The 55801-nt window shown below is 34.1% G+C and carries 33 protein-coding genes (1 of these 33 only partly in view); 25 read left to right on the top strand and 8 right to left on the bottom strand.

Features of this window, described 5'->3' with window-relative positions; genetic code table 11:
• Together NH26_RS23150 and NH26_RS23140 are read left to right on the top strand one after the other, a co-directional pair.
• Window positions 1–636, top strand: a 636-nt coding sequence (locus NH26_RS23150) for a transposase (RefSeq protein ID WP_158022021.1), incomplete at its 5' end; no start/stop codon positions are given.
• 665 nt (window positions 637–1301) lie between these two features.
• The gene (locus NH26_RS23140; RefSeq protein WP_139263261.1) at window positions 1302–1982 is read left to right on the top strand and encodes a hypothetical protein; all 681 of its coding nucleotides are present in this window, start codon (window positions 1302–1304) and stop codon (window positions 1980–1982) included.
• Between the two features lie 388 nt (window positions 1983–2370).
• On the opposite strand, the gene NH26_RS23135 is transcribed toward NH26_RS23140, so the two are convergent.
• A complete protein-coding gene (locus NH26_RS23135; RefSeq protein ID WP_044227683.1) occupies window positions 2371–3843 on the bottom strand; it encodes a sulfatase family protein in 1473 nt (490 codons plus the stop codon).
• A 390-nt stretch (window positions 3844–4233) separates the two neighbouring features.
• Here NH26_RS23135 and NH26_RS23130 point away from each other — a divergent pair, with 390 nt between their 5' ends.
• The 18 genes from NH26_RS23130 to rocD all read left to right on the top strand — a co-directional run bounded on the left by NH26_RS23130 (window position 4234) and on the right by rocD (window position 36286).
• Window positions 4234–4908, top strand: coding sequence for a hypothetical protein (locus NH26_RS23130; protein WP_139263259.1), 675 nt, complete (start codon window positions 4234–4236; stop codon window positions 4906–4908).
• 138 nt (window positions 4909–5046) lie between these two features.
• Window positions 5047–5889: a hypothetical protein gene (locus NH26_RS23125; protein ID WP_052432246.1), complete on the top strand. Its 843-nt coding sequence runs from the start codon at window positions 5047–5049 to the stop codon at window positions 5887–5889.
• Between the two features lie 240 nt (window positions 5890–6129).
• On the top strand, window positions 6130–8283 hold the full coding sequence (locus tag NH26_RS23120) for a beta-xylosidase (RefSeq protein WP_052432245.1): 2154 nt from the start codon (window positions 6130–6132) through the stop codon (window positions 8281–8283).
• Between the two features lie 40 nt (window positions 8284–8323).
• Window positions 8324–10792 carry a glycoside hydrolase family 88/105 protein gene (locus tag NH26_RS23115; RefSeq protein WP_084812351.1) on the top strand — a complete coding sequence of 823 codons (2469 nt, stop codon included), beginning with the start codon at window positions 8324–8326 and terminating at the stop codon, window positions 10790–10792.
• A gap of 82 nt (window positions 10793–10874) precedes the next feature.
• A complete protein-coding gene (locus NH26_RS23110; protein ID WP_044227708.1) occupies window positions 10875–13598 on the top strand; it encodes a glycoside hydrolase family 78 protein in 2724 nt (907 codons plus the stop codon).
• 41 nt (window positions 13599–13639) lie between these two features.
• Complete coding sequence (gene rhaM, locus NH26_RS23105; protein ID WP_044227677.1) at window positions 13640–13951, top strand: L-rhamnose mutarotase; 312 nt, start codon at window positions 13640–13642, stop codon at window positions 13949–13951.
• A gap of 40 nt (window positions 13952–13991) precedes the next feature.
• A complete protein-coding gene (locus NH26_RS23100; RefSeq protein WP_052432242.1) occupies window positions 13992–15128 on the top strand; it encodes a lactonase family protein in 1137 nt (378 codons plus the stop codon).
• 175 nt (window positions 15129–15303) lie between these two features.
• Entirely contained in the window at window positions 15304–16740 is a 1437-nt protein-coding gene (locus NH26_RS23095) for a purine-cytosine permease family protein (protein WP_044227670.1), read from the top strand.
• 295 nt (window positions 16741–17035) lie between these two features.
• A complete protein-coding gene (locus NH26_RS23090) occupies window positions 17036–21121 on the top strand; it encodes a hybrid sensor histidine kinase/response regulator transcription factor (protein ID WP_044227667.1) in 4086 nt (1361 codons plus the stop codon).
• A 397-nt stretch (window positions 21122–21518) separates the two neighbouring features.
• The gene (locus NH26_RS23085) at window positions 21519–23438 is read left to right on the top strand and encodes a cyanophycinase (RefSeq protein ID WP_044227665.1); all 1920 of its coding nucleotides are present in this window, start codon (window positions 21519–21521) and stop codon (window positions 23436–23438) included.
• Window positions 23439–23459: 21 nt separating this feature from the next.
• The gene (locus NH26_RS23080; protein WP_044227662.1) at window positions 23460–26432 is read left to right on the top strand and encodes a SusC/RagA family TonB-linked outer membrane protein; all 2973 of its coding nucleotides are present in this window, start codon (window positions 23460–23462) and stop codon (window positions 26430–26432) included.
• A gap of 13 nt (window positions 26433–26445) precedes the next feature.
• A complete protein-coding gene (locus tag NH26_RS23075) occupies window positions 26446–27825 on the top strand; it encodes a RagB/SusD family nutrient uptake outer membrane protein (protein WP_158022019.1) in 1380 nt (459 codons plus the stop codon).
• Between the two features lie 164 nt (window positions 27826–27989).
• Complete coding sequence (locus NH26_RS23070; protein WP_044227657.1) at window positions 27990–29219, top strand: PKD domain-containing protein; 1230 nt, start codon at window positions 27990–27992, stop codon at window positions 29217–29219.
• 246 nt (window positions 29220–29465) lie between these two features.
• Window positions 29466–30287 carry a cyanophycinase gene (locus NH26_RS23065; protein WP_044227656.1) on the top strand — a complete coding sequence of 274 codons (822 nt, stop codon included), beginning with the start codon at window positions 29466–29468 and terminating at the stop codon, window positions 30285–30287.
• Window positions 30288–30298: 11 nt separating this feature from the next.
• Entirely contained in the window at window positions 30299–31228 is a 930-nt protein-coding gene (locus NH26_RS23060) for an isoaspartyl peptidase/L-asparaginase family protein (protein WP_044227653.1), read from the top strand.
• Between the two features lie 7 nt (window positions 31229–31235).
• Window positions 31236–32606, top strand: coding sequence for a YfcC family protein (locus NH26_RS23055; RefSeq protein ID WP_044227650.1), 1371 nt, complete (start codon window positions 31236–31238; stop codon window positions 32604–32606).
• A gap of 228 nt (window positions 32607–32834) precedes the next feature.
• The gene (locus tag NH26_RS23050; protein ID WP_139263255.1) at window positions 32835–34925 is read left to right on the top strand and encodes a GEVED domain-containing protein; all 2091 of its coding nucleotides are present in this window, start codon (window positions 32835–32837) and stop codon (window positions 34923–34925) included.
• A gap of 122 nt (window positions 34926–35047) precedes the next feature.
• Window positions 35048–36286 (top strand): ornithine--oxo-acid transaminase, encoded by a 1239-nt coding sequence (gene rocD, locus NH26_RS23045; protein ID WP_242427367.1) that lies wholly within the window; start codon window positions 35048–35050, stop codon window positions 36284–36286.
• A gap of 160 nt (window positions 36287–36446) precedes the next feature.
• On the opposite strand, the gene aldA is transcribed toward rocD, so the two are convergent.
• Window positions 36447–37913: an aldehyde dehydrogenase gene (aldA, locus tag NH26_RS23040; RefSeq protein ID WP_044227644.1), complete on the bottom strand. Its 1467-nt coding sequence runs from the start codon at window positions 37911–37913 to the stop codon at window positions 36447–36449.
• A 205-nt stretch (window positions 37914–38118) separates the two neighbouring features.
• Here aldA and NH26_RS23035 point away from each other — a divergent pair, with 205 nt between their 5' ends.
• The 4 genes from NH26_RS23035 to NH26_RS23020 all read left to right on the top strand — a co-directional run bounded on the left by NH26_RS23035 (window position 38119) and on the right by NH26_RS23020 (window position 41804).
• A complete protein-coding gene (locus NH26_RS23035) occupies window positions 38119–39000 on the top strand; it encodes a class II aldolase/adducin family protein (RefSeq protein ID WP_084812349.1) in 882 nt (293 codons plus the stop codon).
• A gap of 108 nt (window positions 39001–39108) precedes the next feature.
• Window positions 39109–39879 carry a (Fe-S)-binding protein gene (locus NH26_RS23030; RefSeq protein WP_044227641.1) on the top strand — a complete coding sequence of 257 codons (771 nt, stop codon included), beginning with the start codon at window positions 39109–39111 and terminating at the stop codon, window positions 39877–39879.
• Complete coding sequence (locus NH26_RS23025; RefSeq protein ID WP_044227638.1) at window positions 39863–41245, top strand: lactate utilization protein B; 1383 nt, start codon at window positions 39863–39865, stop codon at window positions 41243–41245. The genes NH26_RS23030 and NH26_RS23025 overlap by 17 nt, the downstream gene beginning before the upstream one ends.
• Entirely contained in the window at window positions 41223–41804 is a 582-nt protein-coding gene (locus NH26_RS23020) for a LutC/YkgG family protein (RefSeq protein WP_158022018.1), read from the top strand. The genes NH26_RS23025 and NH26_RS23020 overlap by 23 nt, the downstream gene beginning before the upstream one ends.
• A 93-nt stretch (window positions 41805–41897) precedes the next feature.
• On the opposite strand, the gene NH26_RS23015 is transcribed toward NH26_RS23020, so the two are convergent.
• From NH26_RS23015 to NH26_RS22990, 6 genes are all read right to left on the bottom strand, one after another.
• Window positions 41898–43133, bottom strand: coding sequence for a DUF3999 family protein (locus tag NH26_RS23015; RefSeq protein WP_044227635.1), 1236 nt, complete (start codon window positions 43131–43133; stop codon window positions 41898–41900).
• Window positions 43117–45465, bottom strand: coding sequence for a DUF2339 domain-containing protein (locus tag NH26_RS23010; RefSeq protein ID WP_044227632.1), 2349 nt, complete (start codon window positions 45463–45465; stop codon window positions 43117–43119). The genes NH26_RS23015 and NH26_RS23010 overlap by 17 nt, the downstream gene beginning before the upstream one ends.
• 181 nt (window positions 45466–45646) lie before the next feature.
• Window positions 45647–47968, bottom strand: a complete 2322-nt coding sequence (locus NH26_RS23005; RefSeq protein WP_052432239.1) for an arylsulfatase — start codon at window positions 47966–47968, stop codon at window positions 45647–45649.
• A gap of 153 nt (window positions 47969–48121) precedes the next feature.
• Window positions 48122–49105 carry a helix-turn-helix domain-containing protein gene (locus tag NH26_RS23000; RefSeq protein ID WP_044227629.1) on the bottom strand — a complete coding sequence of 328 codons (984 nt, stop codon included), beginning with the start codon at window positions 49103–49105 and terminating at the stop codon, window positions 48122–48124.
• A 67-nt stretch (window positions 49106–49172) separates the two neighbouring features.
• Window positions 49173–53171, bottom strand: coding sequence for a hybrid sensor histidine kinase/response regulator transcription factor (locus NH26_RS22995; protein ID WP_044227627.1), 3999 nt, complete (start codon window positions 53169–53171; stop codon window positions 49173–49175).
• A 129-nt stretch (window positions 53172–53300) separates the two neighbouring features.
• Window positions 53301–54860: a sulfatase gene (locus NH26_RS22990; protein ID WP_044227624.1), complete on the bottom strand. Its 1560-nt coding sequence runs from the start codon at window positions 54858–54860 to the stop codon at window positions 53301–53303.
• Window positions 54861–55246: 386 nt separating this feature from the next.
• On the opposite strand from NH26_RS22990, the gene NH26_RS22985 reads away from it, so the two are divergent.
• Window positions 55247–55801, top strand: partial view of a SusC/RagA family TonB-linked outer membrane protein gene (locus NH26_RS22985; protein ID WP_044227621.1) — the 5' end (the start) only. The gene runs 2496 nt beyond the window's last position; the window shows 555 of its 3051 coding nt (coding positions 1–555); it begins with the start codon at window positions 55247–55249; its stop codon lies beyond the right edge, outside the window.

Raw genomic sequence — 55801 nt, 5'->3', positions numbered from 1 at the left:
AACAGAGCAAAAGCTTATTTTCAAAGTATCGGAAATAAATCCAAAAATGATAAAATCGACGCCAAAGGACTGGCTGTAATGGGAGCAACTCAACCTTTAACTATATGGGCTCCTATTTCAAAACAATTATATGAATTACGATCAATAACAAGACACCTCGAAGATCTACAGTCAATTAAAAATGCTTTACGAGGACAACTTGAGCAAGCAAATACTTCTATTTACTCTTCTAAAGAAGTAACAAGGAGTATTAAAAAAACAATGAAAGAAATTGACAAACAGATTCTAAATGCAGAAAAGATGATATCTAAATGTATTGATATAGATCCTGTTTTAAGACAAAAAATAGAATATTTAACCTCTATAAAAGGAGTTGGAGAGAAAACAGCTGCAGTTGTAGCTGCTGAAACAGATGGTTTTGCACAAGTAAGAAATGCTAAGCAGCTTATTAGTTATGCAGGTTATGATATCAAAGAAAATCAGTCAGGTCAGAGAGTAGGAAAAACAAAAATCACAAAAAAAGGGAATGCTCATATTCGAAGAGCATTACACTTTCCTGCCTTAAATGTGATACGATATCAAGTGGGAAGTTTTCCAAATTTGTATGGAAGAAAATTAGATAAGTCAACTATTTAGCCTTACAAGCCAGAATTTTAAGAATAATGTTTGCATTATGGAAGAAAGAAGAGTATTACTATTAGTAAAGAGGCAGGTGATAAAAAAGCAGTAGCCAAACATTATGTAAGAATGGCTACACGAGATAGTTTATTCCTAAACTTCCCTATACCTACGAATATTATAAAAAAATATTTTATATATCTCGAATTTTCTCATGGTGAAATGAAATGAGCCTTATCTAATTACATTTTGCAAAGAAAATTTGAGGAACCCACGGTAGCTAAACGTTTTAGGTCATCTTAGAAAAATTATATGAATTTACTTGGTTTAAGACAGTACCTTAGAGCAGAGAGGGATATTATTGATCGTAAATCTTGTTTTTTTTCATACTCGAAAAAATAATCTGATTGACTATTATAATTTAGGATACTATGCCCCATAGTATATTTTTCATATCAGTAAAAAATTGTAGAGTTTAGACATTCGGAACAGAGCGTAAGTCAGAACTGAAAACCTTTCGTGAAAAGTCATCACAATATCTTGATTAAAAGAACTATACTATTTACATTGTGGAATTCTTCAACCATCTTACTGCAAACTATTTTTTTTAAAGGTTGGGAATGTTTTTACATAATGGATATGTACTATATGGTATTTATCCAATGTTGCCAGTAATTAGAAAAATGAAAAACATAATAACCATATTAGCCTCAATAATCTTTGCCAGCCACTACTGTAACGCTCAAAGCACTTTACAGGTGAATATTATGGACTGTAGAGAAGGAAGTAATTTTCATTACTTATCTGAATTCAAGGTTTTTAGGGATGATTCTTTAATAAAAACCATAGAACCAAAGCATGAAAGGAATCAAACACTAAAAGGCTTAATGTATGGTAAGTATAGAATTGAGTATAAAACAATGTTCAGTAAAACTGAGAATGTTAATATCGAATTATCAGAAAAGAAAGAATATACTATTGATTTATGTATAAATTATTTAGACCATGAATCTGATCCATATCGACCATTTATTGACCGTCTTAAAAATGGAGAAAGCTATTCTATTCAAGTATCTTCCATGGGGTGTTTTCATAATTCAAAAGAAACAATTACTATAAAAAGGAGATCTAACAAATTTCACCTGTATTTTAAGGGAAAGAACAGACTATTGGATAAAAATGAAATTAGGACCATAAGGTATTTTGAGAAAGAAATTAATAACATGGTAGAGTCTTATAATTGTACAACTACAGATAAGTATGTATTAAAATATAAAAGCACAGAAGTGATAATATCTGACGGTAGTTGTGTATGGCATGGAGACTACTTCTTGAAGAAAGCATTGAAATTAACTGAAGAATAAAAACCACCGGTAGAAATGTATATAAAAACTAGGTGAAACTACAGTAAATTCAGGGGTTTTAAATTCTTATCAAACTTTGTGCTTAACGGAAATTTAAAAACTTCGAAAATGCCTCATTTTCATATATTCACCGTTATTCAGTAACCTAAAGACAGCATATATAGCTTTTTGTTAAAAAAGAAAGAGTCATTTCTCATTCTAAATAGAGAAATGACTCTTTTATTTATAAATATCATTTAAGCAGTTGTTCACTTAAAAATGAGATAAGCTAGATGATTAATTTTCCTCTAAAATAATAGAGAAAATACCTATACTTGAAGAGGCTAATCTAACCAAAAGAAGGCGAATGAATGAGAATCCAAACCCTCTAATTTTTAGGTATAACTGTTTACAGTACAGTTGGACTTTGTACTACACCATTGTTATTTTTAAAATCCCAAAAATTAATGGCGTGTTTTTTATCATCAAACGTGTAGTTAAATTTTTTCATGTAATAACTTCTCGGTTTAAATTCATCACCAATCTTTTGTAGTTTTGATTGTAACTTTTCTTCTAATTTCATTTGTACATCGGCTACCTCAGGTTGGTTAATTAAGTTATTAACTTGAAGAGGATCAGCAATATTATCATACAAATGTTTCGGCCCTTCTAGCGTGCGTAAATAGGTATATTGTTTTGTTCTAATGGCTCTGTATTCATGGTCTTTATAATTTGATCCAAAAGGACAAGCGTTCATAACCAAAGCGGCACGGTCTACCTCCGAATTTGGCTTTTTTATCAGATCAGAAAGGTCTTCACCCTCAATCACATGAGGAACCTCTATACCCGAAAGACCTAATAAACTTGGTAATATATCTGGTGTATTAATGGGTGCTTCTACCACCGACCCCGCATTATTTCCGATAGATGGATACTTAATCAAGAAAGGAACATTAATCGATTCATCCCATGCAGTTTGTTTTACAAATGGTTTTTTATCGTGGGCACCTAACATTTCTCCGTGATCAGAAGAAAAAACGACGATGGTATTTTCATCCAATCCTAAAGCTTTTAATTGATCTAAGACAGTTCCGATTGCTTCATCAGTAGCAGAGATATGGGCATAATAGCCTTGCATTTCTTTTAATGCCTTTTCTTTCCATTGTTCACTCACATTACTCGGTAATACCAAATCTTCTTTAGGGTACATCTCTTTAAATCTTTTTGGAGCACTTCCATGTGGGTAGTGTGGAGTGGCAATAGATAAAACCAATAAGAAAGGGTTCTTATCATTGGCATGCGATGCTAAATATTTACTAGCATCCTCTACAATGGCAAAAGGAGAGTATTTTGGCCAGTATTTGATCTCTGGATCATCATTCTCATAATAAGGCATTTTATTGTAACTATGAGAACACTCAAGACCTTTCCAATAATCAAATCCCTGTCGTCTTTCTGGGGCTACGTTATTTAGTCTACCATGCCCATCTAAGTGCCACTTGCCATAATAAGCGGTAGAATATCCCTCGCTTTTGTAAATTTCTGCCATGCAAAGCTCTTCTTCTGGAAGGTACACATCGTTTACGACCATACCTGTTGTTGTAGGAAATCGACCGGTAAATAATGCTGCTCTGTGTGGCGTACAAACAGGTGTAACAGAAACTGCATTTTTAAAATTGATAGACTCAGAAGCTAACTGATCTAACACTGGAGTTTTCACCGTTTTATTTCCTGCATAGCCTGTGGCAGAAGCTCGCCATTGATCTGTTAAGATATAGACAATGTTCGGTTTTTTATTAGTTTGAGAAGTCTGTGAAGTACCTTGTTTTTGACAAGATAAAAAGCTTAAAGCTAAAAGCTGTAGTAGTAATAATCGTTTCATTTTATAAGTTTATTTGAAATAAAATCCATCTAGAATGGTTGCTTATTTTATTTCAACAAGTTAGGCTTTAAGAAAAAAGTAAAAGAGTAATAATGTCCATTTTAAGGGTAAAATAAAATTTCACATTTCTCATTTGAATTGTTGTTGAAAAAAATATGGATAGGAATAACAAGGGAGAGCAATAAAGTGATATTTGTAGATAAAATAGTCATTATTAGATGTATATAAGCCTTTTTGTAAAGTGTAACATCTACTGTTGAAAAACATGAGTTAGACTATTCTACCCTTATTACCGACTCTTAAATTTTATAAAGTAAGTAGATTCGAATGTATTCAATTACTAATTAAATCTCACATGAAATGATGTTAAGGTCTTTAATTTTTATTTTTTTGATAAGCACTGCATGTCAAGGACAGGTAACAACTCCAGATGAAAATTTGAATAGAGAAAATGCGGTCTTTATAGAAAGAGATGGAGTGGTCGCTGTGGAAGCAGAACATTTTAATAAACAGACTAAATCAGAAGTAAGAGAGTGGTTTGTTTCGGATAAGCTTGGAGAGAACGATTTAGTTCAAAAAAGTCTTACTGAAGCAAGTAACAAAGACTTTATACAAATCATGCCCGATACAAGAGTTACCCATGACGACGAAGTAGTAAGAGGAGAAAATTTCACTAATAAACCCGGACAATTAGGTATCCTACATTATAAAGTAAGGTTTAATGAGACGGGTAGATTTTATGTGTGGGTAAGAGCATTTAGTACAGGAAGTGAGGACAACGGTTTGCACGTTGGATTGGATGAAGATTGGCCTGAAAGTGGTAAAAAAATGCAATGGTGTGAAGGGAGGAATGAATGGACTTGGGCAAGTAAACAAAGAACAAAAGAGGAACATTGTGGTATTCCTTATAAGATATATGTTGATGTGAAAACAAAGGGTCTTCATGAAGTGAAATTTAGCATGAGAGAAGACGGTTTCAGGTTCGATAAATTTTTAATGACTAAAGATTCTTTATACATCCCTCAAGGGAAAGATATAAAAGAAAGAGTAGCAAGAAGCAAATAAGTATTTCTTTATAAGTAGCCATTATAGCTTACCAAAGAGATACACCTAACAAACAACACAATTAAATTTTGCAAGGCCCATTAGGAGCATCTGATATCAAAACTATTCCTTTTGGGCCAGCAAAAAATAACTAATGATATGAAAAGAATTACACTATTATTTTTATCTCTATTTTTTGTTCAATTTTTATGTATTGCACAAAATAATAAAGCTCCCAAAGGGCGTTTAGCTATTGTGGCAGATGGTAATTCTCCAGATCCGGATGACCTAGGAGGAACGGCTGTTTCTATTGCTTTACTCAGAGCCACTGGGTTGGAAGATCGGTTAGTACACTATTCTCATAGTTGTGATTTAGTGAGAGTGAAGAAAATTTCTGAAGCTGCTGAAAGAGAAAGACATGCTCTGATGCAGAGTAGCTGTGAGGTGACTGCCAGAAGATGGGGTGGTTTTGAATCTTTAAAATTCTTGGATGCTAAGTGGAAATTGGAAGAAACTATTTTTGATCTTAAAAATGCCATCAATGCTTCTTCGAAAAATGATCCGTTATGGATTGTAGAGGCAGGGGAGCCAGATATTATAGGTTTTGCTTTAGCTGCAGCTGATCCACAAAAACGTCAATTTGTAAAAGTAATTACGCATCATCCTGCGAACGATGATGCTGGTGATTTTTATACATGGCAACAAATTCTGGATTTCGGTATAGAAGAAGTACGTATTCCAGATCAGAACACTTTTTTAAAAGTTCCTATCGAACAATTTGATTGGGCAAGAGATCATAAAGATCCTAGAGTACAATGGTTGTGGTTAATTGGTAAAGTCGCAGAATTAGATGATGTAGTGAAATTCCAAAAAGGAAGATATGACTGCTCGGATGCGGGAATGATTTTGTATTGGGTTACTGGTGCAACATCAGGAGGATTAGAATTAGGAAAAGTAGATGATGTAAAAAAAATACTACTCAATTTTATTGAAAAGATCTAACCAACTATTTCTATACTTCATCGATTCCTAAAAGTAATAATAGGGCTCAAGAATGTATTTAATGAAGGTTTTGGACGATAATACCATTTTTTGATACGATAATTTTCCCTACTTCTTATTACTTGAGGATAATTCAAAAAAATGACACTAACTATTATCTGTTTTATAAACCTGTAAAAATAAGAGGCAACTCTAATAGCAATTTTTTAAAAAATAGGTAATAATAAAACTTTATAAATAATGAAAAGGAATTATATAATCTTACTTGTTCTGATGTTTTATGGGTGTAGTATACCAAATGTAAAGCAATCAAAAGTAGACGAAATAGATGAAAAGGTTAAAGGTCTTATAGACCAAATGACCTTAGAAGAAAAGGTGGCTGAATTAACACAAGATGCACCTCCTAACGAAAGATTAGGCATTCCTATGATGCAATACAGTGAATGTCTTCACGGATTATGGTTGCCAGGTTCGACAGTTTATCCTCAAAGTATTGCATTAGGGTCTACTTGGGATCCTAAAACTGTTGAGACCATGACAACGGCAATTGCCAAAGAAGCAAGAGCTGCTAACCTTACACACTGTTATTCTCCTAACTTAGATGTGATCTCTGGAGACCCTCGTTATGGTAGAGTAGAAGAATCTTTTGGAGAAGATCCTTACTTAGTATCAAGAATGGGAGTAGCTTTTATAGAAGGTTTACAAGGTAAAGGAGACGAGCAATTTGATGAAAACCACATTTTAGCTACAGCCAAACATTTTGTAGGGTATCCTGAGAACCGTACAGGTATTAATGGCGGATTTAGTGATATTTCAGAAAGAAGATTATATGAAATATTTTTACCTCCTTTTGAAGCGGCAGTAAAAGAAGCAGGTGTAGGATGTATCATGCCTGGTCATCAAGATTTAAATGGTATTCCTTGTCATATGAATGATTGGTTACTTACTGATATTTTAAGAAATGACTGGAACTTTGAAGGGTTCTTAGTATCTGATAATAACGATGTTTCTCGATTAAATCATATGCACTTTATTGCTGAAAATAGAACTGAAGCAGCTGTTTTAGGTTTGAAAGCAGGAGTAGATATGGACTTAGTGATTGGTAAAGCACCTGAAAATTCAGCTTACATTATGGAAGTTCTTGGAGATACTCTTAAGAAGGATCCAGAACTAGTGAAATACTTGGATAAGAGTGTGGAGCGCATCTTAAAAATGAAGTATAAATTAGGGTTGTTCAATCAAAAAGATACAGATAAAGTTTTACCAGTTGTTAGTCAGCCTGAAAGTCAAGAAATAGCTTTAGATATTGCAAAGAAATCAGTTGTACTGCTAAAGAACGAAACAAATTTATTACCTCTTGATATTACCAAGATAAAATCAATTGCTGTAATAGGACCCAACGCACATGAAGAAGTTAAAGAAGGAAAGCCTTATACTTTATTAGGTGGATATGCAGGAATTCCTCCTTACTATACATCACTATTAGAAGGTATAGAACAAAAAGTGGGCAACAAGGTGAAAGTAAATTATGCTGAAGGATGTAACCTAATAAGTAATTCTAAAGCGGGATTTGCAAAAGCAATTGCAGCAGCTAAGAAATCGGATGTAGTAGTTCTTGCTGTTGGTGGTTCTACAAGAACATGTGGAGAAGGAAAAGACAGAGCAAGCATAGATTTGTTTGGAGTGCAAAACGAATTGGTAGAAGCAATTAAAAAAACAGGTAAACCTGTTGTTGCCGTTCTTATTAATGGTAGACCATTGTCTATTAATTATATCGCCGAAAATATTCCTTCAGTTATAGAAGGTTGGTACTTAGGTATGAGAAGTGGGGATGCTTTAGCGGATGTTATTTTTGGAGATTATAATCCAGGTGGTAAACTAACAGTTTCTTTCCCAAGATCTATTGGTCAGTTACCAATTACATACTTAAGAAAACCTGATTTTGTAGGAACAGGTAAAGGCCATTATAAATTTTCTGATAAAACACCATTGTATCATTTCGGTCATGGTTTAAGTTATACTACTTTTTCTTATGGTGATCCAAAACTAAAGGAAGCTGTTATTTATCCTCAAGGAGAAACTTATGTGTCTATAGATGTAACAAACACTGGAGAGGTCATAGGGGATGAAGTGGTACAGATGTATATCAAAGATGATTTTGCTTCAGTAGGACGATACAATAAAATGTTGAAAGGTTTTGAACGTGTGACTTTAAAGCCGGGTGAAACCAAAACAGTTTCTTTCAAATTGGATAAAGATAATTTGTCTCTTTACAACAAAGACATGAAGAAAGTGGTAGAAGAAGGTGCTTTTACAATTTATGTCGGTGCTTCGAGTAAGGAAAGCGATTTGAAAACTATTCAATTAAATGTATCAGATAAAATGGCTTTATAAGTCATAAACACCACATTATTAATGTCAAAAACATTCAAAAATGAAACTAATTAATAAACTCACAGTATTCACCACATCCTTCTTTCAAAGAAGAGCATATAGTGAAAAAACGTTTAATCCGTTGTTCATGTTATTGGGGACAATGTTGATCATGTCTTCTGTAACCAATGCACAGCGTTACCCTAAAGCTCAAGTAAAAGCGACAGGGCATACTTCAGAAGAATTTAAATCGATCACCTTTAATGGTGGATACAATTGGACAGAAAGTGCACAATCCAATGCGGTTTCATTTAAAGGAAAACAAGACAGAACGTATGTATCTTGGGTAGACAATTACGGTGATGTTCATGTGGGTGCCTATGATAATAAATCGGGTGAAATCAGTTCAAAACAAATCTTTGATAATAAAGAAAATACAGCAGTAACAAGTACTTCTCTTTCCGTAAATGCAGAAGGTCAAGTGTCTGTTTTTGTAGGCTTTGCACAAGATGAATTGTCTTTTATGGCAGTTGCTTCCTCAGATGAAAGTATTGAAGAATGGGATATTAAGCAATTTCAATCAACAGGAATGTATAGTATTCAACCAGTAAAAAGTACTTCTGAAAAAGGAGCAATTGATCTTTACTGGCAGAACAAAGAAGGAGATGTATTTTATGCAAAAGCAGTGAATAAAGACTCAGCCCTAGACAACAAACAATTGTTGAGTAAGGAAGTGTCAAACTTCAAAGTGATCACTGATAAGGAGAATGGTGTACATGTTGTTTTTACAAAAAATAGCAAGGAAGCCAACGGAGAAAGCCAACTTTATTATGTGAAGATTAAAGAAGGTAAGGTAAGTCAAGAAAATGGTACAGCAGTACAAGATTTAGCCAAAGGAACCTTATCAACGGATCAACTTACGTCTCTATCAGAAAATACATCAGGTAATGCAGTTTGGGCTTGGGATATAGCTTTAACTGCTGAAAACTATCCTGTGATTGTTTATTCTACAACTACAGATACCGTAAAAGCCAATTACAGCAGAGTAGTTTGGAATGGTAAAAAATGGGAAAACAAATTACTAGCTGATGCAAATGGTCAGTTTGCGTATACAAAAGAAACGATCGCTCCTTACCAAGTGGGTGGAGTAACTATAGATGAAAACTCTTCTGATATTCTTTATGTTTCTATCAAAAGAGGAGACTTTTTTGAGATCGAAAAATGGAAGACTACCAACAAAGGAAAATCATGGAAAGTAGAACAATTAACAAGTGGTTCTACTATGGATAACCTTTTACCAATGTCGGTTAAAGGAGCTGTAGCCAATCAAACTCCTCAAGTAATTTGGTTACAAAATACGAACAAGGAATTTGGCGTAAATAGATTAGAAAACACCAACGAGTGGTTCTTGAAAAGAGCCATTACAGCGGTGAAATTAGATGTATTGTCTCCAATAATCAATCAGCCTTTAGATACCACTCAAATTAAGCAAATAATGCATGAAGTGGCAGATTGGCAATTGGTTTCGCCTCGTTATAACACAGGTATGCTTACTGCAACAAACTGGCATTATGGAGCATTTTATGTAGGGCTAAGAGCTTTATATGAAATGGAAGAGGAAAGTAGATATAAAGATGAGTTAATCAACATCGGTCAAGCTTATGATTGGCAATTAATGGATGATATTTTCCATGCAGATAGGTTGGCCGTAGTAGACAACTGGGCATGGTTATACACCCTAGAAAACGATCCCTATATGGTTGATAAATCACAATGGGCATTAGATATTCATTTGGCGCAGAATTATAAGAAGTTGACTGATGTTCGATTCAAGAAAAGTCCTTACAAGCATCATTGGTGGACATGGTGTGATGCCTTATTTATGGCTCCTCCATCGTTTGTAGAAATGTGGAAAGTAACAGGAGAGGAAAAGTACCTTGATTACATGAGTGAGCAATGGTGGAAGACTTCAGATTATTTATATTCTGAACAAGATTCATTGTTCTTTAGAGACGACAGATTCTTTGAAAAGAGAAGTGAAAACGATAAAAAGATTTTCTGGTCAAGAGGAAATGGTTGGGTAGTTTCTGCATTAGCAAGAATCCTTACTTATTTACCAGAAGATTATCCTACAAGAAAGAAATTTGAAGATCAATACAAGCAAATAGCAGCTAAACTTTTAGAATTACAAGACGAAGACGGTATGTGGAGAGTAAGTCTTTATGATCCTGAATACCTAGATCAAGGAGAGTCTAGTGGTAGTTCGTTTTTTACTTTTGCGTTGGCATGGGGTATTAATAATGGTTTAGTAGAGAAGAAATATCAACCTAAAGTAGAGTTGGCTTGGACGGCATTATGTAATAATGTAAACCAAGAAGGAAGATTAGGTTATGTACAACAGGTAGCAGGAGATCCTTATCCTTTTAAAGTGAACGAATCTCATGTTTATGCTTCTGGAGCCTTCTTGTTGGCAGGAAAAGAAATTTTCAGTATGCAACAGCTAAAACAGATGAACAGAGTGGCCAATTAAATTGATAGAGGTCGTACAATGCCATATTTAAAATATAGCATGATGTACGGCCTCACTTTTATGACAAATTGATGAAATGAAAATGAAATGGATTTACTTCTTTAAATGTTTATTAGTAGTCACCTTAATATCGCTGGGTAGTTCGGCAAAGAATATTGAGGTATCTTCTCTTTTAACAGAGTACCGTTCTAACCCTGTTGGAATTGATGTACAACAACCAAGACTAACTTGGAAATTGATATCAAAAGACTATCAAGTAAAGCAAACTGCTTATGAAATTAGAGTAGGTTCTTCTATTGCTAATTTAAAAAATAACAAAGATTTGTACTGGAGCACAGGAAAAGTAGTTTCAGATCAATCAGTCAATATTATTTATGATGGAAAGGAGTTAGTTTCTTCTGAAAGAGTGTATTGGCAAGTACGTGTTTGGGATAACCAAAATAAAAGTAGCCATTGGAGTACCCCTTCTTATTTTGAAATGGGATTGATGGAAGTTTCTAAGTGGGAAGCGAATTGGATTACTAAGTCAGAAGAGAAATCAACAGCATCATTACCGAGTCAGTATTATAGAAATGATTTTAAAGTAAAAAAAGAAATCAAATCTGCTAGGGTATATGTCTCTTCTTTGGGGTTGTATCAATTGTATCTTAATGGTGAAAAAGTGGGCGACCAACTATTTACTCCTGGTTTTACGAGCTACAATAATAGAATACAATATCAAGTGTATGACATCACCAATCAATTAAAATCGAATAATGCGATAGGAGCTATTGTAGGTGACGGCTGGTATAGAGGCAACTTAGGTTGGGAAGGTGATAAAGGTATTTATGGCGATCAATTGGGCCTTATCGCTCAGATAGAAATAAATTATAAAGACGGCACTAAAGAGGTGTTGGGAACAGATAAAAACTGGAAAACATCTTACGGACCAATCACTAAGTCTGATATTTATAATGGGGAGAAATACGATGCAAGAAAGGAGGAAGAAGGATGGAATACTTTTGGTTTCAATGATCAAAAATGGGCTTCTGTAGCAGTATTAGATCATTCAAAAAATATTCTTGTAGCGTCTAATAGTTTACCTGTTAAAGCCATTCAAGAAATTAAGCCAATAAAGAAATTTACTACACCTAAAGGCGAAAAGGTCTACGATCTTGGACAAAACATTGTAGGATGGGCTAGAATAAAAGTCAATGGTGAAAAAGGAACCTCAGTTACGCTAAAGTTTGCAGAAGCATTAGATAAAGAGGGTAATTTCTTTACTAAAAATTTGCGATCTGCAGAAGCAACAGATATTTATATTCTGAAAGGGGAGGGAGAAGAAGTTTTTGAACCTCATTTTACTTTTCATGGCTTTAGATATATTTCTATCGAAGGACAAATCGAAGAACTATCTACTGAAGAAGTAACTGGCGTGGTGATTCATTCTGAGATGCAATCAACGGGTTCATTTTCTTGTTCAGATTCTTTGATCAATCAATTACAAAGCAATATTAGATGGTCTCAAAAAGACAATTTTCTTGATATACCTACCGACTGTCCTCAAAGAGATGAACGTGTGGGTTGGACTGGAGATACGCAAGTATTTAGTATGACTGGTGCTTACAATTTTAATGTGGCTCCTTTTTATACAAAATGGTTGAAAGATTTGGCTTTAGATCAGCAACCTGATGGTGAGGTACCAAATATTATTCCTGATATGTGGAATAATAAACTTGGCGGATCAACAGCTTGGGGTGATGCTGCAGTGATTGTGCCTTGGACGGTCTATAAAGTATATGGAGATAAACGTATCCTCGAAGAGCAGTACAATAGCATGGAGAAATGGGTGCTTTATATGAAGAAAAGAGCAGGCGATGATTACTTGTGGAATGAGACAAGAAAACACCATTGGGGAGATTGGTTGGCATTTCAGTCCAACAATCCTTCTTATGCAGGAGCAGTAACGGAAAAGGATTTAATTGCAACGGCTTATTATCATTATAGTACATCAATTTTAAGCAAAGTAGCAGGTATTCTTGGTCATAAAGAAGCGCAGAAAAACTATCAGCAATTAGCAGAAAAGGTAAAAGAAGCTTTTATCAATGAATATATCACTCCTAATGGAAGGTTGGTTTCTCACACACAAACAGCTTATGCTTTGGCCATTTCTTTTGATTTAGTGCCAGAACATTTAAAGCAAGCAGTAGCTAAAAACTTAGCCAATGATGTAAAGAAATTCAAGCATTTAACGACGGGTTTTGTAGGTACACCAATTCTTTGTTCTTCTCTTTCTAAAATCAATAGAGATGATCTGGCTTTCATGCTATTAAATAGAAAAGAATATCCAAGTTGGTTGTATCCTGTAACGCAAGGGGCAACAACTATTTGGGAAAGATGGGATACTCAAAAACCAGACGGGACCATTATTGACGGGATGAACAGTTTCAATCATTATGCTTATGGTGCTATTGGTGAGTGGTTGTATAGCCATGTTGGTGGGGTACAATTGGATGAAGAAAACCCAGGGTATAAGCGTATTGTTTTTTCTCCTCACCCAGGGGGAGGATTGACAAGTAGCAGAACAGCATTTGAATCTCTTTACGGAGAAATTGTGTCTGATTGGTCTATTGTTGATAAAACCATGACATATCATATTACTATTCCTCCGAATACTACCGGAAAAGTGATTTTGCCAGAGTCGGAAGGAAAAGAAATTATTGTCAAAAATAATAAAGGCAAAGTCATCAATATAGATACACAGCAAGATCTTGGATCGGGGGAGTATACTTTTATGTATTCTCTTCAGAAAGCCAAAGATTTATAATAGATATTTTATTTCAACCAGTAAATAACAAACACTTTTTTATGAAAACTCTAGCATTTAAAATGAAGTTAAAGCCCGGAATGAAGAGCGAATACATCAGACGTCATGATTTGATTTGGCCTGAATTAAAAGCACTTCTTCAAGAATATGGTATTAACGAGTACTTCATTTTTCTAGACGAAGAAACGGATATTTTATTTGCCTTTCAAAAAGTGGTAGGTAACAAAAATTCTCAAGATTTGGGACATAACGAAGTGGTACAGAAATGGTGGGAATATATGGCAGATATTATGATTACTAACGATGATTTATCGCCTGAATCAATAGAATTAGAAGAGGTATTCCAAATGTAATTTTAGTGAGTTATTAGATTTTATCCATTCTATGAAAAGCATGAAAACACAATTCTTCCTCACATTAATTTTTAGTATGATATCTTATTTTGTCCTAGGGCAAGAAAAGGTGAAAACCTATTTATACGTTGGGTCTTACACAGGAGGTCAGCCATCGGAGGGAATTTATGTCTATGATTTTGATACAGAAACAGGTCGACTTACAGAAATAGAAAGAAAAGATAAACTTGTCAATCCATCTTTCTTGTGTATTTCACCTAATGGTCAATTTTTATATGCTTGTACGGAGTCAAAGTTGCCTCAACACGGTAATGTTTCTTCCTTTAGAATAGATCGTTCAACTGGTAAAATCAGCTTTTTAAATAAACAAACTACAAAAGCTAGAAACCCAGCTCACTTATCGGTTAGTCCGAACAGTAAACATGTGGTTGCTTCGAATTATACAGAGGCAAGTGTGAGTACTTTTGAGTGTGCCGCAGATGGAAGTCTTCAGCCCATTGCTCAATTCTTTGAATTTGAAGGTAGCAGTAGTGTAAAAGGAAGACAAGACAAAGCCCATTTACATTCTAGCTTTTTTAGTAATGATGGGAAATTTGTAGTTTCTCCCGATTTAGGAAGTGATAAGTTGAGAGTGTTTAGTTACACTGAAGATGAATTATTAGTAGCTAGAGAGGACTTAACTATTTCAACAAAAGAAGGAAGTGGACCAAGACATCTTGTATTTCATCCTAACCAACCTTTTGTTTACAGTATTGAAGAACTAAGTGGATCAGTGGCCTATTATCAATACAAAAATGGGAAACTAAAATGGAAACAATCTTATCCTTCTTATGAAAGGGAATATGAAATTTATGCTTCTGCAGATATACATATTTCTCCTGATGGTAAGTTTTTATATGCCTCCAATAGGAAGTCGGAAAATTCCATTTCGATTTTTAAAATTCATCCTAAAAAAGGATCACTTAGTTTGATAGGACATTCATCTACTTTTGGAGAAATACCACGCAGTTTTGTGATAGATCCAACAGGGGATTTTTTGATTGTTGCCAATAAGATCTCAAATAATCTAGTGGTATTTAAAAGAGATCAGAACACAGGTTTATTATCAAAAATAGACGAAATAAAAGGGATAGGATCTCCATCAAGTTTAAAAATGATAAGCTATGATAAACAATGAAATCCAAGAGAATGAAATAACGATTTAGTTGTTTCTCTGTATCATTAATAGAGGTACAAATACAATTGAAATGAAAGATGTTTTCTTTTGATAAATCAGACAAAAGAAAGTACCAATGAATAACATAAGTGATAATTAACTTATGCATTTTTTAAACACATAAAGCAATAATACTATGAGTCAGTATGTAATAGATAATGAAGTTGAGGTACTCGACCAAGGCAACGATACCGGTGGAGGAGAATTTGAAAGAGAAAAAGTTCCTGCCTCGAAATTGAAAGGTTGGAAAAGTTTTGTGGGTATGTATGCCGGAGAACATGCAGCAGGTACAGAGTTTATGATTGGACCTTTATTCTTAACTGCAGGTGTAAGTGCCTTTGATTTAATTGTAGGATTATTAATCGGTAACCTACTAGCGGTTTTATCATGGAGATTTTTAACTTCTGAAGTTGCCGTAAAAAATAGACTGACTTTATATTATCAATTAGAAAAAATTGCAGGTAGAAAATTAGTGATTGGTTACAATCTAGCCAATGGTATCTTATTCTGTTTCTTGGCAGGGTCAATGATTACCGTTTCAGCAACAGCTGTAGGTATTCCGTTTAATTTAGAAATGCCTAAGCTAACAGACACGATGCCAAACAGTGGGATGTGGGTAGCTATTGTTGTTGTGATCGGTGTAGTGATTTCATTAATTGCCTCTAAAGGATATGAAACAGTATCTAAAGCAGCCAATTGGATGTCACCTATTATTGTATTGGCATTTTTTGTGTCAGGAATTGTCGCATTAAATCAATTAGGAGTTGATAGCTTTGATAAATTTTGGGGAATTTGGGGAGAAGGTGGAGAACCTTTCAAAGGACAAACAAAATTTACATTTTGGCATGTAGTCATTTGGTCTTGGTTTGCCAATGGAGCAATGCATATTGGAATGTCAGATTTATCGGTTTTCCGTTTTGCAAAGTCAGCAAACAGTGGTTGGGCAACTGCTGCCGGAATGTATGTAGGTCACTATATGGCATGGATTGCAGCAGCATTATTGTACGCTGTATACTTACAGTCTCCAGAAGCTATGACTTACTTAAACAATGGCGAAGCTCCTCCAGTAGCACCAGGTCCATTAGCGTATAACGCTATCGGAGCATTAGGTATTATAGCAGTAGTTTTAGCAGGTTGGACCACCGCCAATCCAACTATTTACAGAGCAGGTTTAGCTTTCCAAGGAATAATGCCAAAACTATCCACTTTCTGGGTGACCATTATTGCAGGTACTGTAGCAACAATTGCAGGTTTATTTCCTGCATTTGCCATGAAATTATTAGGTTTTGTAGCCCTATATGGATTTATATTATCTCCTTTTGGAGCAATAATCGTATTCGAACATTTCTTTGCTGAAAAGTTTGGTGTCACTAAAAATTATGCTGAAGTAGCGGGTATTAAATTCAATACCTCAGTATTTTTAGCATGGTTAATTAGTTTCGGTTTGTTCTATTTCATATCAGTACAATACGATGTTTTCTTATCATTTGTAACGCTGCCTGCATGGTTGTTATGTGGAGTGTTGTATTTAGTATTTAGTAAATACACTCAAAAAGCAACTTCGAAAAAATAAAAATAGTTAGAAAAATCACTTCTGTTTATTGTAGTAAATAGGAGTGATTTTTTATTAGAAAATAAATTTATGATTGGTAATCAGAAATTTATTTGTTTTTAAATTGAAATGAAATGAAACGAAGTAGTGATCAATGTTATGGATGTATCACTTATTGTAGAAAAATTAGGACTAAAATTGGGTAATTTCTATTTAATAAAGTATATTTATTAACATTTATTTTTCGTCCAGTAAAACTTTGAGTTTTTTGCTTATGTTTTATAGATTTTTTTATTTATTCTTTCTAACAACATTGATGTTTTTGTCTGTCCATACAGAAACATATGGTCAACATCAGTTCAATTATTTTCGACATATATCTACTTCAGAAGGCTTCTCACTGAATTCCGTCAATTCCATCGATCAAGATGATTTAGGCTTTATCTGGTTTGGTACGAGAAACGGTTTAATGAGGTACGATGGAGTGGAGTTAAAAGTGATGCTTCGTGAAGATGAAGTCACTAAAGGTCAAGGAGTTAATGATATTTTCTCGATTCATATTGATTCCAATGAAAACATTTTATTAGGATCAAAAAGAGGTTTAAGAGAATATAATTATAAATTTGATTCTGTCATCAATTATAACTTGTCAAAACCAGAATCTAATACCGTTTTTGTACGAAGAGTTTTTGATGTATTAACCCTAAATGATCATGAGGTATTACTCGCAACAGATGCTGGAGTAGAATATTATGATAGGCGTACTAATATTTACGTTAGTAACAAAAAGACGAAGGATGAATATTCAATAAGCTCTAGTAGAGTAACTAAAATCTATCAAACAAAAGATGGTACAATATGGGTTGGTACAAAGCAGGGAGTCAATAAAGTAACCTCTATTGATAATGGCAAACTTAAATTCCAAAAATATCTGAATCTTGATAAAGCTAATATTACTGTAAATGATATTTTACAAGATAGTCATGGTAATATCTGGACAGGTACCTCTCAGGGTTTGTTTTGTTTAAAAAAAGGAAAAACCGAGTTTGAAAACTTTGAAAAAATAACCAATCAACAACTATCGAATAAGATTATTCGTTGTTTGACATTAGATCATGACGAAAGATTGTGGGTAGGTACTTATGACGGCGTTAATATAATCAATGAACAATCTAAAATAATAGCAAAATTACAACATGATCCCAAAAATAGTAATGGACTAACGGGGAATAATATTCGTTCCTTATTTACGGATGTTGATGGTGGAATATGGATTGCAACTTATTTTGGAGGGATAAATTATTGGTCTGATCAGTTACTAAGTTTCGAAAGATTTGAAGAGAAAAATGGTACTCAATTAAGCTATAATGTAGTCAATACTATTGTTAAGGGAGCCAATGATGATATTTATTTTGGTACTGAAAGTGGAGGGGTAACCATCTATGATCCCAAAAATAAAGTATTTTCAAAAATTGATGAACTGAGTTATAATCAGTCGATTGGAGGTGTGAAGACCCTTTTCTATGAAGGTAATAATAAAGTTTGGTTGGGTACTTTTGACAAAGGATTAATTCATCTTGATTTAAAAACTAAAGCTTATAAGATCTATCAATCGAAGGTATCCGATCCCGAAACAATTTCATCCAATAAGCTAATTTCAATTCAGAAAGCCATTGATGGTAAATTATGGATTGGAACAATTAATCGAGGTTTAAATCTTTTTAATCCCAAAACAAATAAGTTTCAGCAATTTAAAGCAACAGATGCTCAACCTAAAATTGCTCATAATAATGTTCGTTCATTATTGATAAATTCAAAAGGTGATTTATACGTAGGAACAGGTTTAGGGCTTTCGATGTTAACTCAGGAAGATTATCTAAAAGGAAATTTAGACTTTCATTTTATGAAAACAATGAAAGTAGAAAATGATAATCTTTATGTAAATGATATCATCGAATCAGAAAATGGAGTGATTTGGTTTGCAGCTCAGACAAGAGGTTTATTTTTCTTGAAAGGCGATGAAATTCATTCTGCAAATCTTGAAGGGATTACGTCTGTGTTCTCTATTGTACAAGGTAAGGACGATGGGAAATTGTGGTTAAGTACAGAAGAAGGTATCGTTTCTTATGATCCGATAACAAAAGCACAGGAATTATTTAATAATGAAAGTGGGGTACTTCCGAATGAATTTAATAGAGGAGCAAGAATGGTTTCTTCTGATGGTAAGATCTATTTTGGAGGTGCATCAGGAGTAACATCATTTCATCCATCTGCTTTAGGTAAGAACAATGAATATGCACCGAATGTAGTATTAAGTGATATTACTTTACTAGGTAATACATTAAAGGTAAACGATGAATATGGTATTCTGAAAAATACTATTGAATATACAGATGAAATTACGTTAGATTATGATCAACATATTTTCACCCTTTCGTTTACCATGCCTAATTACATTTTCCCCGAAAACAAAGAGTTTTCTTATCGATTATTGGGGTTGAATGATACTTGGGTAAGGACATCAAATAATGATGTATCATATGCGATTCAAAAAGGTGGAGATTATATTTTCGAAGTAAAAGGATTTAATAGTCATGGTGTAGAAACCAAAGAAGTCACTAGATTAAAGGTACACCTTAAAGATGCTCCATGGTTAACCACTTGGGCCTATTTCGGATACTGTTTAGTAGTTCTAGCTATTTTTGGCTTGGTCACTTATTTCTTTAAATCAAGGTTAAAATTACAGCATAAGCTTGAAATGGAGACGCAATCATTGACGCACCAAAAAGAAATCCACCAACAAAAGTTACGTTTCTTTACGAACATTTCTCATGAGTTTAGAACACCACTAACTTTAATTTCTGGACCTTTAGAGAAGTTGATTACAGATTATAAAGGACCAAGTTCTGTTTACAAACAATTGCTGGTGATCAAAAAGAATACGGATCAGTTATTTAAGTTGATCAACGAGTTGATGGATTTCAGGAAATTGGAAAACAATCAGGTCCATCTAAAAGCAGCAGAAGGGAATATCGTGAAGTTTATTCATGAGATGTTCTTATCTTTTTCGGAACAAGCCAAATTGCGTTCAATAGAATATACTTTTTCTACAGAAAATGACGAGATTTTGGTCTTTTATGATAGAGACCAATTAGAAAAGGTATTATATAATCTAATATCAAATGCATTTAAGTACACCTCACCTAAAGGTAGTATTGCTGTAAATGTATCTGTTATCAATGATCAATTAAATATTAGTATTAAAGACAGTGGTATTGGTATATCAACTAAACATCTTGATAAGATTTTTGACAGGTTCTATATGGCTACAAATGAAGGCAATAGAACAAAGAAAAGAAATGGATCGGGTATTGGTTTAGCGATTGTTAAAGACATTGTCGACTTGCATAAAGGAGATATACGTGTTGAAAGTGAAAAAGGAAAAGGAAGTAATTTCATTATCAATTTAAAGTTTGGACATAGTCACTTTACCAGTGAAGAAATTATAGAAAACTTTAAAGATAGCGAAGATATTACCCAGTATACTGATGCGGAAGGATACATGGATGATGTGAAAAATGCGGTCTTGGAATTAGAGGAAGATACTAATCAAAATAACGATGATCTACCTACAATTCTTGTTGTAGAAGACAATCCAGACATTATCAACTTTATTCATAATATCTTATGTGCCGAATATAAGGTGTATCGTTCTGAAAATGGAGCAGTAGGATTCCAACAGGCGTTATCTGTTCAGCCGGATTTAATAATAAGTGATGTGATGATGCCCGTCATGGATGGAATAGAATTATGTTCTAAAATCAAATCAGATGAAAGAACAAGCCATATTCCTGTGATGTTATTGACGGCAAGAACCTCATTAATTTATAAGATCAATGCGTTAGAATCTGGAGCCGAAGACTATCTCAGTAAGCCTTTTGAGGTAAAAGAATTGCTTCTGAAGTGTAAGAACATGATTAAAACTCATTCTTCAATCAAGAAGAAGTTTATTGAGAGTGGAGCCACTCCTGAGAAGGAAGAAAAAGTAGATTCGGTTGATGAGGTATTAATGAATAACGCGATCAAGTTTATTAAAGAGAACATTGAGAATCAATTCTTAAACATTAATTACTTGTGCGAAGAATTAGGTATCAGTAGATCGTTATTATTTACCAAGTTTAAGGCTTGGACTAATCAAACGCCGAATGAATACATATTGAATGTAAGAATGAAAAAAGCGGCAACGCTCATCGAACAAGGAAAAGTAAATATATCTGATGTTGGATATAAAGTAGGCTTTAAAAGTGCAAACTATTTTTCTAAATCATTCAAAAAGCATTACTCTATGAGTCCTAAAGAATATGCAAGTAAGTTTAAAGAAAGCTTGGGTATAGATGAATAAATTACACGTTTTTTGATGAATTTCAATATCAAGAAAATGAAGGTATACAACTAGTAAACTCTTTGAAAAAGAAAAGGGTAACGGGTAAATTGAGGTGACAGCTTCAGTTTACCCGTTATTTATTTCCTGCGTTTTGACAGGAAATAAATTGAATTTTAACAAGATGTGAATAAAAAATAACAAAGCTCTTGCTTCATTTATTTTTATTTACTTTATTGCGTTAAGATAAATTAAATAATGACTTTCAATTCAAGAAACATATCGCATTTTATTTTAACTTGTAAAGACCTAGGTTTACAAGGATTACAACCCATATTCAACTGCTGATTAAGGATTCCTACCTCTCTTTTTTAATTTTTTCATATCTCTTTTTTTAATCATAATTCAATTTTGGATCATGAGACAGTATACTATATTTTTAGCTGTCTTTGTATCTTCATTGTTTTGTTCCTCTTTATTTGCTCAGTCACCTTTATTGTTAGTGGGTGGCGGTAGTGAAGAAAATGGTGGTTGGTCAGATTCTCCATATAAGTGGTTTGTAGAGCAATCATCGAACAAAAAAATAGCAATTATCTCATACACTGATGTGGAAAGTGATTGGTTAAGCAATTATTTCATATCTCTTGGAGCAGAAGAAGCAAAGGACTTCAAAATTGATCGTACAGGAGCCAGAAATACTCAATTAATAGCCGAATTAGAGGCATTTGATGGGTTTTTCTTCAAAGGCGGCGATCAAAATAAATATTATAACTTTTACAACAACACGGCTTTTAAGTCACTATTAATTGATAAAATAAACGAAGGTGCCGTATTAGGAGGTACTTCGGCAGGTATGGCAATTTTATCTTCTGTAGTTTATACAGCTGATAATGGAAGTTTATATCCAGAAGATGGTTTAACCTCTATGGATGCAAGATATTTTACTTTTGCAGATGATTTCCTTCAGGTATTACCAAACACTCTAGTAGATACTCATTTTGCTGAGCGTGGTAGAATGCCACGTTTAATTAGTATGCTTGCATATTGGAAAATACACCATCCGAACAAAAAATTATTGGGTATCGGGGTGGATGATCGTACAGCATTGTGTATAGATCCAGAACAATTAGGCAAAGTGTATGGTACAGGAGCTGTTACATTTATCTCTTTAAATGAGACACATAACATTGCTAAAACTCTACCTTTAGATGTAGCAAATACTACTTTAATTAGTTGTGTTGAAGGGCAAGAATTTGATATAATACGAAAGAAAAAAACATCTTCAGAGAGAAGTAGTAAATTGTATAATTCTAATATTTATGCAAATACAGTTACTTTGCTGAATGGAAAAGAGTATTCTTCTCAAATCGAAGAGGCTGTGTCATCTAAAACACTTGTTATTTATGATGGTATAAAACAATCGATAGATATTTCAGAGGGGAACAAAACGTTGTTTGTTGATTTAAGGAAGCTACCTAATACTGATTTACTTAGATTTAAATCACAATTACAAGAAGTAAAAAAAGTAGTACTCTTACCCTTTGATAGTTCATTTATTGAAGACTTCAAAGATCAAACATCGGTAATGAATTGGCTTTGGAATACTATGAAATCTAGTACTACTGAGGTTGTAGTTTACAACGAAGCCATCCCTTTTATAGGGGAAAAGTATCCTTTAAATATTTATTCTAAAGACAATGCAGCCTACAGCGGTTCTTTAACTTACAAAGCTGGCTTAGGATTATTGGATAACACAATGGTCTTTAGAGATCTATACGCAGACAGTGATTATAATGAAAATACAGCTTCGATTTTTCAAGAGACTTTATTTTCAGAAGACATTAACTGGAGTGTAGGTTTAACGGATGATTGTGAGATCAAATTTCAAGTAAACGAGAAACAGTGGGAGATTATTTATGAGGGGAAACAATCTTCGATAATCGCAGAAAATAAAACAACAGATTACTCTGAAGCTAATAGTCGTAGAGCCATAGTGGGGTATGATTCTATATCAACTCATGTGATATATACATCTACGTTATTACTTCAAGAAGTTAATTTTGAAAATTACCAACCGACATTTAAAGATGTTGTAATTAATACTCTCTCTTCATCTGAAAGATCGTTGATACATTGGAAGAACGATCAATTATTTTTTGATAACCGAGCAAATAGAAATGTTCAATTAATTGATCTTCAAGGTAAAATTCATAAAGAAATATCAACCGATCAATTAACTACGGATCTTCCTTTACCAGTAAATCAACCAATGATTATTAAGGTAATAGATCTCTCTTCTCAAGAACAAACAACATTAAAAATATTAAGAAATAAGTAAGGGTAGCCAAGCTTAATTATTATGAAACTTTCAAGTCTATTTATAACATCTCTTTTACTCTTCTTTAGTTTTGGAATAGTAAAAGCACAGGATTTTACCGTGAATGGTATAGTAAATTCTGATGTCGATAAGATGCCTATTCCCGGAGTAACTGTTTTTATTAAAGGAACTTCCAATGGTAGTGTCACTAATATCGATGGGAAATATAGTATCCTGTTAAAGGAAGAAGATAAAGGGAAAACCTTGGTCTTTAATCACATTGGTATGATCAATCAAGAATTTATAATTGGAGATCAAACACAATTAAATGTGAACCTAATTCCTGATATGGAAGAATTAGAAGAAGTAACTGTAGTGGGTTATTCATCAGAAAGTAAAAAGCTTTTAAGTTCTTCTCTACAATCAGTTAATAGTGAAACATTAAAGGATTTACCGGTAGCAACTTTAGATGCTGCTTTAGCAGGTCAAGCTTCAGGGGTACAAATTAACTCCAATTCTGGTACACCAGGAAGTGCACTTTCGGTGAGAGTACGTGGTGTAGGATCGGTAAATGCTGCCAATCAACCTTTATATGTAATAGATGGTATTCCCGTTATTTCTGAAAATAGCTCGCAACTGAGTTTTAGTGGTCAAACAATTTCAGCATTGTCAGATTTATCTCCTTCAGATATAGAATCGATTACTGTATTGAAAGATGGAGCTGGAGCTGCAATTTATGGATCAAGAGCAGCCAATGGGGTTGTTTTAATTACTACTAAACGAGGATCATCAGGTAAAACAAAGATTTCCTTCAATGCCTTTGGTGGTGTTCAACAAGTGTATAAACGTTTGGATTTATTGAACAAGCAACAATGGTTTGAGTTTAAAAATGATCAGTTAGGAGTAGAGAAATATACGCAAGAATATATTGATAATTATCCTCATGATACCGATTGGCAAAATGAAATATACAGAGATGCACCAATGGCATCTTATGATTTGTCTTTACAGGGAGGAAGCAATAAAACAAGCTTTTACTTATCAGGAAGCTACTTTATGCAAGATGGTGTGATCAAAGGAAGTAGCTTTGATAGAACCAATATTAGAGCCAATATTGACCATCATTTTTCTGAAAAAGTAAAATTAGGAACAAGTTTGCAGTTCGGTATGTCAGAAAACGATCGTATCGAAGGAGATCAATCTTTGAATGCACCGCTTCCTAATGCGTTGTCTTTACCGGCCATTTATCCAGTATATAATGAGGATGGTTCTTACAACGAAGATGGACCCTATGCAAACCCTGTTGCTATTGGTAATGAAACAATTAACAAGGCATATACTTACAGAGGTTTAGGTAATGCTTATTTGGATATTGCTTTATTAGAAGAGCTTACATTTAGAACACAAGTTGGTTTTGATTATTATCATTTAAGAGAGCATAGTTATGACCCTGTGACCACACGTCAAGGTGCTTCTTATAACGGATTAGGTTTTAGTGCCAATAACACTTCTATTAACACTACAGTAAATGCAACATTACAATATGTAAAAACATTTAATGATAGACATAGAGTAGATGTATTAGCAGGTTTTAGCTCGGAGAGTTATACAAATAGAAGTAATTACATTAGGGGTCAGAACTTTTCAAGACCAGAATTTCAATACATTACTTCTGCCTCTGAAATTATTGAAGCAGATAGTTATGGTTTAGATAGAGGGCTGAATTCGTTCTTTGCGAAAGCCAATTATAGCTTTGCTAACAAATACATTTTTGCCTTTTCAGTAAGAAGAGATGGATCTTCTAAATTTGGTAATAATAATCGTTACGGTACTTTCCCTTCTGCATCTGTGGCATGGAGAGTAATCGAAGAAGGTTTTATGAGTTCATCAGATGTGGTTTCTGATTTTAAGATTAGAGGTAGTTACGGTTTAACGGGTAATGATGCTATTGGCGATTTTAGATACCAAGCATTGTACAGCTCGGGAGCAGATTATAACGGACAACCTGGTATTGCTCCTTCTCAACTTCCAAACGAAGACTTGAAATGGGAAACGGTAAAACAAATGAATATTGGTATTGATTTGGGTTTCTGGAATGATCGCCTAACACTGACCACAGAGGTATATCAGAAGGCGACAACAGATATGTTATTATCTAGACCTTTACCTCCAACATCGGGTTTCTCATCAGTAATTTCTAATATTGGAGAAATGAGAAACCAAGGGGTAGAACTCTTATTAGGGTATGAAATATTTAGAAAGAGTGACTTCAATTGGAAAGCATCATTTAATATTTCAACTTATAGAAATGAAGTGGTTAAATTATATAATGGTCAGCCTATTGATAATATTGGTCGTGGTAATAATAGAATTGAAGAAGGTAAACCTATCAGTATTTTCTATGGATATAAATCATTAGGTGTAGATTCTTCTACAGGTGATATTGTCTTTGCAGATCTAAATAATGATGGTGAAATTACTTCAGAAGATAGAACTGAAATTGGTAACCCTCACCCAGATTTCTTTGGTGGTTTTACCAACACTTTAAAGTGGAAAAATATTGACCTAAACGTCTTCTTACAATACTCAATAGGAAACGATATTTACAACGGTACACGAGTTTACTTAGAGTCGATGAAAGGAGAAGACAACCAAACTACAGCCATCTTAGATCGTTGGAGAGAGCCAGGTGATGTAACATCAATTCCTAGAGCCACTGCCAATGATCCTAACAATAACAATAGAGCTTCTAACAGATTTGTTGAAGATGGATCTTACTTAAGATTAAAGAATGTTACGTTGGGTTATACCTTACCTAAAACGATTACTAAAAAAGTGTTTATCGATAATTTAAGAGTGTATGTATCGGGTCAAAACCTATTTACACTAACAAATTATTCAGGAATGGACCCAGAAGTAAATTACGCAGGAGACGACGGAGTAAGAATGGGAACCGACTTCTTTACTTACCCGAATGCTAGAGTTTACACTGCAGGTTTAAATGTATCATTCTAATCAAAAAGAAATCATGAAGAAATTACTTTACATAGCAAAAATTGCCCTGGTTTTCTTTCTATTTGGATGTGAAAGTAACCTGAATGTACAGCCAGTAGCTTCTATTGATGCTAACGAAGCAATTAAAGACGCTAACGGATTAAATTCTGCTTTAAATGGCTTATACAACGATTTTCAATCGGACAGTTATTACGGAAGAGATTTATTTATTTTAAATGAATTATCTGCCAATGACGGGAAGAGAACTGGTACCTCATTGGATTATCAACAGTTTGAAAATCATTCTATTTTGAGTGATAATGCAAATATTGAAAGTCTATGGTCGAGTGCCTTTGGAGCCATCAATACGGCTAATAATATTATTGAAAGGGCGACTCCAATAGAAATGGATGAAGCAACAAAAGAAAATATTATTGGAGAAGCGTATTTCCTTAGAACTTTAGCCCATTTTGATATGGTGAAGTTATACGGTGGGATTCCTTACAAATCTAAATCTACACAAGGTGTTTCTGATGAAATTAACGCAGCAAGAATCTCTGTAGAAGAAACGTATAATTTGATGTTAGCAGATTTACTAGTTGCTAAAGAAAAAGTAACAATAGAGAAAGGAAATTTCTTTGTAAATCCCGTAGCAATTGATGCTTTACTTGCTCGAGTAGAATTGTATTACGCTAGTTATTTACTTCAAATGGGAGGAGATAGTGAGGTTCATTTTCAAAAAGCTTTAACCTATGCAGAGGCAGTAATTTCATCGGGTAAGTATGAGTTGGAGCCAGCGTTTGGTGATGTATTTACCACAAAAGAAAATACGGAAGTAATATTTCAGTTGAACTACTCGGCACAAGATAGAAATAGAATGTCTTACTATTTATCGCCGATTTCTTTAGGTGGTAGAGGTGAGGTTACTTTTTCAACATCATTAAAGAATTCTTACAAAGGGAATGATTTGAGATCGGACTTTATCTTCCAAGACTTCCCTACATTAGATGGTTCTGCTACTAGTAAAAGAGTAGCAAAATACCAAGATACAGCTAATGGGGCGGATGCCATCATCATTCTTAGATTAGCAGATATGTATCTAATTAAAGCAGAAGCACATTTTATGTTGGAAGGTATTGCCGAACAAGATAAAATACTGGAGGCGATCAACGAAGTTAGATCAAGATCTAACGATCCACTTGTAAATCTTGGTAGTGATCCGCTGAAAACGATTTTAGACGAGAGAAGATGGGAATTCTGCTTTGAAGGTCATCGTTGGACAGATTTAGTTAGAACAGGCAGAGCAACGAATCTATTGGGTATTTCAAAAAATGCCACTTTATACCCGTTGCCTCTAAAAGAGATTCAAACTAATACCAACATTAATCAAGAGGATCAAAATCCAGGATATTAATTCATGTATTAAAAGATTGTTTCAAAATATTTTATTGAATATGAGAAGAAAGTCAGGTGTTCTTTAATAGTGAACGACTGATGAGTATTCCCTATATCGATGGAATGTATTGCAATCACTTATTTCAATAGATGTTCATCAAATTCAAAAATTAATTATAAACTATGAAAGCTTATTCTAACTTAATTCTTAAGTACTTATTGGCAATTTTGCCACTTTCTGTACTATTATTTACAGGGTGTTCAGAAGATGATGAAGTACCTGCATTAGCTAGTGTTGTCGCTAAATTTGATTATGAAGTATCTAATGAGAGTGTTGCACCAGCAACAGTAACTTTTACAAATACTTCTATTGCTGCAACCACTTATAAATGGGATTTTGGTATCGAAAATGCCACTTCAACAGATGAGAATCCAGAATTTACTTACGAAGATTTTGGTACTTATGAAGTAACTCTAATTGCAAAAGCAGATGACAATAGAGTAGATTCTACAAAACAAACAATCATAATCAAAGATCCTCTTGGAGGTAAAAAACCTACGCTATATTATACAGATAGAGCAACAGGTATGATTCATATGATTGTATTGGATGGTGCAGAAACACCAACAATCCAATCTTTTGGAGAAAACCACGTAAAACCTTATGGTATAGTTACTGATTTAGAGAACGAAAATATTTATGTTGTTGATCAGGATGCTGAATTGATGTATCAATATGATGCTTTAGTGAATGGAACAAAATCTGTACTTTTAAATGTAGCTGATTTAGGTGATAAAGAACATATGATGTATTACCCTGCAGGAGTTAAAATTATTGAAGGTAGATTATATTGGGGTGCTGAAGGAGGAATTTATACTTCTGCTTTAGACGGGTCTGATTTAAAAGCTTTTGTTGAATTTACTACTGATACTGGTTTCTTAGAAGGTTCTCTTCCTTTAGGTTTAACATATGATGCAGAAAACCAAGTAATCTATTTTGTAAATGATGCGTATGATTACAGCGGTGGTATCTATAAAGTAAATTTAGATGGTACTGGTTTAGAAGAAATAGCTGAAGGTGTAGACGCCGGAGATGTTTCTTACTTAGATGGGAAATTATTCTACTTTGATTATAGTACATCAAAAGGTACTATTTATGATATAGCTTCTGAGGCGAAAAATGAATTTGTAGATTACCCATCAAATTTCGTTTGGGGTACGATTGTAGATCCAATAACAGAAAAAATTTATTGGACTGATAGAGGTGATAGTGATGATGGAACTGATGGTAAAATCTATTCTGCTAACCTTGACGGTACAGAAATAGAAGTAATATTAGACATCACTAATGCTCCATCTGTTGACGGTACTCCAATTCTAAGACCATACGCTTTAGGGTTAGGTTTATATTAATTCACTATTTATGGTGAGTTCCTAAACAGAATAAAATAGATGAGAATGAGATTGTCTCACAAATCATATTTATCAACATAACTCTACATAATAATAGTAAGGGAGTTGAATTAATGTAGTAGACCATCTCATTCTCTATCAAAATTTAGAGACTAGTTCTTATTTCTATAGATCAATTTCATTTTGATTTTATAGGAGTGATAAGAAAACCAAAATGTTTGCACTTCCATAAAACAAGACTATAAAATGATTAAAAAACATCAATTCTTACTTTTTATCATAGGTTTGATATCAATGTCTTCCTTCGGGCAAGGGAAACTTTTTATCATAGGAGGAGGGAAACGCCCACCAGCTTTGATCAAGAGAATGACAGAAGAAGCGAAGTTAAAGGAAGGTTACGGAATTGTACTTTCTATGTCGAGCGGAGAGCCTGATACATCAAGTTATTATGGAGTTCTTCAGTTTAAAGAACTTGGTTTTAAGAATGTGTCCTCTATGTTTTATACAACGGAACAACCACCTTCAGCTACAGCCTTGGATTCCATTCGAAATGCCTCTTTGATTTACATCACTGGGGGAGATCAAAATCGTTTTATGAAACGTATTGAACAAACAGGTATTTACGAAGCCATTCATCAATGTTTTGACAAAGGAGGAATGATCGCTGGTACAAGTGCTGGAGCCGCTGTGATGAGTGAATTAATGATCACTGGAGATGAAAGAAATTATCCTGATTATGACGACACTGGCAGATCAATAGAAAAGAATAATTTGATATATGGCAAAGGTTTAGGAATGATGAAAAATGTGATTATTGATCAACATTTTATTCAAAGAAGTAGGTACAATCGTCTGTTTACAGCAGTGATTGAACATCCTAAAATGTTAGGTATTGGTATCGATGAATCTACGGCTATTTTAGTACATCAAAATACCTTTGAGGTAGTAGGTGTAAGTCAAGTGATATTGGTGGAAAAGCCGAAGAAAATAGATTCAAAAGATACAAAATTCAGCACTGAGAAAATCAGCGTAAGCATTTTAAAAAGTGGTGATAAAATAAAATTATAAGAAAGAGTTTCATGAAAAATAAATTTGCTCTAGCAATACACGGAGGGGCAGGAACACTATTGCCTTCTGAAATTACTCCAGAGAAAGAAGTAGAAATTAATCAAGCACTACAAGGAGTTTTATATGAAGCTAAAAAGTGTCTAAAGGAAGGAGGGTCAGCAGTAGACGCGGTAGAAATTGCAGTATCAGCTTTAGAAGATTGCCCATTATTTAATGCAGGTAAAGGTGCGGTAATGGCACATGATGGCACTTTTGAAATGGAAGCATCTATTATGTCAGGGAAATCTTTAGAAGCAGGTGCAGTTGCTGGAATCAGAGGGATTAAGAACCCAATTCAACTGGCCAAAAAGATTCATGATGATGAAAATTTTGTGTTCTTACATGGGCAAGGAGCATTAGATTATGCTAGAGATTATAAAATGGAAGAAGTAGAAGACGATTATTTCTTTACAGAGTCTCGACATAAGCAATGGTTATTGGCGAGAGAAACGAATCAAATGCTGGTAGATCATGATGGAGAGCGTAAGTTTGGAACTGTTGGTGCTGTAGCTTTGGATCAAGAAGGTAATTTAGCTGCAGCTACTTCTACAGGTGGTTTAGTAAACAAAAGATTTGGACGTTTAGGGGATAGTTCTGTGATTGGTTCAGGAACGTATGCTAACAACGAAAGTTGTGCTGTTTCTTGTACAGGTTACGGTGAGTTTTTCTTAAAAGCGACAGTGGCAAGAGATATAGCCGCACATATGGAATTCGGACAGCGAAAGCTAAAAGAAGCTACTGATATTGTAGTCCATAGAAAACTAGTAGATATGCAAGGTGAAGGTGGTGTCATAGCCATTGATCATCAAGGAAATATTGAACTATCTTTTAACTCAGAAGGAATGTATAGAGGTTGGACATCATCTGATGACGAAAAATTAAACATCGCTATTTTCAAGTAATATTGTCATGAGGAAGCTACCAGATACTTTAGTAATTTCATCAACTATTCTCGCTTTTTTTATAGGGTTAACATGGATTATATCTGCAGGGGAATATCAAAGAGAGATGGTAGAAGGTCGTAATTTACTGATTCCAAATACTTATCAAGTGGTAGAGGCACAGCCACAAAGTATCGCTTCTTTTTTTACTGCACCTATTGATGGGTTTGTTTCAGCAGCAGAAATTATTGCCTTTATTTTCATAGTAGGTGGAGCTTTCGGAATGCTTACACAAACCACTGCGATAGAAGCCGGATTACATAAGTTAGTACTTTGGAGTAACAAAAAGAAAGCGTATAAAAAGATGCTTATTCCTTTTATCTTTATTTGTTTCTCGGTAGCTGGGGCTACTTTTGGGATGTCTGAAGAAGTCCTGATTTTTATTTTGATTACTATCCCTATGGCAAAAGCGATGAAACTCGATACTATAGTCGGCGTAGCCATTCCTTTTGTAGGGGCAGGGGTTGGTTTTGCTGGAGCAATCAGTAATCCGTTTACTATCGGAATTGCTCAAGGAATTGCAGAAATACCTTTGTTTTCAGGATGGGAATATAGAATTTTTGTTTGGTGTGTGTTTACCCTTATTGGAATGATATATATTATGTATTATGTATCAAAAATTGAGGGTAAACAAAAGGATGATTTACAGCCAAAGCAAGAAAAAGAAGTAGACTTACAAGAAAAAGTCATTCCTTTTAATAGAAAAAAAGGAACGGTAGTAGCACTCTTATTTTTGGGCATTATTGTCCTTGTAATCGGGGTAACCAATTTTGGGTGGTATATGACTGAAATAGGTGCTTTATTCTTTGTTATCGGATTCATAGCTTCAATTATTTGTGGAACTTCAGCAAATAAAATGAGTGAGAGTTTTATAAAAGGAGCAAAAGAAATGATGACTGCAGCTTTAGTTATTGCCTCTTGTAAAGGTATTTTGATTGTTGCAACTGAAGGAAAGATTATTGATACTATTTTGTATTCAATAACAGGTCTTTTAGATGGACTTCCGAAGTTTGCCGCAGCAGAAGCAATGTTTGCCTTTCAAAGTATTTTAAATACGGTATTACCCTCTGGGTCTGGTCAAGCTGCCTTAACTATGCCAATTATGGCACCTTTAAGTGATTTATTAGGTATCTCAAGACAAGTGGCTGTTTTAGCATTCCAATTTGGAGATGGTTTAACAAACTTAATTATCCCTACAAGTGGAGTAACCATGGGTGTCCTATCAATAGCAAAAATACCGTATAATGTCTGGGTAAAATGGATGGCACCATTATTACTTTTATTAATGTTTGCCGCAGGAATTTTATTAGTTGGACCGCTCTACTTTAATCTATTATAATCAAGAAGATATTTAAGATTACAACATACACATACTAACTATAAATAAGCATCTTTTCGATGATAGAATTGATTTTAATTCACCTTTAAATTCATTTTTAAGGGGGAGGAGAAGTCATTCTTTTACAACAACAAGACAGTTCTGGGGCGAAGTTCTCTAGGGCAAATGGGACATGTTACTACGAGAACGATGCCCCTAGGATTGTCTCAACACTTAAATATTACAATGATGAAAATTAACAATTACTTTTACGTAAAGGCTAGTTTGGTAGTCTTATTCATTCTTTTTACATCACTATCTTTTGGGCAAGGGTATAACTTCTCTTTAGAAGGAGGTACCTGGAATGGGCATGGAAACACCAACAATCAACAAGCAACAATGCTAGTAGGTGGAGCAGAAGTTGGAGGAGATGGTGAGGTAAATGCAACCCAATGGTTTCTTAACCAATCTGGTGGAGGAGATTATTTAGTTCTTCGTACTGATGCAGTTGGTAATCAAGCTTCCTGGGTGTGGAGTAACTTTAATAACTCAATCAGTTCAGCTGCAGAGTTATCTATAACCACTGTGAATGGAGCAAATAATGCTACGGTAGCTCAGTATATCAGAGATGCTGAGGCATTATTTATTGCAGGAGGTGATCAAAGAGAATACATGGATCTTTGGAAAGGAACTGCTGTGGCAGAAGCAATTAATTATTTGATTAATGTAAAGAAAGTACCCATTGGAGGTACGTCAGCAGGTATGGCAATTATGGGTGGTGCGTATTATGCACCAAGTTCATCAGGAGTTCTTACGTCAGAAATTCTGAACAATCCCTTTCATTCGTATACTGTTAACTCTTTCTTTTATAATGACTTTCTCCAAAATCCCTTCCTAAATAAAGTCATAACTGATACACATTTGGATAGAACCCATGGTACAGGAAATGAAAATCGATATGGTCGTGCTTTTGGTATGTTAGCAAGAACAATTAGTGACCAAAATGATCAACAACGTTATGCAATTGCCTGTGATGAAGCCACTTTTGTTTGTATAGATGCTACTGGTAATGCCAAAGTTTTTGGTGATGGTGGACAATCACAATATCCTACAAAAGCTTATTTTATGGTAGGGAATTGTGCCACTCCTGAAACTATTTCTTCAGGTCAACCTTTGGTTTGGAATAAAAATGGGGAAGCAGTAAAGGCATATGTTATTCAAGGTTCGGTCAACGGAAATGGCAACTCATTTAATTTAAACGATTGGAAAACAGCGTCAGGTGGTGGATGGTTAAATATGTATACAAATAATGGTTATACGGGATTTAATTACACTAATGGGAGTGGTGCTTCTATTGGTGCAACCCCCCCTTCTTGTAGTGGTGGAGGAACCCCACCAGCCACATGCGATACTCCAACTTTAAGCATTGGAACGAGTACTTCTAATACAATTTCTTTGAGTTGGAATAACACAGGAGCCAATGATTATAAGTTACGTTACAGAGAGGCCGGAACAAGTTCATGGACGACCCTTACTCTTGGTACAACATCAACTACTATAAGCGGGTTACAGGCTTCAACTTCTTATGAATTTAGAATTAGAAGTATATGTGGTTCAGATCAGAGTAGTTATTCGCCAATACAATCAGCATCCACAAATGGTGGATTACAATATTGTAGCTCAAATGCCAACTCAACTTCTTATGAATTTATTGATGAAATTGGGATCGATGGTAATTACTCTTTCTCTGGAAACGATAACGGATATGGAGATTATACTTCTGTTAGTTTTAATTTGAACCAAGGCGGTAATCATACTTTCTTTTTAGATCCGAATACTTCTTCAAGAGAAAGAGTTGTCGTTTGGATAGATTATAATCAAGACGGTGTATTTGATGAAAACAGTGAAGAAGTTCTTTACAAACAGACAAGACGTTCTTTTACATCAAGTTTTACAGTACCCAATAATGCAGTGTTAGGAGCCACTAGAATGAGGGTTTCAATGCAATATGCTTCTGATGGCTACCCATATCCATGCGATGTTTTAGATTATGGTGAAGTAGAAGATTACACAGTTGTTATCTCGAATAGTTCATCACAAAGACAAGGAGGGATTGTCAATTTAGATCATGGAAGTTTGGCCTATCCAAATCCAACAGAAGGTCAACTTTACTATCCTACTTCAGAAGAAGTAACTTTGATAGTCACCGATGCATTAGGTAGAGAACTAAAAAGGAAAAACACAAATACAATAAACATATCAGATCTTAAAAGTGGATTATATTACCTCAGAATAATTGAAGGAGGCAATGAATCTATTCAAAAGATCATCAAAAATTAATTAAAGATATAACTCTTCTTACTTGTTTAGTGAATCCAATCGCATACAGTTTTTTATTAAATGCTAAACTGGTTTGAAGAGTTTTAAACTTTAATCTCACATCTAATCAATAGAAAATCATGATGAAATTTTATTCGCAAGAAGCGATCAAACTTGAAAAGAAATATGGTGCTAATAATTACGCTCCATTGCCTGTAGTATTAGAAAGAGGAAACGGGGTGTATGTTTGGGATGTTGAAGGAAGAAGGTATTATGATTTTCTTTCTGCATATAGTGCTGTAAACCAAGGACACGTACATCCTAGAATATTAAACGTAATGATTAAACAAGCATCTAATCTAACGTTAACATCAAGAGCATTCTACTCAGACAAATTAGGTTTGGCAGAGAAAAAGTTATGTGATCTATTTGGTTATGAACGTGCTATATTAATGAATACAGGTGCTGAGGGAAATGAAACAGCCATTAAATTAGCCAGAAAATGGGGATATGAAAAGAAAGGAATTCCTATAAATGAAGCCGTGATTGTAGGCGTAGAGAAAAACTTCCACGGTCGTACAACTACCATTATTTCTGTATCAACTGACCCTGTGGCTACCACTAATTTTGGCCCATTTATGCCAGGATTTGAGATTGTGCCTTATAATGATTTAGAGGCTTTAGAAGAGGTACTTCAAAATCCTAATGTAGCCGGTTTGTGGATGGAACCTATACAAGGAGAAGCAGGTGTTTATCTTCCTGAAGAAGGATATTTAAGAAAAGCCCAAGAACTTTGTCACCGTTATAATGTATTGTTTATGGTTGATGAAGTACAAACAGGTGTAGGTAGAACAGGGAAACTATTAGCTTCTGATTATGAGGAAATAAAACCTGATATGATCATTTTAGGAAAAGCCATTTCAGGTGGTTTTTATCCTGTATCTGCTGTATTAACTTCTTCTGAAGTGATGGATGTATTCCAACCAGGGCAACACGGTTCTACTTATGGAGGAAATCCATTAGGTTGTGCTGTTATGATGGAAGCTTTGGATGTGCTTATTGATGAAAAATTGACCGAAAATGCCTATGTATTGGGTAAAATCTTTAGAGAAAGAATGAGTCAATTATGTGATAAAACAGATTTATTAATTGGTGTTCGAGGAAAAGGTTTGTTGAATGCATTATTGGTCAACGATTCTGAAGATAGTTCTACAGCCACTTTAATTTGTTACGAATTAATGAAAAATGGGCTTCTAGCGAAACCAACTCATGGAAACATTATTCGTTTTGCACCACCATTGGTGATTACAGAAAAGCAAATTGAGAAATGTATGGATATTATAGAAGACGCGGTGTTAAATTTTGAATTGGCAGAAGCCTAAGGTGAATACGGTGTTTACACCTTATAATTTAATTCTCAGGTATCAAACTTTTGTTTGGTACCTGTTTTAGTTTGCTCTTTTTTTAATAAAGTCATTAAAAAAGGCCAAGTGAAATACTTGACCTTTTAAAAATATATTCGTTTATACTAAATTACAAATTTTAGTTTTGTTGGATGTACATTACTTTAGTTTGTAAGTACTCCTCTAAACCATGCTTACCATCAGCTCCACCGATACCAGATTTTCTGAATCCAGCGTGGAATCCTTGAATAGCTTCAAAGTTCTCACGGTTAACATAAGTTTCTCCAAAAAGAAGCTCTTTTGTAGCTCTTAATATATTGTTGATATTATTTGTGTAAATAGAAGATGTCAAACCATAATCACTATCGTTGGCATAATCTATAGCTTGATCAAATGATGAAACTTTCATTACAGGAAGAACAGGACCAAATGTCTCGTCTTGCATGATCTCGTGATGTTGCTCAACATTAGCAATTACTGTTGGCTCATAATAATATCCTTTATTAAACTTCTGAGAAGCACGGCCACCTAATAAAACTTCACCACCTTGTTCAACGGCACGTTTTACCATGCTATCTACTTTCATTAATTGTGTTTTATTAATCTGAGCACTCATATCTGCTTTATCGTCAGTTCTTGCGTCACCAACACGTACTGCTTTCATTGCAGGTAGAAGTTTAGTCATGAATTCATCATATACTTCTTCTTCTACATATACTCTCTCCGCACAGTTACAAACTTGACCACTGTAGATGATTCTTGAAGAAACAATTGCTTTTACAGCTAAATCTAAATCAGCATCTTTACAAACAATAGCAGGTGCTTTACCTCCTAATTCTAGAGAAACTTTAGTGATATTTTTCGCTGCAGCTTCCATCACTTTATGTCCTGCACCAACAGAACCAGTTAAACTGATAATACCTACATCAGGATTTTCAGATAAAGCTTGTCCGATTTCATGTCCGTAGCCAGTTACGATACTTAGAATACCAGCAGGTAAACCAATATTTTCGATTAATCGAGCAAATTCAAGACATACCATTGGAGTTTCCTCACTCACCTTTACAACACAAGCATTACCTGTTAATAAAGATGGAGCAATTTTACGTGCCATTACAAAGAATGGGAAGTTCCAAGGACAAATACCTACAGCAATACCGATAGGTAATTTGTGTAACATCATTTGCTCACCTGGGCGATCACTATTAATTACTTCACCTTCGTAAGTACGAGCCATACCCGCATAGTAATCAAAATAAACAGCAGTGACATCAATTTCAACTTGCGCCAATCCCATTACTTTAGCTTGTTCAGTAGATAGTGTTTCTGCAAGAAAAACACGGTTTTCTCTAATGACTTGAGCCATTTTCTTTAAATATTCAGCTCTTTCAACAGCAGGTAGTAAACCCCAATCTGTTTGAGCAGCTTTTGCTGCAGATACAGCTCTGTCAGCATCATCTTTAGTTCCTCTTGGTGCTAAAGCGATGATTTCTTCTGTACATGGGTTAAGTACTTCAATATGTTCTGTAGTACTAGAAAAAGAACCTGCGATAAATTGTTGGTACGTTTTTACTTCTGTTCCAACTGATGTTGCAAAATCTGTCATAGTGTTATATTATAATTGTAATGTTATTTTTTTTGGATGTTCCATTTCAGGATATGTGTGCAATCTACAATTATAGTTTCAGGTTAATTTCCTGTGGTTTCCTGTATATACATCAGGAAACCCAAGGATACTATTAGAAATGAGATCTTTTATGTTTGTAATGTGATATTTAATTAAGAAATGAAAAAAATAAACATATAAAGAAATGAACGCAACATCACCAATTAAAGCGAAAAAAATTAATAAGAAGGAGAAGTCAGAATCTAACTGGAAGATCACTCCTGAATTACCAAAATTGGAATTTGACTGGGAAAAAGGTCAAGACCCAGTAACAAGAACTGAAGTAGAATTATTCTACAAATCTAAAGCGATCAAAAAGCTTAGAAAAGATATCTGTTCTGTGGGTAGAAGACTATGGGAAAGAGGTTACACAGACGGTAACGGTGGTAACATTACGGTACGTGTAGGTGATAACTTAGTACTTTGTACTCCTACTTTGATCTCTAAAGGTTTAATGAAGCCAAAAGATATCTGTTTAATTGATTTAGACGGTAATCAAAAGGCTGGTTTTAGACCAAGAACATCAGAAGCTTTAACGCACTTGGCTATTATGAGAAGAATGCCATCGGCTAAGGCTTGTGTTCACGCACACCCTCCTCACGGTACTGCATTTGCAATTGCCTCTATTGTACCTCCAACAGGGGTTATTCCTGAAGCGGATATCTTCTTAGGTCAAATGGGATTGGCAAAATATGAAACTCCAGGTTCTCCAGAAAACGCAGAAGTTATCGGTGAAACAGCTATCGATCACCAAGCAGTATTGATGGAAAATCATGGTGTGATTGTGTGGGGTAGTCATTTAGAAGACGCTTACTGGAAAATGGAAAACGTTGAAGCTATCTGTCAAACAGTGATGGTAGCTACAGTAGTTAGCCCAGAAATTTCTTGTGTAGGTCTTGATAAAGCAAAAGATATGATTGCTATTCGTCAGAAATTAGGAATGTACGACAAGCGTGCAAACTGGTCTGATGAAGAGTTACTACAAAACGGTTATTACAAAAAGGCCAAAGTAGTCAATAGAAGATAATATGTAGTGTGACTCATTATTTATTTTCAATTAATTATCTAGTAAAAGTATTGCTTGCAGAATGTTGTAGGCAATACTTTTTCGTACACTAACTTTAAATTATTACTTATGAAAATTGGTTTATTTATTCCCTGTTATGTAAATCAGTTTTACCCCGAAGTGGGAAAAGCTACGTTACAACTATTACAAAAATATGGTGAAGTAGGCTATCCATCAGGACAAACATGCTGCGGTCAGCCAATGGCTAATGCAGGTTGTGAAAAAGATGGGGTAGATGCTTTAAAAGTTTTTTACGACAATTTTAAATCCTACGATTATGTTGTAGGTCCTTCTGCCAGTTGTGTATTGCACATCAGGGAACATGGTGAGAAGTTATATCCTAACATGAAACCTATTCTTGACAAGGTATTTGACTTAACAGAGTTTCTTTTTGATGTGGTGAACGAAGAAAACCTTATAGGTAGTTTTCCTCATAAAGTTGCGATACATAAATCTTGTCATGGTTTAAGAGGAATGCGTTTAGGACAGTGTTCTGAAAGAGTGACTTGTAACCCTTCTAAGCAAGATGAGCTGATCAAGCAAGTTCAAAATGTAACTTTAGTTCAGCCTCAAAGAGCAGATGAATGTTGTGGTTTTGGTGGTACGTTTAGTGTTGCCCAGCCAGATGTATCAGTAAGAATGGGTAAAGACAGAATTAACGATTACATACAATCGGGAGCAGAATATATTACCTCTGGCGATATGTCTTGTTTGATGCACTTGGATGGAATTATCCAACGTCAAAAATTACCGATCAAAGTAATTCACCTTGCTGAAATTTTAGCTTCGAATTCAACATTAGCTTCCAACGAAAAACAACATCATGTCGACGCAATATAAAACACATCAAGAAGGGGCAAAGGAATTTAATAAAAATCCTGATCGTGTAACTTGGCATGATAAGGCACTTTGGTTCGTTCGAGAAAAAAGAGATATATCGGCTCATTCTATTCCAGAATGGGAAGAATTAAGAGAAATTGCTTCTCAGGTAAAAGCACATTCATTATCTCATTTAAATAAATATTTAGAACAGTTTGAAGAAAATGCTAAAGCCAATGGCGTTCATGTACATTGGGCAAAAGATGCAGCAGAACACAATCAAATTGTGCATTCTATCTTAGAAAAACATAAGGTAAAGAATGTCGTTAAAAGTAAATCGATGCTTACGGAGGAATGTGGTTTAAACCCTTTCCTAAACGATAGAGGTATTGAGGTAGTAGATACAGATTTAGGTGAGCGAATTGTACAATTGGCCAATGAGCATCCTAGTCATATTGTATTGCCTGCCATACACAAGAAAAAAGAAGAAGTAGGTGAGTTGTTTCATGAACACTTGAATACCGAAAAAGGAGCCTCTGATCCTACCTACTTAACAAGAGCTGCAAGAACACATTTAAGAGAGAAATTCTTGAATGCTGATGCGGCCATTACAGGAGTCAATTTTGCGGTTGCAGAAACAGGTGGCTTTGTAGTGTGTACCAATGAAGGAAATGTAGATATGGGAGCCAATCTTGCTCCGGTACACATTGCTTGTATGGGTATCGAAAAGCTAATTCCAAAGGTGGAACATTTAGGCGTTTTCCTGAGATTGTTAGCAAGAAGTGCTACAGGACAGGCAATTACTACCTATAGTTCACATTTCCACCGTCCAGCAGAAGGAAAAGAATTACATATTGTCTTGGTAGATAACGGTCGTACCGAACAACTTGGGCGCGAAGATTTTAGAAAGTCTTTAAACTGTATTCGTTGTGGTGCTTGTATGAACACTTGCCCTATCTACCGAAGAAGTGGAGGACATAGTTATACCTATACTATTCCTGGTCCTATTGGCGCGATACTCTCTCCAGGAAAAGACTTGAAGAAACATAGTTCATTACCATTTGCCTCTACGTTATGTGGCTCATGTAGTGATGTTTGTCCTGTGAAAATTGATATTCATACTCAGCTTTATAAGTGGAGACAGTTGGTGATGAAAGAAACTAACTATGAAAAATCGAAACAAGTAGGGATGAAATTCGCAGGTAAAGCTATGGGAAGCCCTTCTCTTTTTAATTTGATGGGAAAGGTGGGAAATATCTTTTTGAAAGGACCTCGTGCTTTTATCTATAATGGTTTGAATGCTTGGGGTATTGATAGAGAACTTCCTGTTCCGACTGAAACTTTTGATGATTGGTTCAAAAAAAATGAGAAGAAAAATGACAAGTAGAGAGAAAATATTATCAGCCATTGAAGGAATCAATTTACCTTCTAAAGAACTTCCTATTACACCCATTTTTGAAGGCCTTTCTGAAGATAAACATGCGTTCTTTTTTGAGATGCTAAATACCCTTGGGGTAGAAGTGATTGTTAGTGATAATGACGATCAATTAAAGGATATCATTAAAGAAAAACAACAAGATGGCAAGGTCTATTCTTCTATTCCTGATTTAGGTGCAGATGATCTAACAGTAAATAAGGATGAGATGGCCAATTTGAACTTATCAGTGATAGAAGGTCAATTAGGAGTGGCAGAAAATGGAGCTATTTGGGTGAATGGAGAGGATTTAAAACACCGATCTTTAACCGCCATTGCCTCTCATTTATTGATTGTGTTGCCTTATCACAAAATAGTTTGGAACATGCATGAAGCCTATACTTATATCAAACCACAAGATCATGGGTATGGTGTTTTCATTTCAGGTCCATCAAAAACAGCTGATATTGAACAATCTTTAGTGAAAGGAGCACATGGTGCAAAATCACTTATCGTATATATTCAAAAATAATTAAGTGGATAGATTATTTTAAACTATCATTTATATAAATAACAAAGGTTGCCCCATGTATTAATGAGGCAACCTTTTGCTTTTTAAACAGAATTACTCTGCTTTCATCATTTTTACTGCAAAGCCTCCCAAAACAACAACCATAATAAGCATGATTGCCCAAAGCCACATTTCATTTTCAAATAGAGGGGCTTCTTTTTCCTTTTCTACTTTCTTAATTTTGATAGGAGTACTTAGCGTTAATTTTGATAAGTTTTCAGGAATATTCTTCCTAAAATGTTTGATATCATAATCTACTGCATAGACCTTAAGTCCATCGTAAGCGATAAAATACTTGGCCTCTTCTGTAAAGCGAGTAAGTAAGGAATATCGATTTCCTTCTGCTTGAATACTTCCGATAGTCAAAGGTTGATTTTGTCTATTGTAGATCTCAATTTTTAATTTCTGAATCGTAGTACTTTTGAAGTTTACCTCATTTTTATCTACAGAATTAAAAGTGTAGTTTTTTAATCTAACGTAAGAGTATTTCCAACCTTTTTCTGTTTTAACACTATCAGCTAAATATTTAATGGATGCATTTCTGTAAAAATCAAAAGTATTATTGAAAGTGAATTTAAGATGATTAATCCTCACTTTTTTACCAAAATCAACTTCAATCTCAGAGGTATTTTGCTTTTTAATTTCATTGACTTGAAAATGCTGAGGCGTATAGTTCTTGATATTCCCTTCATCTACTATCTTTTGAGTGATTTTAGCTGAAGTAAGTTGAGGCTTCTCTTTACTTTCAATTTTTAATCGGAAATAAGGGTAATTAGAAGAAGGGAAATTTAAGTCTGTAAATTGATAATCCATATGATCATTTTTGATGGATAACAATCGATAATCTTTTACAATAGTATACCATTCTTTCTGATTTTGACTTCCTTCTAAAGCTACTTTCCAATCAAAATTATCTATGCCAAAAACCAATTGAATTTGATTGATAGCTTCTTGATTAGATAATGCAAAAGTATAGTAATACCCTTTACTATTTTGTACAGAGTTGATCTGCTTAAATTCTACCTCTTTTGTGGTTACTTTTTTAGGCTGAAAGTCTAAAATATAGGGTGCGATAATAGTATCGTTCGAGGCGGTAATACCAAACACTCTTATATCAGATAATCTCTGATTGCATTGACCAATGATATGATCTGTCAATTCTATGGTATGCCATTGATCTTGGATACCATTCAAATCACTTTTATAATCAAATTGATCAACCGTCTGACTGTAACCAAAGAAACTGATGATATACAATAGAATAGCTATGGTTTTATGAAGGGTTTTCATCAGTTATTTTATGTTTGAATTTGTTGTACAAGAATGAGATGATCAAAAGTAAAATACCTAAAGACACAAATACAATGGTCTTAGCAATGGTATCTAGATGAATGATATCGTAGAAGAAAAGTTTTAAAAGGGTGAAACCGAATAAAAACATAGCTCCTAATCGAAGGTGTTTTTGATTTCTTCCAATACCTAAACTAATTAAGAATAGTGCATATACTCCCCACAGAATACTTAACCCTAGTTTATACGATTGAGTAGATTCTGCTAAGTCCATCCAGTGAATCAATTCACTACTAAGTATCCACAAAATGGTGACATGAAGAAAAGCATTTCCGAAAAGCTTCATTTTTTCAGAGAATAACCCTTTTATCAGTAATTGATGACCTGCAAAGAGTATTAATCCTAAAAATACAAATGAAATATAACGTATGACAATATTAAAATTAGAAATAATGTAATACTCTGATTCTTCTCTAAGGATATAATTTTCTCTTAATTCACTGATTATGTATAAACCATGGAATAGGAAAGAGATGATACTAAAACCAATAAGCACTAAAGAAACACGACTTAACTTTTTGTCTTTAAGTTTGTAACTATTCAGTAGACTTAAAACTGATAAGAAAAGGAAAGTATAAATATAATTCCAAACTCCAGCAAGTGTTCTGATGTTGTGGTTGTGTACAGAAGGTTTCCAAGACATATTTTCTTCAGCAGGCAATTTAATAGAAGAAGCCGAATACTGAAGATCAAAATAATAATTCAATTCTAAAGAAAAAGTAAAGAACAATACAAATAGCGTAAACCCAGGGATCACATTCGAAATTATTTTATTTAAAAATGCTTTCTCTGTAAGAGTAGTTTTGCTCTGTGATTTCATCAAATAAGTCATAAACCCAAAGCATATGACAAAGAACAAATTGGTGAAAAAGTGAATATTGATAAACTGAGTAAAAGATTGATTCCAACCTAAATAAGAATCGTCCCAATCCATTATCAAACTAATAAATGATAAGAAAATGAGAGGATGAGAAAACTTCTCTAAGTAAGAAATTTGCATTTTTCTACCCAACCAAAATAAAAGAACAGCTTCACCTGTCCAGAATAAAGTAACCCATTCTCCATCCAATTGAATAGGGAATGTAATGGTAGCAAAAATCAAAACTAAACCAGCTATTAACTTAAGTAGTGACTTTTCTACATATTGCTTTTTATAAATATAGAATGCCACAGAAGCATGTAATAATGCATTAAATAGGGTAAAGACGCCTAAATAATCTGATGTTGCACGATTACCATCTAATAAGCTCAAGCCAATTCCAAAAAAGATAAACGCATTACTTAATAAAATAGTGATATTTACTTTCTCTAATTTTTCCTTGTTGATTAATTTATAAGCAAGGGAAGTCACATAGAAAATAACGAAAAAGACAAATAAGAACAGGAAGGCAATACCGAAATCTTTAGAACTGCTATAAGCAAATGCATACCATGTACTAAATATCAAGTTCGTTAAAAAGAAGGTGGTGTAGTACAGAAGTTTCCATAACTTTTTGAAGGATATCACCAAAATCCCAATATTGATCATGGCAATATAAGAGAATAAAATAGAGACATTTCCTGTACCGCTACTTAATAAATAAGGCAAGGCATACGCACCCACTAATCCAATGATGGCAATAACTTGTTTATTATAATTTAATGCAGCAACCACTGTGAATACAGTAAATAATAGCATTAAAGCAAAAGTGACCATTTGTGGAATTAAGTCATAAAAACTGTAGGCGGCAAAAGTAATGAAATACATAATGGCCATTGCACCACTGACTAAGACCGCACTAAAGTTGAGATAATTCTTTTTCAACTTCATCCCAAAGCCCATTAACCCTAAGGCAGTCATATATCCTAGAATTATTCTAGTCAGTGGACTAATAAGATTATTATCAATAGAGTATTTGGCACCAATAGCCACACCAATAATGGTAATAAGGATACCGATTTTATTGATGAGGTTCTCTCCAATAAATCTTTCAAAGTCAGATTTTTCTCTTGGTTTTTTCTCCTTCACTACCTTTTTAGTCGAAGTGGCAGCTACAACAGGTTGTTCCGCTTTTGGCTTCACATCCATGTCCAAGATCTCTTGAAAAATATCTTCTTGCTTCTTTTCCGTAACAGGAGGAGTTATTCCCTTTTCCGTAGTGGGTTGAAGGTTACTTTTTAGAGCTTTTAATTCGAATTTTAAATCATTTATTTCACGATTAAATGTTTCTTGTTTAGTCGCTAATTGATTTATTTTAAATTCGAGTTGCTGTATTTTGTTGTCGTTAGTCATAAAAAAATCGAATGGATTCGATGGTTACTAACTTATCAAATAGTAGTTAGATTTGGTATAGATTATTCTTGGACTATTTGTAAGTAAAAATCTAAGATAATAAAAAGGAAGGGTTTTATGATGAATAAGAAATAAAAATCACCGTAATACAAATTGCATTACGGTGATCAATTTAATTGAATTACCTAATAATATATTCCACATAGTGGATTTTGCTAGTGTATTTGAATGGTCCAATATAATCCTCGCTTACTGTTGAACCTAAGTCCATACCTATATCTGTGGTCTCGGTTACCGCAAAACGTATAGGTACTGTTTTATTGATTTTAGTTTCTCCAACACATTGTTGGTTGATGTATAATTGTGCAGTTCCTCCTCCGCCCCAAGCATCGGATTCTTGCATGTATATTAATTCAATCTCATTCTCTCCTTCCTTAAGAGGAATACTAGAAGTGATATTATATCGCTCTCTATTAAAGAAGTTGTAGGTATAATGCAGTGCATTGTCTTTGATATACATACTGTATCCGGCTACATTACCACCGACAGCGACAATCACCCCTTCATCTCCGTTTTTAAACTCTACTTTTGATTTTATACTATGACTCTTAGAATAAACAGGAGGCGTACCACCTTCCGGAATCCTAGTTGTGCCTTGATAATATTTGAAGTGCTTTTTACCTCTTGTAATGGAAGGTCTTAATGGATTTAATGCTCTTTCTGCATATCGATCGTCTAGAGGGTAAACATTATATTTTTTAGCCTCTTGATCAAAAATCTCAATCATCTCTTTTAATTTTTCTGGATGCTTTTCGGCTAAATCATTGGCTTGAGAAAAGTCTTCTTCTACATTGTACAACTCCCAATGAACGCTATCAAAACCCACTGATCCTGTAAACTTCCATGGCACTCCATGAAAAGCGGAGGCTACCCAACCCTCGTGATAAATGGCATGATGCCCACCTACCTCAAAGTACTGTGTCTTTCTTGTACTTTCTTTTTCTGCATCCTCAAAAGAATAAGACATAGAAGTACCTGCTAAAGGAATTTGAGTGGCACCATTTACTTTTTTAGGGAATTGAATATCAGCTGCCTCATAAATGGTAGGAGCGATATCAACGACATGATGAAATTGTGTACGCTTTTCTCCTTTTGATTTTATTTTCTCAGGCCAAGAAATAACAAGTCCGTTTCTTGTACCTCCAAAGTGTGATGGTACTCTTTTCATCCATTGAAACGGAGCACATCCAGCCCATGCCCAAGGCACTGCATAATGGTTTTCAAAATCTTTACTTCCCAACTCATCCATCACTTTTAATTGCTCTTCTAAGTTATCAGGAAAGCCATTTTGTACCATCATATTATTGATGGTTCCCATTGGTGTGCCTTCACCACTTGCACCGTTATCACCTACAACATAAATCACCATAGTGTTTTCTCCACCGGGTAGACCCTTGGCTGCTTTTAAAAGTTCACCTACATAATGGTCTGTGTGTGCAAGGTATCCAGCAACAACTTCCATCTGACGAGCATATAACTTCTTTTCATCTTCTGATTGCTCTTCCCAAGTTTCAATATCTTCAGGACGTTCAGTCAGCTGAGTCTCTTGAGGTACAATACCCATTTTTTTCTGACGTTCGATGGTTTTCTCTCTCATTGCATCCCAACCATCATCAAACTTGCCTTTATATTTTACAATCCATTCTTTCTGAACATGGATAGGAGCGTGTATAGCACCTGTAGAAAAATATGCGAAATACGGTTTGTCAGGATTTAAAGATTTTTGTTGTTGTATCCATTTTATGGCATCCTTCGATAAATCTTCTGTTAAGTGATACCCATCTTCTGGTTTTAAAGTAGGCTCAACAGCTAATGTGTTTTTATACAATTGAGGTTCGTATTGACTTGTTTCTCCTCCTATAAAACCATAGAAATATTCGAAACCAAGTCCAGTGGGCCATCGGTCAAAAGGGCCTGTTTGATTGGTTTCCCAATCTGGGGTATTATGCCATTTGCCCCATGCTGCCGTATTATAGCCATTTGCTTTAAGCACTTCAGCAATACTTGCGGCATCTTGTTCCCAAATACTATTGTACCCTGGAAAGCCTGTAGACATTTCTGAGATAGTACCAAATCCAGTTTGATGATGATTTCTACCTGTAAGCATTGCGGCTCTAGTGGCACTACATACGCCAGTGGTATGAAATTGTGTGTAGGAGATTCCCTCTTCCGCGACTTCGTCTAATGCCGGTGTGGCAATAGGGCCACCAAATGTACTGGTTTGTCCAAATCCAACGTCATCCAATATTACTAAAATTATATTTGGAGCCTCTTTAGACGGTTGTATTGGTTGAGGGTAATCTTCTTCAGACTCTGTAAATGTCCTGCCTATTTTACCATTAAATTCTGTCCAATTTTTTGGTAACTCATCTTCTTGTGCTTTGACTATTTGGTAACTTATTATAAGTAATGAGAAAAATATAAATGTGATTAGTTTTTTCATAATTCGACCTATTTGTAATATCAGTATTAATGCGACGAGCATGATTTTTAGCTCAAATTGTTATTTTGATATTACAAAGGTGAGGTAGTTTACCGGGTTAAAATAACCTTATTAAGATTAAAAATAACCGAAAAAGGTAAATATGAATGGATCTTAGTTTTGTTTTTGAAATGCTTTTGGAGTAATTCCGTAAAACTTTTTAAACTGTTCTGTAAAATGGCTTAAATTAGAATAGCCGACTAAATGTCCGACTTCAGCAACATTATGTTGAGGTAATAGTAATAGTTTTTTGGCTTCCATCATTCTAATTGATAACCCAAATTGATAAATACTAAATCCGAATATCTGTTTGAAGAGAGTTTGCATTTTCCGTAGGTTCATACCAATAGATTGTGCTAAAGAAGATACTTTTGGAATGTTCTTATAATTCAATTCTATTGTGTCTTTTACTTTAAAAATTAATGCAATATCGGTAGAGTTAATCAACTGATGCTTACCACTTAGATCTCTTTTTTCAACTTGTTGGAAGAAAAGTGTAAGTAGTTGAAAAGATAAACTATACAATTGTAATTTTGAAGTAGATTTGGTCGAAGGTGATATCATACAATCTTTTACTTCCCTAAGCTTATCAATAATTTCTAATGTGGGAGTTTCGTATAAAAAGAAGTTATCCTGATTTAAAATAATGGTATTGATGTAATCATTATTTTCTGGTACTAACGTTTTCAACCAACTTTTATGAATGAAAATGGTCAGATTCTCTATTTGCTCATTTTTAGGAAATTGATATTTAGTTTCGACTTGATTGGACGGGAAAAAGATAGCATGGTCAGAACTCATTCCTACTACTTTATGCTCCGCATTTAATTCTTGTTGAATTCCATTATTTGATAACCAAAATGTGATAGGAAGAACATCTAGATTCTTACTTGCATGACGAACAATATTAATTTCTTGATCTAATTGCAACTGATAAAGCACCAGTAAAATATCATCATTAATTACTTGCTGAATAAAGGTGCCTCGTCCCAATTGGCTTGGAAGATCAAACTGATTACCCTTAAAGTTTACATTCAATTGTTCTGCGAGCAGAGGTAGGAAACCATCTATGGTATCCACACGAAATTCAATTTGCATAAGTCTTTCTTTAACCAATTGTAATTTACAAGAGACTTTTTATTTTTCGTGCATTTACAGATAAAACTTAAGAGTTTTCTAATGTTTGACTGTATTGATCGACATCAACCCCATATTGTTTCTTAAATTCTCTTTTGAAATACCTCACATCATTAATTCCTACATTTTCTGCTAACTCCTTTATTTCTATATCATTGTCTAGAAGCATTTGTGCGGCTTTTTTTAATCGTACTGATCGAATAAAAGCAACAATAGTAGTATTTGTAACAGATTTGATTTTTCTATACAAAGTTGACTGACTCATACACATATGATTGGATAATGAGTCGACATTAAGAGCTTCACTATCAATATTCTCTTCTATATAATCTACTGCTTTTTTGATAAATACTTCATCATCTGAAAGCTTTTTAGGAGGTGTTTTAATAACTTCCTTTTTAGTAACTGCAGGTTGAAGTTGTGACTTATAAAAAGCAATAAGTTGTGCTTTATAAGCCAAAATGTTTTTGACTTTTTCCTTAATTACCTTACTATTAAAAGGTTTTCTGAGGTAATCATTCGCACCAATTTTTAAACCAGTAATTTCACTATCGGTTGTGGCATTGGCTGTTAATAGAAGTATAGGAGTATTTTGATAATCAGGATGCTCTTTTACCTTCTGACACAATTCCATACCATTCATCACAGGCATCATTACATCAGAGATAATTAAATCCACTTCATTTTTTTCTAATAGTTGATAGGCTTTTAAACCATTTTCTGCTTTTATGATTTGATAGTCTTTAGAAAAAATATCTTCGAGATAGATTAAAATATCGTTGTTATCATCTACCAATAACAAACGAGGTTTGTCATCAGAGTTTACCTCAGTAAGGTTTTGAATTTCCCCATTGCTTTGTTCAACTTTGGCATCAAGAATTGGTAACTCGACTGTAAATTCACTTCCTTTACCGTAATCACTTTTTACATAAATATCACCGCCATGTAAATTGATAATACTCTTTGATAAAGCCAATCCAATTCCCGTTCCTTTTTGAGAAGGATTATCTGATGTATCACCTTGATAATAGCGGTTAAATATTGATTTTAGATCATGTTCTTTGATACCAACCCCCTGATCTTTGATACGAATTAAAATATGATCATTCACCTTCAATTCGATTTGAATACTTTTACCTTTTGGGGTGAATTTAATAGCATTGGATAATAAATTATTGATCACTATTTCAATCTTTTCCTGATCGAGTTTGTACAATTGATTTTCACTTACTTTGGATTGAAAATCAAGGTTTAAACCTGAAAATTTGATCAAGGACTGAAATTCCCAACACTTATTTTCTATCAGTTTTCTAATGGAAATATATTGATAACTAAGCTCTAACTTCTTACTTTCCATTTTCCTGAAATCCAACAACTGATTCACAAGTACTAAGAGGTTATCTGCATTTTTATTGATAATCTGAAGCTTATTTCTGTATTGTTTAGGTAACTCAGTATCATCTAATAATTCTTCTAAAGGAGAATGTATTAAGGTAAGAGGAGTCCTGATTTCATGAGAAATATTAGTGAAAAACTTCACTTTAGCTTCAGTGATTTCATGCTCCTTTTCTTTCTCTAGATTAATTAACCGTACCTCGTTTTCAAGCTTTTCTTTACGAATAAAGAAAGTGAAAATACTATATAAGATCAGCCCAAAAAGGATAAGATAAATCACATAAGCAGTTGTCGAAAACCATGGAGCAGGAGACATGTTAATAATCAATTGATTGATTTCCCCACACTTACCATATTTACAAGCTTTGATTTCTATAATATTTTCTCCAACGGGTAATTGTGTTATTGTAATGCTAGAAGAATGTTGATTGTCAATCCATTGATCTGAAATAGTTTTTATTCTATAGTGATAATCAATATTTTTCTGATCAATATTATCTGTTGTATTGATACTTAATCGAATGACTTTTTCTTTATAAGAAAGATCAATTTTTTTTGTAAAAGGAAGGGCTTCTTCTAAGATAACATGATTATTCAACGTGTCATCAACTCCAATCAAACGATTATTGATATTTAGTTGGGAAAAGTACACGTCGGACAATTTATTTTTTGAAGCAATAAAATGAGGAGAAAAGACAATCAAACCTTTTTGTCCTCCAAAATAGATTAAATCTTTATGGTTAAATACAGCACTAACATTGACTGATGAAATATCTACACCGTCTTCTTTTGTATAATTTTGTATGGTTTTAGTCTCTAAATTCAAGCAACTAATTCCTTTTGATAATCCAAGCCAAACTTGATCTTGATCGTCAACTGTAATGGCATTTACACCGTTGTTTTCTAAGCCATTTTTATGATTATAAAAACCCAATGATTTTATGTTTTCTCCACTTACATCCAGAACTAATAAACCATTGGCACTTCCAACAAATAGTAAATTTTTTGTTGGGTGTTTATATAATGAAAGAATGATGTTAGAGGGAAACCCAAATTTTCCTTTTAGATCAATGAAAGTCGATGTGCGTGTTTTTGTGTTGAATTTGTACAATCCATTAAACGATCCTAACCACAAATGGTCTTCATCGGCAGGAATGATATGTTCAATACGATCTGCTTCAAAGTAAAATTGGTTTTTATTTTGGGGATTGTAATAATCAATCTTTTCGAGATTAAAGCGTTCATTGGTATTAAAAACGGCTAAACCATTTTGCTGAAGTCCCACCCACATTAGATTATCTTGTGGATCATAGTATAGACTTTTGATTTTTCTAAATTTAGAAGAACCATAGGAGAAGATATTTTTAGTAGGATCATTCAGTGGTAACACCATTAAACCTTCTGAAGTACCCACATACATTTTCTGACCAATACTACTAAATGATGAAATCACTAAATTATCCGAAGAAGGTAGAATTGAATACTTTGTATCATGAACTCCTTTATAAGCAATTCCGCCATTCTTAGTTCCAATCCAATGCGCACCATATTGATCCACAAAAATGCAGTTAATGTTATTGTCAGTTAGTCCAATTGGGGCTTTAAAAGTATCTACAATCTTATAGAAACCTCTATTCTCTATTAATTTAACAACGCCACCATGAGTAGTTGTGATCCAAATCATATCATTGTTGTCAATAAAAATATCGGTTACTCCTTGATAGTTTTTATTGAGTTCATGTGGAGGGGTAAGCTCGATTTTCTTGAAGATAGATTTCTCTGGGTTACTTCGATAAAGACCGTTTTTCCAAGTACCTACCCATAAACGTCCTTGTTGGTCAATCCTTATAGAATTGATTAAACGTAACTGCTCATCGTTCTCGCCAATAAATTTCTTCGTTTTTTTATCTTTTATAGAGTATTCATAAACACCTTTAGAACTACCAAAATAGAGGGCATCTCTTTTATTGTCGTATATAATCTTTGTTATCCACTGTACAGTTTTTATGGGGTGTTTAATAATTTTATTTCTATTGATATCATATTCTGAAAGGTTTCCAGAAGAACCAAACCAGACATTACCATCATTTACCTCTTGAATAGATTGAATAACTTTATTATTGGGCTGATGGAAAATTATTTTTTCTGTTGATAAATCCAATACAAAAAATCCACTCATCCAAGTACCAATACATAAATAACCATTTGTGGTTTCTTTAAGAGCTGTAACCCTAAGGAAAGTATTATTGCTTGTATATTTTTTAAATAGATGATTGTAGCTAACAAACTGATCTTTAGCAATATTATAGTGTGATAATCCTCCACTTTTGGTACCGACCCAAAGAATATTGTTAGATCCCAATTCTAGTGTTTCTATGTCTTCACTAAAAAATTGATCATAACGTTTTGAAGGTTTTAAATAGTCAAAACCTTGAGCATCTAGTTTCACAATTCCTTCACTGCTCGCAAACCAAAATTGTCCTAGATTATCTTTTACCACTCTTGTTACAGAATTATTGGACAGTCCATTGGAAACGTTTAAATATTCGTATAAATAATCCGTTTTAGTTTCCGAGTAACATAGGTGAGATAGTAATAAAAATGATAATAAGTAGTTTAGTAATTTGTTCATTCAGTCATACATTATTTATATATATCCCCAAATAACCTATTTTTTATTAGAATTAGAGAATCGGACCATAGTAATGTGTGTTAATACTTTTCCGATTCTCTAATCAATTACCCTACAGAAAGGGGAGATTTAGTCAATAATCCTTTGAGAACCCCACCAATCATTATTGGGTTGGAAATCTTCTCCAAGCATTTCTTTTCTTTTACTTTCAAGAGATCCCATCTTTTTGGTTCTTACTTTATCCAAGAATTTCTCTTCTTTTTCTAAAGACCAAGTATTGTCTTTTTCAGGATATTGTGCGCCTAACTCATTAAGGTAAGTAAATAAGGAATCACTTAGATTTTTAACGATGTTAGGGTAATCATCAGCAATATTATTTTCTTCTTTAGCGTCTAACTCAAGATTATAGAGTTCTTCTCGGTTATCTTCATAATAGTGAATCAATTTCCATTTACCAGAACGAATTACTGAACTAGGTTCACCTCCTTGATTACCATAGTGAGGGTAGTGCCAAACAATAGAACGATTGTCGATGGGTTTCCCATAAAATAACGGTGCAAGGCTTACACCATCCTGATGCTGTTCAGGATATTGAGGTAGTCCAGATAGTTCTAATAGTGTAGGATAAAAATCTGTATGAGTAACAGGTACATTAGAATGTACATTTTTTTGTTTTAACCAAGGTACACTAATGATATAAGGTGTTCTTAAACCTCCTTCAAACTGATAACCTTTTCCTCCTCTTAATGGTAAGTTTGATGTAGAAAAAGCATCTCCAGCAGATACCCCGCCATTATCACCAGTAAAAACAACTATCGTATTTTCACTTAATCCTAATTCTTTTAATGATTGCATCACATGTCCTACAGCATCATCCATTGATTCTACTAAACCTGCGTAAACAGGATTATCTTGATGCTGACGAATAGGAAGAAATTTACCCATTTTATATCCTACAGAATCCACTCCCTTTTCTACCGCTTTATTTCTGTATTTTCTCCATTTTTCTTCTGTTGTTTGAATAGGTCCGTGAACAGCATAAAAAGATAGACAAGCAAAGAATGCTTCCTCTTTGTGCTCACTCATAAACTGTACAGTTTCTTGTGCTAACCTCATACTTAGGTTTTCACCTTTAGGACCATCTTCTAGTTTAGGGTTTTTGTAAGGAGAAAAATAACCACCTCTAGGACTTCCAGCATGGAAACCACCTTTATTAATATCAAAACCATGATCTTCAGGAAGAGATCCTTCACCACCTACATGCCATTTACCAGCAAAGAAAGTGGTGTAGCCATTGGCTTTAAATGCTTCAGGCATGGTAATGTAAGAAGTATCTAATTGATGATTATAATAAGCGGGGAGAAGTTTATTGAATCTTTTTTGTTTCCTCCATTTTTCTCCTTCAGGAGCACCAATCCAATCCGTAATACCATGTCTTGCTGGAGATTTACCAGACATAATACTTGCTCTTGATGGGCTACAAACCTGACAAGATGCATAACCTTGATCAAATTGAACACCTTTTGCAGCAATTTGATCTATATGTGGTGTTTCGTAATATTTTGAATTTGTAGTAGACAAATCATGTGCTCCGAGGTCATCAGCTATTATTAATAAAATATTGGGTGTTTTACCTGGAGGCTGATAAGACTTCTTTTGTTCGCTCTTACAAGAGACGAATATAGACATTAGAAGTAATGCGGAATAAAATTTTGATAAGTGTATCATTGACAAACATTAAAAAATGGTTAACAAAATAACCGTTGCAAATACATCAACAAATATAGCTATATTCTTATCTTCGCATAATGACTATATTCTTCATTTGTTGTCTAAATTCATCAAACTTTTTGAAGATTAAAATTGATGTATACTTTTAAATAACTGAAAATCAATAACCAAACTAATTAAGTGTAAAATAGTCACATATTGACGAAAATGGACGAGTAAATTATTCAACGTCCTTTCATATTTACATCAACGTTGCAAAGACGCCATTAAATGAAATGAAAAATCAGGAACTCAATTTCAATTTGTTCAGACGAGTTCTTGAGAAAACAATTAAGCATTTTTTTATGAAAAGTTTCTATCAAGCACAGAAGTATCCTTTTCGCTTATTACTTTTATTATGCTTCATATGTATGGGGTATCAATCACAAGCACAAAGCCGAATTGTTTCGGGTGAAGTAAAAGACGAAGCGGGTCTACCACTACCAGGGGTGAATATCAAAATTAAAGGGACTAACAATGGTACAATCACTAATTTTGAAGGAGCATTTAAATTACCTATTGAATCAGAAGAAGACATTGTCATCTTTAGTTTTATGGGTTTTGAACAACAAGAAATTGATGTTCAAACAAAAGAGTTCATCAGTGTTGTATTAAAGGAATCAACAGAATTACTTTCTGAAATTGTAGTCGTTGGTTATGGTACACAAAAGAAAGAAAATCTAACGGGTGCCGTTGGTGTTGTAAATCCTGATAAAGATGTCGGAAACCAAGCAGTAACCAATACTGAGTCTTTATTACAAGGTAGAATTGCAGGTGTTCAACTCACGCAGTCTGGCGGTAAGCCAGGGGCAGGGGCAGAAATCATTATTAGAGGTAACGGTACTTTAAATAACTCAAGT

The sequence above is a fragment of the Flammeovirga pacifica genome, assembly GCF_000807855.2.
Lineage (GTDB): Bacteria > Bacteroidota > Bacteroidia > Cytophagales > Flammeovirgaceae > Flammeovirga > Flammeovirga pacifica.
The sequence above is the reverse complement of the archived record's forward strand: the minus strand, read 5'-3'. Positions and strand labels throughout refer to the sequence as shown.

What these genes read in the sequence shown, in the direction of transcription:
- rhaM (WP_044227677.1), top strand. Translation starts at nt 13,640, where the DNA reads ATGAAAACTCTAGCATTTAAAATGAAGTTAAAGCCCGGAATGAAGAGC.
- NH26_RS23065 (WP_044227656.1), top strand. Translation starts at nt 29,466, where the DNA reads ATGATTAAAAAACATCAATTCTTACTTTTTATCATAGGTTTGATATCA.
- rocD (WP_242427367.1), top strand. Translation starts at nt 35,048, where the DNA reads ATGAAATTTTATTCGCAAGAAGCGATCAAACTTGAAAAGAAATATGGT.
- NH26_RS23035 (WP_084812349.1), top strand. Translation starts at nt 38,119, where the DNA reads ATGAACGCAACATCACCAATTAAAGCGAAAAAAATTAATAAGAAGGAG.
- NH26_RS23025 (WP_044227638.1), top strand. Translation starts at nt 39,863, where the DNA reads ATGTCGACGCAATATAAAACACATCAAGAAGGGGCAAAGGAATTTAAT.
- NH26_RS23015 (WP_044227635.1), bottom strand. Translation starts at nt 43,133, where the DNA reads ATGAAAACCCTTCATAAAACCATAGCTATTCTATTGTATATCATCAGT.
- NH26_RS23060 (WP_044227653.1), top strand. Translation starts at nt 30,299, where the DNA reads ATGAAAAATAAATTTGCTCTAGCAATACACGGAGGGGCAGGAACACTA.
- NH26_RS23100 (WP_052432242.1), top strand. Translation starts at nt 13,992, where the DNA reads ATGAAAACACAATTCTTCCTCACATTAATTTTTAGTATGATATCTTAT.
- NH26_RS22995 (WP_044227627.1), bottom strand. Translation starts at nt 53,171, where the DNA reads ATGAACAAATTACTAAACTACTTATTATCATTTTTATTACTATCTCAC.
- NH26_RS23050 (WP_139263255.1), top strand. Translation starts at nt 32,835, where the DNA reads ATGAAAATTAACAATTACTTTTACGTAAAGGCTAGTTTGGTAGTCTTA.
- NH26_RS23070 (WP_044227657.1), top strand. Translation starts at nt 27,990, where the DNA reads ATGAAAGCTTATTCTAACTTAATTCTTAAGTACTTATTGGCAATTTTG.
- NH26_RS23010 (WP_044227632.1), bottom strand. Translation starts at nt 45,465, where the DNA reads ATGACTAACGACAACAAAATACAGCAACTCGAATTTAAAATAAATCAA.
- NH26_RS23000 (WP_044227629.1), bottom strand. Translation starts at nt 49,105, where the DNA reads ATGCAAATTGAATTTCGTGTGGATACCATAGATGGTTTCCTACCTCTG.
- NH26_RS23075 (WP_158022019.1), top strand. Translation starts at nt 26,446, where the DNA reads ATGAAGAAATTACTTTACATAGCAAAAATTGCCCTGGTTTTCTTTCTA.
- NH26_RS23135 (WP_044227683.1), bottom strand. Translation starts at nt 3,843, where the DNA reads ATGAAACGATTATTACTACTACAGCTTTTAGCTTTAAGCTTTTTATCT.
- NH26_RS23125 (WP_052432246.1), top strand. Translation starts at nt 5,047, where the DNA reads ATGAAAAGAATTACACTATTATTTTTATCTCTATTTTTTGTTCAATTT.
- NH26_RS23020 (WP_158022018.1), top strand. Translation starts at nt 41,223, where the DNA reads ATGAGAAGAAAAATGACAAGTAGAGAGAAAATATTATCAGCCATTGAA.
- NH26_RS23140 (WP_139263261.1), top strand. Translation starts at nt 1,302, where the DNA reads ATGAAAAACATAATAACCATATTAGCCTCAATAATCTTTGCCAGCCAC.
- NH26_RS23120 (WP_052432245.1), top strand. Translation starts at nt 6,130, where the DNA reads ATGAAAAGGAATTATATAATCTTACTTGTTCTGATGTTTTATGGGTGT.
- NH26_RS23085 (WP_044227665.1), top strand. Translation starts at nt 21,519, where the DNA reads ATGAGACAGTATACTATATTTTTAGCTGTCTTTGTATCTTCATTGTTT.
- NH26_RS23055 (WP_044227650.1), top strand. Translation starts at nt 31,236, where the DNA reads ATGAGGAAGCTACCAGATACTTTAGTAATTTCATCAACTATTCTCGCT.
- NH26_RS23030 (WP_044227641.1), top strand. Translation starts at nt 39,109, where the DNA reads ATGAAAATTGGTTTATTTATTCCCTGTTATGTAAATCAGTTTTACCCC.
- aldA (WP_044227644.1), bottom strand. Translation starts at nt 37,913, where the DNA reads ATGACAGATTTTGCAACATCAGTTGGAACAGAAGTAAAAACGTACCAA.
- NH26_RS23110 (WP_044227708.1), top strand. Translation starts at nt 10,875, where the DNA reads ATGAAATGGATTTACTTCTTTAAATGTTTATTAGTAGTCACCTTAATA.
- NH26_RS23115 (WP_084812351.1), top strand. Translation starts at nt 8,324, where the DNA reads ATGAAACTAATTAATAAACTCACAGTATTCACCACATCCTTCTTTCAA.
- NH26_RS22990 (WP_044227624.1), bottom strand. Translation starts at nt 54,860, where the DNA reads ATGTCTATATTCGTCTCTTGTAAGAGCGAACAAAAGAAGTCTTATCAG.
- NH26_RS23005 (WP_052432239.1), bottom strand. Translation starts at nt 47,968, where the DNA reads ATGAAAAAACTAATCACATTTATATTTTTCTCATTACTTATAATAAGT.
- NH26_RS23090 (WP_044227667.1), top strand. Translation starts at nt 17,036, where the DNA reads ATGTTTTTGTCTGTCCATACAGAAACATATGGTCAACATCAGTTCAAT.
- NH26_RS23080 (WP_044227662.1), top strand. Translation starts at nt 23,460, where the DNA reads ATGAAACTTTCAAGTCTATTTATAACATCTCTTTTACTCTTCTTTAGT.
- NH26_RS23095 (WP_044227670.1), top strand. Translation starts at nt 15,304, where the DNA reads ATGAGTCAGTATGTAATAGATAATGAAGTTGAGGTACTCGACCAAGGC.